Annotated in this window: 57 protein-coding genes and 1 pseudogene (2 of these 58 running past the window's edge); 34 read left to right on the forward strand and 24 right to left on the reverse strand. The window is 64.6% G+C overall.

Features of this window, described 5'->3' with window-relative positions; genetic code table 11:
• A protein-coding gene (locus tag GV819_RS22080) for a PDDEXK nuclease domain-containing protein (protein ID WP_161758169.1) crosses the window boundary here: on the forward strand, window positions 1-76 show its final stretch. Its footprint begins 941 nt before the window's first position; the window shows 76 of its 1,017 coding nt (coding positions 942-1,017); its start codon lies off the left edge, out of view; the stop codon is at window positions 74-76.
• Window positions 77-170: 94 nt separating this feature from the next.
• Here the strand turns inward: GV819_RS22080 and GV819_RS22085 are convergent, their stop codons facing one another.
• From GV819_RS22085 to GV819_RS22110, 6 genes are all read right to left on the reverse strand, one after another.
• Window positions 171-509, reverse strand: coding sequence for a YkvA family protein (locus tag GV819_RS22085; RefSeq protein WP_161758170.1), 339 nt, complete (start codon window positions 507-509; stop codon window positions 171-173).
• 217 nt (window positions 510-726) lie between these two features.
• Window positions 727-1,146 carry a DUF6691 family protein gene (locus GV819_RS22090; RefSeq protein ID WP_161758171.1) on the reverse strand — a complete coding sequence of 140 codons (420 nt, stop codon included), beginning with the start codon at window positions 1,144-1,146 and terminating at the stop codon, window positions 727-729.
• Window positions 1,143-1,583, reverse strand: a complete 441-nt coding sequence (locus tag GV819_RS22095; RefSeq protein ID WP_161758172.1) for a YeeE/YedE family protein — start codon at window positions 1,581-1,583, stop codon at window positions 1,143-1,145. Before GV819_RS22095 ends, GV819_RS22090 begins: the two co-directional genes overlap by 4 nt.
• 418 nt (window positions 1,584-2,001) lie before the next feature.
• Window positions 2,002-2,829: a sulfite exporter TauE/SafE family protein gene (locus GV819_RS22100; RefSeq protein ID WP_161758173.1), complete on the reverse strand. Its 828-nt coding sequence runs from the start codon at window positions 2,827-2,829 to the stop codon at window positions 2,002-2,004.
• Window positions 2,826-4,103, reverse strand: coding sequence for an NAD(P)/FAD-dependent oxidoreductase (locus tag GV819_RS22105; protein WP_161758174.1), 1,278 nt, complete (start codon window positions 4,101-4,103; stop codon window positions 2,826-2,828). Before GV819_RS22105 ends, GV819_RS22100 begins: the two co-directional genes overlap by 4 nt.
• Window positions 4,104-4,126: 23 nt before the next feature.
• Window positions 4,127-5,011 carry an MBL fold metallo-hydrolase gene (locus GV819_RS22110; RefSeq protein WP_161758175.1) on the reverse strand — a complete coding sequence of 295 codons (885 nt, stop codon included), beginning with the start codon at window positions 5,009-5,011 and terminating at the stop codon, window positions 4,127-4,129.
• 250 nt (window positions 5,012-5,261) lie between these two features.
• Between GV819_RS22110 and GV819_RS22115 the strand changes: the two genes are divergently transcribed.
• A complete protein-coding gene (locus GV819_RS22115; RefSeq protein ID WP_161758176.1) occupies window positions 5,262-6,575 on the forward strand; it encodes a sigma-54 interaction domain-containing protein in 1,314 nt (437 codons plus the stop codon).
• 56 nt (window positions 6,576-6,631) lie between these two features.
• On the opposite strand, the gene GV819_RS22120 is transcribed toward GV819_RS22115, so the two are convergent.
• Window positions 6,632-7,168 carry a GNAT family N-acetyltransferase gene (locus GV819_RS22120; protein WP_161758177.1) on the reverse strand — a complete coding sequence of 179 codons (537 nt, stop codon included), beginning with the start codon at window positions 7,166-7,168 and terminating at the stop codon, window positions 6,632-6,634.
• Between the two features lie 231 nt (window positions 7,169-7,399).
• Here GV819_RS22120 and GV819_RS22125 point away from each other — a divergent pair, with 231 nt between their 5' ends.
• The 3 genes from GV819_RS22125 (at window position 7,400) to GV819_RS22135 (ending at window position 9,542) form a co-directional block, all read left to right on the forward strand.
• A complete protein-coding gene (locus tag GV819_RS22125; RefSeq protein WP_161758178.1) occupies window positions 7,400-8,896 on the forward strand; it encodes a helix-turn-helix transcriptional regulator in 1,497 nt (498 codons plus the stop codon).
• Between the two features lie 135 nt (window positions 8,897-9,031).
• Entirely contained in the window at window positions 9,032-9,280 is a 249-nt protein-coding gene (locus tag GV819_RS22130) for a CsbD family protein (protein ID WP_161758179.1), read from the forward strand.
• A gap of 1 nt (window position 9,281) precedes the next feature.
• Window positions 9,282-9,542: a DUF1652 domain-containing protein gene (locus GV819_RS22135; RefSeq protein WP_161758180.1), complete on the forward strand. Its 261-nt coding sequence runs from the start codon at window positions 9,282-9,284 to the stop codon at window positions 9,540-9,542.
• An 81-nt stretch (window positions 9,543-9,623) separates the two neighbouring features.
• On the opposite strand, the gene GV819_RS22140 is transcribed toward GV819_RS22135, so the two are convergent.
• Together GV819_RS22140 and GV819_RS22145 are read right to left on the reverse strand one after the other, a co-directional pair.
• Complete coding sequence (locus GV819_RS22140) at window positions 9,624-11,021, reverse strand: sensor histidine kinase (RefSeq protein WP_161758181.1); 1,398 nt, start codon at window positions 11,019-11,021, stop codon at window positions 9,624-9,626.
• The gene (locus GV819_RS22145; protein WP_011060869.1) at window positions 10,999-11,682 is read right to left on the reverse strand and encodes a response regulator transcription factor; all 684 of its coding nucleotides are present in this window, start codon (window positions 11,680-11,682) and stop codon (window positions 10,999-11,001) included. Before GV819_RS22145 ends, GV819_RS22140 begins: the two co-directional genes overlap by 23 nt.
• A gap of 181 nt (window positions 11,683-11,863) precedes the next feature.
• Between GV819_RS22145 and GV819_RS22150 the strand changes: the two genes are divergently transcribed.
• The 6 genes from GV819_RS22150 (at window position 11,864) to hcnC (ending at window position 17,117) form a co-directional block, all read left to right on the forward strand.
• On the forward strand, window positions 11,864-12,205 hold the full coding sequence (locus GV819_RS22150; protein ID WP_161758182.1) for a hypothetical protein: 342 nt from the start codon (window positions 11,864-11,866) through the stop codon (window positions 12,203-12,205).
• 38 nt (window positions 12,206-12,243) lie between these two features.
• Complete coding sequence (locus tag GV819_RS22155; RefSeq protein ID WP_161758183.1) at window positions 12,244-12,681, forward strand: hypothetical protein; 438 nt, start codon at window positions 12,244-12,246, stop codon at window positions 12,679-12,681.
• 139 nt (window positions 12,682-12,820) lie between these two features.
• A complete protein-coding gene (locus GV819_RS22160; RefSeq protein ID WP_161758184.1) occupies window positions 12,821-13,762 on the forward strand; it encodes a hypothetical protein in 942 nt (313 codons plus the stop codon).
• Between the two features lie 379 nt (window positions 13,763-14,141).
• On the forward strand, window positions 14,142-14,459 hold the full coding sequence (hcnA, locus tag GV819_RS22165; protein ID WP_161758185.1) for a cyanide-forming glycine dehydrogenase subunit HcnA: 318 nt from the start codon (window positions 14,142-14,144) through the stop codon (window positions 14,457-14,459).
• Window positions 14,456-15,865: a cyanide-forming glycine dehydrogenase subunit HcnB gene (gene hcnB / locus GV819_RS22170; RefSeq protein WP_161758186.1), complete on the forward strand. Its 1,410-nt coding sequence runs from the start codon at window positions 14,456-14,458 to the stop codon at window positions 15,863-15,865. Before hcnA ends, hcnB begins: the two co-directional genes overlap by 4 nt.
• Window positions 15,858-17,117, forward strand: coding sequence for a cyanide-forming glycine dehydrogenase subunit HcnC (gene hcnC, locus GV819_RS22175; protein ID WP_161758187.1), 1,260 nt, complete (start codon window positions 15,858-15,860; stop codon window positions 17,115-17,117). Before hcnB ends, hcnC begins: the two co-directional genes overlap by 8 nt.
• A 127-nt stretch (window positions 17,118-17,244) precedes the next feature.
• Here hcnC and GV819_RS22180 read toward each other — a convergent pair whose 3' ends face one another.
• Complete coding sequence (locus tag GV819_RS22180; protein WP_161758188.1) at window positions 17,245-17,856, reverse strand: glutathione S-transferase; 612 nt, start codon at window positions 17,854-17,856, stop codon at window positions 17,245-17,247.
• A 199-nt stretch (window positions 17,857-18,055) separates the two neighbouring features.
• Entirely contained in the window at window positions 18,056-19,279 is a 1,224-nt protein-coding gene (locus tag GV819_RS22185) for a multidrug effflux MFS transporter (RefSeq protein WP_161758189.1), read from the reverse strand.
• A 107-nt stretch (window positions 19,280-19,386) separates the two neighbouring features.
• On the opposite strand from GV819_RS22185, the gene GV819_RS22190 reads away from it, so the two are divergent.
• The 4 genes from GV819_RS22190 (at window position 19,387) to GV819_RS22205 (ending at window position 23,073) form a co-directional block, all read left to right on the forward strand.
• Window positions 19,387-20,856 carry a PLP-dependent aminotransferase family protein gene (locus GV819_RS22190; RefSeq protein ID WP_161758190.1) on the forward strand — a complete coding sequence of 490 codons (1,470 nt, stop codon included), beginning with the start codon at window positions 19,387-19,389 and terminating at the stop codon, window positions 20,854-20,856.
• Window positions 20,857-20,932: 76 nt separating this feature from the next.
• Window positions 20,933-21,862 carry a DHH family phosphoesterase gene (locus tag GV819_RS22195; RefSeq protein WP_161758191.1) on the forward strand — a complete coding sequence of 310 codons (930 nt, stop codon included), beginning with the start codon at window positions 20,933-20,935 and terminating at the stop codon, window positions 21,860-21,862.
• A gap of 13 nt (window positions 21,863-21,875) precedes the next feature.
• The gene (locus tag GV819_RS22200; protein WP_161758192.1) at window positions 21,876-22,145 is read left to right on the forward strand and encodes a DUF7660 family protein; all 270 of its coding nucleotides are present in this window, start codon (window positions 21,876-21,878) and stop codon (window positions 22,143-22,145) included.
• 55 nt (window positions 22,146-22,200) lie between these two features.
• The gene (locus tag GV819_RS22205) at window positions 22,201-23,073 is read left to right on the forward strand and encodes a patatin-like phospholipase family protein (protein WP_161758193.1); all 873 of its coding nucleotides are present in this window, start codon (window positions 22,201-22,203) and stop codon (window positions 23,071-23,073) included.
• Here GV819_RS22205 and GV819_RS22210 read toward each other — a convergent pair.
• Window positions 23,070-23,990 carry a MurR/RpiR family transcriptional regulator gene (locus GV819_RS22210; RefSeq protein WP_161758194.1) on the reverse strand — a complete coding sequence of 307 codons (921 nt, stop codon included), beginning with the start codon at window positions 23,988-23,990 and terminating at the stop codon, window positions 23,070-23,072. The two genes, GV819_RS22205 and GV819_RS22210, sit on opposite strands and share 4 nt — an antisense overlap.
• Before the next feature lie 312 nt (window positions 23,991-24,302).
• Here GV819_RS22210 and GV819_RS22215 point away from each other — a divergent pair, with 312 nt between their 5' ends.
• From GV819_RS22215 to GV819_RS22275, 13 genes are all read left to right on the forward strand, one after another.
• On the forward strand, window positions 24,303-26,240 hold the full coding sequence (locus tag GV819_RS22215) for a bifunctional 5-dehydro-2-deoxygluconokinase/5-dehydro-2-deoxyphosphogluconate aldolase (RefSeq protein WP_161758195.1): 1,938 nt from the start codon (window positions 24,303-24,305) through the stop codon (window positions 26,238-26,240).
• 60 nt (window positions 26,241-26,300) lie between these two features.
• Window positions 26,301-27,206 carry a myo-inosose-2 dehydratase gene (iolE, locus tag GV819_RS22220; protein ID WP_161758196.1) on the forward strand — a complete coding sequence of 302 codons (906 nt, stop codon included), beginning with the start codon at window positions 26,301-26,303 and terminating at the stop codon, window positions 27,204-27,206.
• Window positions 27,203-28,012 (forward strand): 5-deoxy-glucuronate isomerase, encoded by an 810-nt coding sequence (gene iolB, locus GV819_RS22225; protein WP_161758197.1) that lies wholly within the window; start codon window positions 27,203-27,205, stop codon window positions 28,010-28,012. Before iolE ends, iolB begins: the two co-directional genes overlap by 4 nt.
• 40 nt (window positions 28,013-28,052) lie before the next feature.
• Window positions 28,053-28,940: a TIM barrel protein gene (locus GV819_RS22230; protein WP_161758198.1), complete on the forward strand. Its 888-nt coding sequence runs from the start codon at window positions 28,053-28,055 to the stop codon at window positions 28,938-28,940.
• Between the two features lie 10 nt (window positions 28,941-28,950).
• A complete protein-coding gene (gene iolD, locus GV819_RS22235; protein ID WP_161758199.1) occupies window positions 28,951-30,888 on the forward strand; it encodes a 3D-(3,5/4)-trihydroxycyclohexane-1,2-dione acylhydrolase (decyclizing) in 1,938 nt (645 codons plus the stop codon).
• A gap of 34 nt (window positions 30,889-30,922) precedes the next feature.
• A complete protein-coding gene (locus GV819_RS22240; protein ID WP_161758200.1) occupies window positions 30,923-31,933 on the forward strand; it encodes a Gfo/Idh/MocA family protein in 1,011 nt (336 codons plus the stop codon).
• A 350-nt stretch (window positions 31,934-32,283) separates the two neighbouring features.
• Window positions 32,284-32,466 (forward strand): hypothetical protein, encoded by a 183-nt coding sequence (locus GV819_RS22245; protein ID WP_178124843.1) that lies wholly within the window; start codon window positions 32,284-32,286, stop codon window positions 32,464-32,466.
• Window positions 32,467-32,521: 55 nt separating this feature from the next.
• The gene (locus GV819_RS22250; protein WP_161758202.1) at window positions 32,522-33,448 is read left to right on the forward strand and encodes a sugar ABC transporter substrate-binding protein; all 927 of its coding nucleotides are present in this window, start codon (window positions 32,522-32,524) and stop codon (window positions 33,446-33,448) included.
• A 68-nt stretch (window positions 33,449-33,516) separates the two neighbouring features.
• Window positions 33,517-35,070 (forward strand): sugar ABC transporter ATP-binding protein, encoded by a 1,554-nt coding sequence (locus GV819_RS22255; RefSeq protein WP_161758203.1) that lies wholly within the window; start codon window positions 33,517-33,519, stop codon window positions 35,068-35,070.
• A gap of 69 nt (window positions 35,071-35,139) precedes the next feature.
• Window positions 35,140-36,162, forward strand: coding sequence for an ABC transporter permease (locus GV819_RS22260; RefSeq protein WP_161758204.1), 1,023 nt, complete (start codon window positions 35,140-35,142; stop codon window positions 36,160-36,162).
• Between the two features lie 395 nt (window positions 36,163-36,557).
• Entirely contained in the window at window positions 36,558-36,962 is a 405-nt protein-coding gene (locus GV819_RS22265; RefSeq protein ID WP_161758205.1) for a TraR/DksA family transcriptional regulator, read from the forward strand.
• Window positions 36,963-37,731: 769 nt separating this feature from the next.
• Window positions 37,732-38,970, forward strand: a complete 1,239-nt coding sequence (locus tag GV819_RS22270) for a methyl-accepting chemotaxis protein (RefSeq protein WP_434738440.1) — start codon at window positions 37,732-37,734, stop codon at window positions 38,968-38,970.
• 122 nt (window positions 38,971-39,092) lie between these two features.
• Window positions 39,093-39,311 (forward strand): hypothetical protein, encoded by a 219-nt coding sequence (locus GV819_RS22275; protein ID WP_161758207.1) that lies wholly within the window; start codon window positions 39,093-39,095, stop codon window positions 39,309-39,311.
• Here GV819_RS22275 and GV819_RS22280 read toward each other — a convergent pair.
• The 3 genes from GV819_RS22280 to GV819_RS22290 all read right to left on the reverse strand — a co-directional run bounded on the left by GV819_RS22280 (window position 39,308) and on the right by GV819_RS22290 (window position 40,307).
• Window positions 39,308-39,547: a DUF2789 domain-containing protein gene (locus tag GV819_RS22280; RefSeq protein WP_161758208.1), complete on the reverse strand. Its 240-nt coding sequence runs from the start codon at window positions 39,545-39,547 to the stop codon at window positions 39,308-39,310. The genes GV819_RS22275 and GV819_RS22280 overlap by 4 nt on opposite strands.
• A gap of 85 nt (window positions 39,548-39,632) precedes the next feature.
• On the reverse strand, window positions 39,633-40,004 hold the full coding sequence (locus GV819_RS22285; protein WP_161758209.1) for a hypothetical protein: 372 nt from the start codon (window positions 40,002-40,004) through the stop codon (window positions 39,633-39,635).
• Between the two features lie 72 nt (window positions 40,005-40,076).
• A complete protein-coding gene (locus GV819_RS22290; protein ID WP_368668929.1) occupies window positions 40,077-40,307 on the reverse strand; it encodes a hypothetical protein in 231 nt (76 codons plus the stop codon).
• Window positions 40,308-40,963: 656 nt separating this feature from the next.
• Here GV819_RS22290 and GV819_RS22295 point away from each other — a divergent pair.
• The 3 genes and pseudogenes from GV819_RS22295 (at window position 40,964) to GV819_RS22305 (ending at window position 42,295) form a co-directional block, all read left to right on the forward strand.
• On the forward strand, window positions 40,964-41,434 hold the full coding sequence (locus GV819_RS22295) for a hypothetical protein (RefSeq protein ID WP_306108697.1): 471 nt from the start codon (window positions 40,964-40,966) through the stop codon (window positions 41,432-41,434).
• Window positions 41,431-41,637 (forward strand): hypothetical protein, encoded by a 207-nt coding sequence (locus GV819_RS22300; RefSeq protein WP_161758211.1) that lies wholly within the window; start codon window positions 41,431-41,433, stop codon window positions 41,635-41,637. The genes GV819_RS22295 and GV819_RS22300 overlap by 4 nt, the downstream gene beginning before the upstream one ends.
• 153 nt (window positions 41,638-41,790) lie before the next feature.
• Window positions 41,791-42,295 (forward strand): annotated as a pseudogene (locus GV819_RS22305) (hypothetical protein).
• Window positions 42,296-42,349: 54 nt separating this feature from the next.
• Here the strand turns inward: GV819_RS22305 and GV819_RS22310 are convergent.
• Together GV819_RS22310 and GV819_RS22315 are read right to left on the reverse strand one after the other, a co-directional pair.
• A complete protein-coding gene (locus tag GV819_RS22310; RefSeq protein WP_161758212.1) occupies window positions 42,350-44,485 on the reverse strand; it encodes a TonB-dependent receptor in 2,136 nt (711 codons plus the stop codon).
• A gap of 87 nt (window positions 44,486-44,572) precedes the next feature.
• On the reverse strand, window positions 44,573-44,959 hold the full coding sequence (locus tag GV819_RS22315) for a DUF2946 domain-containing protein (protein WP_178126057.1): 387 nt from the start codon (window positions 44,957-44,959) through the stop codon (window positions 44,573-44,575).
• Between the two features lie 96 nt (window positions 44,960-45,055).
• On the opposite strand from GV819_RS22315, the gene GV819_RS22320 reads away from it, so the two are divergent.
• Complete coding sequence (locus GV819_RS22320) at window positions 45,056-45,493, forward strand: DUF3995 domain-containing protein (RefSeq protein WP_161758214.1); 438 nt, start codon at window positions 45,056-45,058, stop codon at window positions 45,491-45,493.
• A 130-nt stretch (window positions 45,494-45,623) separates the two neighbouring features.
• On the opposite strand, the gene GV819_RS22325 is transcribed toward GV819_RS22320, so the two are convergent.
• The 6 genes from GV819_RS22325 to GV819_RS22350 are packed head-to-tail and all read right to left on the reverse strand — an operon-like array spanning window position 45,624 to window position 51,696.
• Window positions 45,624-45,992 carry a Na+/H+ antiporter subunit G gene (locus GV819_RS22325; protein WP_161758215.1) on the reverse strand — a complete coding sequence of 123 codons (369 nt, stop codon included), beginning with the start codon at window positions 45,990-45,992 and terminating at the stop codon, window positions 45,624-45,626.
• Window positions 45,989-46,267 carry a K+/H+ antiporter subunit F gene (locus tag GV819_RS22330; RefSeq protein WP_016962858.1) on the reverse strand — a complete coding sequence of 93 codons (279 nt, stop codon included), beginning with the start codon at window positions 46,265-46,267 and terminating at the stop codon, window positions 45,989-45,991. The genes GV819_RS22325 and GV819_RS22330 overlap by 4 nt, the downstream gene beginning before the upstream one ends.
• Window positions 46,264-46,752, reverse strand: a complete 489-nt coding sequence (locus GV819_RS22335; protein WP_161758216.1) for a Na+/H+ antiporter subunit E — start codon at window positions 46,750-46,752, stop codon at window positions 46,264-46,266. Before GV819_RS22335 ends, GV819_RS22330 begins: the two co-directional genes overlap by 4 nt.
• Window positions 46,749-48,437 carry a monovalent cation/H+ antiporter subunit D gene (locus GV819_RS22340; RefSeq protein ID WP_161758217.1) on the reverse strand — a complete coding sequence of 563 codons (1,689 nt, stop codon included), beginning with the start codon at window positions 48,435-48,437 and terminating at the stop codon, window positions 46,749-46,751. Before GV819_RS22340 ends, GV819_RS22335 begins: the two co-directional genes overlap by 4 nt.
• Window positions 48,434-48,778, reverse strand: coding sequence for a Na+/H+ antiporter subunit C (locus GV819_RS22345; RefSeq protein WP_159898144.1), 345 nt, complete (start codon window positions 48,776-48,778; stop codon window positions 48,434-48,436). The genes GV819_RS22340 and GV819_RS22345 overlap by 4 nt, the downstream gene beginning before the upstream one ends.
• The gene (locus GV819_RS22350; protein WP_161758218.1) at window positions 48,778-51,696 is read right to left on the reverse strand and encodes a monovalent cation/H+ antiporter subunit A; all 2,919 of its coding nucleotides are present in this window, start codon (window positions 51,694-51,696) and stop codon (window positions 48,778-48,780) included. Before GV819_RS22350 ends, GV819_RS22345 begins: the two co-directional genes overlap by 1 nt.
• Before the next feature lie 223 nt (window positions 51,697-51,919).
• Between GV819_RS22350 and GV819_RS22355 the strand changes: the two genes are divergently transcribed.
• Window positions 51,920-52,255: a hypothetical protein gene (locus tag GV819_RS22355; RefSeq protein WP_161758219.1), complete on the forward strand. Its 336-nt coding sequence runs from the start codon at window positions 51,920-51,922 to the stop codon at window positions 52,253-52,255.
• A 596-nt stretch (window positions 52,256-52,851) separates the two neighbouring features.
• Here the strand turns inward: GV819_RS22355 and GV819_RS22360 are convergent.
• Complete coding sequence (locus tag GV819_RS22360; RefSeq protein ID WP_161758220.1) at window positions 52,852-53,859, reverse strand: DMT family transporter; 1,008 nt, start codon at window positions 53,857-53,859, stop codon at window positions 52,852-52,854.
• Between GV819_RS22360 and GV819_RS22365 the strand changes: the two genes are divergently transcribed.
• Window positions 53,854-54,210 carry the 5' portion of a helix-turn-helix domain-containing protein gene (locus GV819_RS22365; protein WP_161758221.1) on the forward strand. The gene runs 207 nt beyond the window's last position, so only the first 357 of its 564 coding nucleotides appear in the window; its start codon is at window positions 53,854-53,856; the stop codon falls past the right edge of the window. The genes GV819_RS22360 and GV819_RS22365 overlap by 6 nt on opposite strands.

Here is a 54,210-nt window from a genome sequence, read left to right on the forward strand (position 1 = left end):
GACCCAACTGCCAGACAAGAAACTGCTGCAGGCCAAGTTGCAGGAGTTTTATGCCCTGGACACGCAAGCGCGGTGAGTCTGGCGGCCATCTTGTGCGGGCGCTCCAAAGTGCTCTCGTGAGTCGGATGAACACCAAGGACCGCACCCCAGCCGTTGCGCTTGCCCCTTGTTCAGTCTGGTTCACTGCCGAACCAGTCCGCCAGGCGCGCGCTGGCTTGCTCCTTGACCTCGGCGTTGATGTGGGCGGCCACGGCCACCACTGAACCGGCCAGCAGCCCAAAGTCATCCGCGTATCCGACACCCGGGATCAGGTCGGGGATGATGTCCACGGGCAGCACGAAGTAACCCAGGGCAGCGTAGATGGTGGTCTTGGCCCAGATCGGGGTTTGCGGTCGTTGCGCGGCGTAGTAGAGCCAGAGGGTTTTCTGGATCAAGGTCCGGCCGGTTCGCGAGGCATAGCGGCCGATCTTGCGCCAGAGGCACTGTTCAAGGGATTGGGTGGTCGACATGGCGTACTCCTGGGGGATACAGGTCCAGGCCATAGTCGCCGCCTGCGCGGTTGACCGGCAGAGGCCAATCTTTCCCTGGCCACTTGCGTCGTAGGAGCCGGCTTGCCGGCGAAGAGACCGGGCCTGGCGCCGTGAGTCCTGTGTCAGGTCAGCGGCGCCGGCGAGGGCGCGTTCGCTGGCAAGCCAGCTCCTACCGGGTGGCGAGGCGCTGTGCCATTCAAGGCTGCCGACGGGCTTCCAGGCGCTGGAACAGCAGCATGCCCACGAGCATGGCCAGGACAAACACCCAGGCTTGCCAGTGCCCGCTCGGCAACAGCACCAGGGCCGGCCCCGGACAGATCCCGGCAATGCCCCAGCCGATGCCGAACAGCAGGCTGCCGCCGATCAGGCGCCGATCCACGCCGCGCTTGGGCGGAATCTGCATCGGTGCTCCCAGCCATGCGTGCGACCGGCCCATGGCCCAATGGAAAGGCCACCAGGCCACTGCGATGGCACCGAGCATCACCAGCGCTAGGGACGGGTCCCAGGTTCCCGCCAGATCGAGAAAGCCCAGGACCTTGGCCGGGTTGGCCATGCCCGCCAGCAACAGGCCGATGCCGAACAGCAGGCCGGCGATAAAGGCGCAGAGTTTTCTCATGCCGTCAGCCCCAGCAGATGCCGAAGCACCCAGACAGTGGCGAAGCCCGTGGCCATGAAGCACAGGGTGGCGATGAGCGAACGGGGTGACAGCCGGGAAATGCCGCACACGGCGTGCCCGCTGGTACAGCCGGCGCCATAGCGAGTGCCGATGCCCACTAGCAGGCCGGCGCTGACCAGGCCGAACAGACCGCTCTGGAACTCGGCGGCCGGCAGGGCGTGAAACAGGCCCCAGAGCAGGGGCGCGAGCAGCAGGCCGAGAATGAACAGCGCCTTTTCGCCCCAGCCGTCGCTGCCGGGTTGCAACAGGCTGCCGAGCAGTCCGCTGATCCCGGCGATGCGCCCGTTGGCGACAATCAGCAGCCCGGCGGCGAGGCCGATCAATGCCCCTCCAGCCAGGGCCGACCACGGTGTGAAATGCAGGTAATCCAAAAGCATATCGAGTTCCTCGTAGGAGCCGGCTTGCCGGCGAAGGGGCCGCTCGTGGCGCCGCTATTTTTCCCTTGCAAGGCCAGCGTCGGTGAGGCCGCCTTCGCTGGCAAGCCAGCTCCTACGGGTGGTGGTGCGTAGGTTGATGTAGGAGCCGGCTTGCCGGCGAAGGGGCCGCTCGTGGCGCCGCTATTTTTCCCTTGCAACGCCAGCGTCGGTGAGGGCGCCTTCGCTGGCAAGCCAGCTCCTACGGGTGGTGGTGCGTAGGTTGATGTAGGAGCCGGCTTGCCGGCGAAGGGGCCGCTCGTGGCGCCGCTATCTTTCCCTTGCAACGCCAGCGTTGGTGAGGCCGCCTTCGCTGGCAAGCCAGCTCCTACGGGTGGTGGTGCGTACGTTGATGTAGGAGCCGGCTTGCCGGCGAAGGGGCTCAACGGGATAGCCAGCCCAAGGCACCAGCCGCCAGCAGCAGCCCGGCCAATATGCCGGTGATGGCGAACAGCTGTTGCAGGCGCGGGCCGGCCAGGTGGCTGGCCACCTGGCGCCCCAGCACTAGCCCCAGCACAGCTCCCAGGGCAAAGGGCGCGCCCACCGCCCAGTGCATCACCCCGCTGACGCTGGCGGTCACCACACTGCCCAGAGACACCAGGGCGATCACCGCCAGCGAGGTGGCGACGATGCTCTTGCTGTCCAGGTTGGTGTAGCGACTCAAGGCCGGGATGATCACGAAGCCGCCGCCCACCCCCAACAGCCCGGAGAGCAATCCGGACAGCATGCCGGTAAAGGTCAGCGCCCGGGCGCAGGGCAGGGTCCAGCGTAAGCGCCCCTGGGCCGGATTGAGCACGCAGGGCAGGAACGCCGGACGTGGCGCCGCCTGGCCTTGTTTCAACTCCAGGCTGGCCTTGCGCAAGATCCGCCCGCAGGCGTACAGCAGCACCAGTGAGAACAGCAGCGCCAAGGGCAGGTTCGGCAAACGGTGGGCCAGCCACAAGCCCAGCGGCGCCATGAGGATGCCGATGCCGGCGACGAAGCCCGCCGCGCGGTAGCGCACGATGCCTTGGCGCAGCCCCAGCACCGCGCCGACGCTGGCCGCCAGGCCCACCGCGAGCAAGCCGATAGGGGCTGCCTCGACCATGCTCAGGCCCAAGCCGAAGACCAGCAGTGGCACCGCGAGGATGCCGCCGCCGGCCCCGGTCAGGGCCAGGATTGCACCAATGATTGCCCCTAGCCCGGCGCCCAGCAGAGTGTGTTCATTCATGCTTTCGGGGTGTCCGTGGGCAGGTGCGGCTGCGCCAGCCATTCATGGCCCTTGAGCATGCCGCGCCAGTACAGCGGCGGCAGGATCCGTTCCTTCAGCCACCAGGCGCGGCGGGTCGGCTGGCGGCCGTCCAGTAGCCAGCTCGGGAAGCTTGGGGCGAGCTTGCCACCGTAGGTGAATTCGGCAAGGACGATCTTGCCCCGTTCCACGGTCAGCGGGCAGGAGCCGTAGCCATCGTATTGCGCCAGCTGGGTCAGGCGCTTGAGGGCCACCAGCACGTTGTTGGCCACCACCGGTGCCTGTTTGCGCGCTGCGGCGGCGGTCTTGGCGTTGCTGGTGTTGGTGACGTCGCCCAGGCCGTGGATGTTGACGAAGTGCTTGTGGCGCAAGCTGCCGGGGTCGACGTCGACCCAGCCGGCAGCGTCTGCCAGCGGGCTGCTACGGATGAAGTCCGGGGCGCACTGCGGCGGCACCACGTGCAGCATGTCGAAGGCGCGCTCCAGGGTTTCCTGGCTGCCGTCGGCCAGGGTGCGGACAAAGGTCGCGCGCTTGGCCGGGCCGTCCACCGCCACCAGGTTGTGGCCGAAGGCGAGGTCGACGGCGTATTTCTTGATGTACTCCATCAGCGCCGGCACGTAGTCGGCAACGCCAAACAACACGCCGCCGGCGTTCAGGAAACTCGGTTTGATCGGCCCCAGGCGGCCGTTGCGCAGCCAGTGGTCGCAGGACAGGTACAGGGCCTTCTGTGGCGCCCCGGCGCACTTGATCGGCATTGGCGGCTGGCTGAACAGCGCCTCGCCCTGTTGCAGTTGCTGCACCAGCTGCCAGGTGTAGGGCGCCAGGTCGTAGCGGTAGTTGGAGGTCACGCCATGGCTGCCCAGAGTCGCCGGCAGGCCGTCGATGGCTGCCCAGTCGAGCTTGAGCCCGGGGCAGACGATCAACTGGTCGTAGGCCAGCACCCGGCCATCGGCCAGGACCAGGGCATTGTTGTGCGGCTCGAACTGGCTGACGGCATTCTGGATCCACTTGACGCCCTTGGGCATCAGCGCGGCCATGTCGCGCACCGTGGACTCGGCGCTGAACACGCCGGCGCCTACCAAGGTCCAGCCAGGCTGGTAGTAGTGGGTCTGGGCCGGATCGATGATCGCCACGTCCAGGTGGGGATCGCGGGACAGCAGGCTGGCGGCAACGGCGATGCCGGCGGCACCGCCGCCGACGATCAGCACCTGGTGGCTGCCGTCGACGGCGCGCAGGGCTGGGTTGATGGGACGCATGGCAAGGTCTCCGTGTGGAGTAGTTATAGGGTGTTAAGGGGCAGCTTCAGGTAGCTCACGCCGTTGTCCTCGGGCTCGGGAAAGTGCCCGCTGCGCATGTTGACCTGCACCGAAGGCAGGATCAGCACCGGCATGTCCAGGGTGGCGTCGCGGGCTTCGCGCATCTTCACAAAGCTGTCTTCGTCGATGCCCTGGTGGATATGGATGTTGTTGGCTCGCTGCTCGGCGACGGTGGTCATGTACTGCAGTTCGCGGCCGTTGGGCAGGTAGTCGTGGCACATGAACAAGCGGGTCTGGGGGGGCAGGGCGAGGATCTTGCCGATCGAGCGGTACAGGGTTCGCGCATCGGCCCCGGGGAAGTCGCAGCGGGCGGTGCCGTAGTCGGGCATGAACAGGGTGTCGCCGACAAAGGCCACGCATTCGTCAGCGACGTGTACCAGGTAGGTCATGCACGCCGGAGTATGTCCCGGAGTGTGCAAGGCCCTGGCCTGGAGTTGGCCGATGGCGAATTCGGCGCCGTCGGCCAGCAGTACGTCGAACTGGCTGCCGTCGCGAGCGAACGCCGGGGCTTCGTTGAACAGCGCGCCGAAGACTTTTTGCACCTGGGTGATCTGGTTGCCGATGGCCACCTGGGCCCCCAGTTGCTCCTTGAGATAAGCCGCGGCGGACAGGTGATCGGCGTGCACGTGGGTTTCCAGGATCCAGTCGACCCGGGCGTCCAGCTCCTTCACCCGAGCGATCAGCCGGTCGGCGGATTCGGTGCGGGTGCGGCCGGATTTCGGGTCGTAGTCCAGCACGCTGTCGATCAGTGCGCAGCGGCGGCTGGCCAGGTCCATCACCAGGTAGCTGATGGTCCAGGTATGGCTGTCGAAAAAGGCGTCTACACGCAGCGTGTCGCTGATGATCATGGGGCACTCCAGGCAATGAAGGTGAGGGCAGTCTGCGCTGTCGCTCGTCCCTTGGACCGTCAATAAACGTGCCAACCCGAAACGCCTTGATTGGCCGCCTATTCATTGAAGTAGAAGGCCTGGGAGGTTGCCATCAGCATTTTTTCAGGTCGACTGACAGCGTTTGTTGGCAGTGATATGGCAGTTTGTGGCAGAAAATGGCAGAAAGTCGCGGCGTGCTTTAAGCTGCCGCCACTGCTCTGGAGTCACCATGTCCCTGATCGCCACCGACCTTGCCCAGTCGCAGATGTCTGCCCTGGTGTCCTACCTCGAACACGACCCGCAACCGACCATCGTGCTCGACACCGGCTACAACATCATCGCCGCCAACACCGCCTACCAGCGCCAGTTCGGGGTGGCCGGCAAACCCCATGTCGGTGCCAAGTGCTACCAGGTGTCCCATCAGTTTGCCGTGCCCTGCGACCAGGCCGGCGAGCACTGCCCGATGCGCAAGGCCCACGCCAGCCGGGTGCCGGAGCGCATGCTGCATATCCATCACACGCCCCGCGGGCCGGAGCATGTGGACGTCGAGCTGCGTCCGATCATCGGCGCCTCGGGGGCGGTGGTGGCTTATGTCGAGCGCCTGAGTTCGGTGGCGGTGGCTTCGGTGCAACCCCAGCGCAAGGGCCTGGTGGGGCGTTCGCCGGCGTTCAACGAGGCCTTGAGCGCCTTGCAGCGGGCCGCCCCGGCGCCGATCCCGGTACTGCTCCAGGGGGAGTCCGGCACCGGCAAGGAGTTGTTCGCCCGTGCCCTGCACGACGGCAGCCCCCGGGCCAGCGGGCCGCTGGTGGTGGTCGATTGCACCGGCCTCACTGAGACCCTGCTGGAGAGCGAACTGTTCGGCTACGAAAAGGGCGCCTTCACTGGCGCCCTGCAACGCAAGATCGGCCTGGCCGAAGCGGCCCACGGCGGCACCTTGTTTCTCGATGAAATCGGTGAGGTGCCGTTGGCCATGCAGGTCAAGCTGTTGCGCCTGATCGAGTCCGGCAGCTTCCGTCCGGTGGGTAGCCTGCGTACCGTGCACTCGGATTTCCGCCTGGTGGCGGCGACCCACAAACCGCTCAAGGAAATGGTCGCCGCCGGGACCTTCCGCCAGGACCTGTACTACCGCATCAGCGCCTTTCCGATCCGCTTGCCGGCACTGCGTGAGCGTAGCGACGACTTGCCGTTGCTGATCGACAGCCTGTTGCGCCGCCTCGATCCCGGGGTGGTGCCGCGGGTCGACCCCCAGGCCCTGGAGCAACTACGCCTGTACACCTATCCGGGCAATATCCGCGAGTTGCGCAACATTCTGGAACGGGCACGGCTGTTCAGTGACGATGGGGTGATTCGCCTGCAGGACCTGCCGCTGGAACTGCGCAGTCCGCAGCCAGCGGTTGCGCCCGCCCGGCGCCGGCCGCCCAAGGACCTGGAGCAACTGGCTCACGCCCTGCAAGTGTTCGACGGCTCGCGCAGCGAACTGGCCAAGGCCCTGGGCCTGAGTGAACGCACGCTGTATCGACGCCTCAAGGCGTTGGGCCTGTAGCCGCAACGGCATGCACCTTGGCGGCGGTCGAGTGGGCGGCGAAGTCCGGTTCCGCCTTACGCGAGGCGTTCCTGGGAAGGCAAGTCGCAGGCCATGACCCACATGCCGATCTGCTCCAGGTCGGTATCGAACGGCACTTCGCCGACTTGCTGCAAACCGGCGCTTTCATAGAAGCGCCGGGCGCCGATATTGCTCTTCAGCACATCCAGCCACAGGCAGGTTTCGCCAGCCTGGCTCGCGCGCTCCATCAGTTCATGCAGCAGGCGCCGGCCATAGCCTTTGCCGGCCTGGGACTTGAGCAGGTAGATCTTCTGCAGTTCGGCGCCGGGGAGGCCGCTGCCCGGCGTCGGCCGGTGCCAGTTGAGCTTGGCAAAACCCAACGGTTGCTGTTGCGTGTCCAGGGCCAGCAGCCAAAGGTGTTGGTCGCGGGCCTCCAGGGAGTTGCGCAGGGCCTCATCGGAGAAGTCCTGGGCGAGAAACTGGCGCAGCCCTTCGGCGCTCCAGATCGAGACGAAGTGCTCGCGGTAGGTGGCTTCGCCAATGGCCTGGAGGGCCTCGATATCATCGTTTCCGGCTTCACGCAGAGTGATCATCTTCCGCTCCTTGAAGGCCGCCCGGGGCGGCACCTGGTTGGGGGCCAGTGGCTGGCGCCAGGCCCCGGCCCGGCAGCTTAACCCGGCCCGGTGACGGGCTCCAGTGATCAGTGGTGCGAGGGCAGTCGCAGCGCAGGGCACGATGGCGACGCCTCGCGGTCGTAGTTTTAGCCCCCCTTAAATCCGCAGTGCTGGCCCCGCACCAGCCTTGCAGGCCCTGATGGAGACGCCATGAGCCAGGCCGTACTCGCTTCCGAAACCAATCGACGCCAACTGCAGCAGATCATCTCCGGGCTGTCCGACGGGGTGATCCTGCTGGAAACCGACAAGACCCTGCTCTGGGCCAACGATGCGGCGCTGGCCATGCACGGGGTCAGTGAAGTCAGCCAACTGGGCACCGATGTTCGCCAATACGCCCGGCGCTATGCCTTGCGCTACCGCAACAATCACCCGCTGGCCCTGGACAGCTACCCCATCAACCGGGTCGCTGCCGGCGAGACCTTCAGCGATGTGGTGGTGGAGGTCCGGGCCGAGATCGACGGTGAAGCTCGGCACTGGGTCCATCGGGTGCGCAGCATGATCCTGCGTGACAGCCAGGGTGCGGCGGAGTCGCTGGTGCTGATCCTCAGCGATGCCACCGACTGGGCCAGCGCCGAGCAGCGCTTCGAGAAAACCTTCAATGCCAATCCGGCGCCCGCGGTGATCTGCCGCCTCAGTGACCTGCGCTACATCAAGGTCAACCAGGGCTTCCTGGAGATGACCGGCCACGCCCGTGACCAGGTGATCGGCCGCTCGGTGTACGAACTGGATGTACTGGAGCATGCCGAGCAGCGCGACCTGGCCATCGAACGCCTGAACCAGGGGGCAACCATCCCGCAGATGCAGGCCGAACTGCGCTTGCCCGACGGTGGCAGCAAGCTGGTGGTGGTCGCCGGCCAGCCCCTGGATATCAGTGATGAAGACTGCATGCTGTTTTCCTTCATGGACCTGGAACCGCGGCGCAAGGCCGAAATGGCCCTGCGCCAGAGCGAGGAACGCTTTGCCAAGTCCTTCCGCCTGACGCCGGTGCCAACCCTGTTGTGCAGCGCCGAGCACCAGCAGATCGTCGACGTCAACGAAGCGTTCCTCAATACCTGTGGTTACGCCAGCGAGGAACTGCTGGGCAAGACCGTGCAGGCGATTGGTTTCATCGAGGAGTCCGAGGCCGGCGAGCGCTTGTTCGGCCGCCTGGAAAAACACGGCAGCCTTGAGGCCCAGGACCTCAAGGTGCGCAAGAAGGGCGCGGAGGTCATCGATTGTGTGGTGTCTGCCGATACCGTGAGCATCGAGGGCAGTCCCTGCTACCTGCTGGTGTTGATGAACATCACCGAGCGCAAGCGTTCGGAGCTGGAGTTGGTGACGGCGATCGAGGAGGTGATGCGTGACGCTTCGTGGTTCAGCCAGACCCTGATCGAAAAGCTCGCCAATGTCCGCAGCGCCAAGTCGGTGGCGACACCAGGGGCTTGTTCTGCCGACCTGACTGCCCGCGAGCGCGAAGTGCTTGGGCTGATCTGTCAGGGGCTGGCGGACAAGGAAATCGCGGCACAGTTGCAGCTGGCCCTGAGCACGGTGCGCAACCATGTGGCCACGCTGTATTCCAAGCTGGCGGTGCACAGTCGCGCCGAGGCCATTGTCTGGGCCCGCGAGCGCGGGCTGTTTGCCGGTGTGCAGCGCGTTCGCAAGCGTTGAACCAGTGCAAACGCACTAGCTGGACCAGTACAAATGGCGCTTCTGCGCCGCGTGGCGATTTCTTAGGCTGTGAGCATCCGGGGGGGCGAAGCATCCCCTCGGATTTTTTGATCCCACAGCGGAAGGAAAGCCAAGATGCGTAGCGAACAGATCAAGGGTGCCGTGGACAAGGTGGCCGGCAAGGCCCAGGACAGCCTGGGCGAGTGGCTGGACGATCCGCAAATGCAGGCCCAAGGCCTGGCCCGGGAGGCCACTGGCGAGCTACAGGAACGTTATGGCCAGACCCTCGACCAGGCGGCGCGTCTGCTGCGGGAGAAACCCTGGCTGAGTGTGGCGTTGCTGGCGGGCGCCGGCCTGTTGGCGGGTCTGCTGCGGCGGCGCTGAGGTGCCGGCAGTGATCACCCAGGCGCAATTGCGCGTCTGCATCGAACAGCGCCTGGCGCCCCTGGCCTGCAGCTTCAGCAACGCCGGCGACGGCACCCTGACCCTGCGAGTGTTCGAACCCGAGAGCGGCCGGGTCGACCTGGTGGTCACCGGCCTGAGTGCCAAGGCGCTGCAGAGCGAGGCCGACGTGTTGACGATGATCGACGAGCTGCTCTACGAACTGGACAGCAACTCCCTCAGACAGATCGAACTGGCGCCCTGAACGGCGCCGGGTGTCGCGGGATGGCGCAGCCGCCGGCCCTGCCTGTCTCTGCCCAGCCCGGGGCCGCGCTGACCGGGCCCCTCAGCTTTTTTCGACGATCAGGCTCGGCCGACAGTCCAGGCTCAGGCGCGCGCCGCCGCGTTCGCTGGTACCCACTTCAAGTTTGAAACCGTGCAGGCTGACAATCGCCGCGACGATCGACAGGCCCAGGCCAAAACCGCCCTGGGCATCGTTCTCATCCACCCGGTAGAAACGCCGGAACACTGCCGCCCGTTCTGCTGCGGGAATGCCTGGGCCGGAGTCCAGCACTTCCAGGCGTGAGCTGCCGTCGTCATCGATACCCCGCAGGATCACTTCGCCTCCCACTGGGGTGAACTTGATCGAATTGCTCAGCAGGTTGGCCAGGGCCTCGAACAGCAAGGCGCGGTCGCCGATGAGGCGGGGCAGGCTTGGCGGCACATCCAGTACCAGGCTCAGTTGGCCTTCCTCGGCCAGCGGCAGGTAGAAGTCGTGCAGTTCTTGCAACAACGGCAGCGGGTCGAGCTCGAGGAAGCCCGAGCGCCGCTGCTGGTCTTCCAGTTCGGAGATCCGCAGCAGCCCGCGAAAACGCGCCATCAGGGTGTCGGCTTCGGCCAGCAGTTGGTCCATCTGCAGGGCCTGGGGCGAGCCTTCCTCGGCCTGTTGTTGCAGGCGGTAGAGTTGCGCTCGCAGGCGGGTCAGCGGGGTGCGCAGGTCGTGGGCGATGTTGTCGCACACGCCCTTGACCTCGTGCATCAGCCGCTCGATGCGCTCGAGCATGGCGTTGACGATGGCCGCCAGCATGTCCAGTTCGTCACGCCGGTTAGACAGCGGCAGGCGCCGGGTCAGGTCGCCGGCGACGATGGCTTCGGCACTGTCCTGGATCTGCCGGATGCGCCGCAATGGCCGGCGCCGCAGCAGGTGCCAGCCGGCGGCCCCGGGAATGATGGTCAGGGAGATGCCCCAGAGCAGCGCGTGGAGGATGATCCGGGTCACCGCGAACAGCGAGCCGTTGTCGCGCACCAGCACCAGCCAGCGGCCGTCGCGGGTGTGGGTGGCCACGGCGTCGCAGCTGTACCGAGGCAGGTTCGGGTCTTCGGAGTCGATGCAGTTCTTCAGTTCGTGGATCTTGCCGTCCAGGGGCAGGTCGTCGGGGATCTGCCGGATCGGCCCGCTCAGCGGCCGGCGCTGTTCGTCGAACAGGCCGTAGGCGTCGATGGCGCGCATGTCGAAGGTCATGCTGGTGGTCAGTGCCTCCACCAGCTGGTCGCCCTCGAAGCGCGCGAACAGGTGCTGGCGCTGCATCAGCGAGTGCTTGGCCAGGCTGTCCAGGTAGGTGGAAACCTCGTAGTACAGCACCCCCATGAGGATGCAGCTCCAGGCCACGAACAGTGAACTGTAGAGGGCCAGCAGGCGGCTGCTGGAGGAGCGCCAGCCTTTAGAGGGGTTCAGCAATGACATAACCCGAGCCTCGCACGGTGCGGATCAACGGGGTCATGCCGGGCGGGTCGATCTTCTTGCGCAGGCGGCCGATGTGCACGTCGATCAGGTTGGTGCCCGGGTCGAAGTGATAACCCCAGACCTCCTCGAAGATCATCATCCGCGAGAGGATCTGCCCGGTGTTGCGCATCAGGAATTCCAGCAGTTTGTATTCGGTGGGCAGCAGGCTCAGCAGTTGATCGGCGCGGGTCGCCTCGCGGCTGATCAGGTTCAGTTCCAGGTCCGCGACCCGCAGGCTGGTGTCGAAATCCTTGACCGTGTTCTTGCGCCGCAGCAGCACCTCGACCCGGGCCGCCATCTCGTCGGAGGCAAACGGCTTGGTCAGGTAGTCGTCGCCACCGGCCCGCAGGCCGCGCACCCGCTCATCGACGTCGGAGAGGGCGCTGATCATCAGGATCGGCGTCGATACACCGATGGTGCGCAGGGTGGTGACGATGGCCAGGCCGTCCAGCTCCGGCAGCATGCGGTCCAGGGTGATCAGGTCGTAGTCGCCGCTCACGGCGCGCACCAGGCCCTCGCGGCCATTGTCCACCCAGTCCACGTCGAGGCCGTGGCTGCTCAGTTCGGCGACGATTTCCCGGGCGGTCACAGCGTCGTCTTCGATGGTCAGAATGCGGGTCATAGGCGTTACCTGTTTAGCGGTTCGTGACACAGGCGGGCATTTTGCCAAGAAACCGCCGCCGGGTTTCTAAAAAAACTTTCATCTGCGCCGCCGGGGCCCCGTCGGGACCTGGAACACGCCCATCCCAGGGGCCGCGTTGCCTGATATTATCGCGCCACTTTTGTTGCCAGGAGGCACATCCATGGGGAGCCTGTCCCGGGTCGGCTGGAAGCCATTGTCCTTTCTCTGCCTGATGGCACTGTGCAGCGATGCAGTGCTGGCGGCCAACCAACCCTGTTCCGGGCGCAAGGGCGGCATCGCCCGCTGCGACGGCGAGCTGTTCCTGTGCAACGACGGTTCCATCAGTGCCTCGAAAAAGAATTGCGCGCTGATGCTGGGCCCGCGTTCCAGCCCTCCGCGGGCCGAGCCCCTGCTGCGCGATGCCCAGGGCTGCATCTGCGGCAGCGGCAGTTTCTGCACCGGGCCCCGGGGCGGGGTGTACTGCCTGCCCCCCGGTGGCAATAAAAGCTACAAGCGGCATTGAAATCCCGATTGACCTTCTGTGTATCAAGGTGTTGTGCAATGAACTACGCATCACGTTTCAAAGGCCTGCTGTGGCTGTTGGTGGGCAGCCTGCTGCTGAGCCTCGCCGTGGATCTGGCGCTGCGCCTGCCGGGCTATCTGCAGGCCTATGCTGACGATCCCCGCTATGCGCGCTGGATGCTGGGGTATCGGGGGCTGGACATCTTGGTGATCGGCCTGATGGCGCTGATAGTGCCGGGCATCATGCGGCTCCTGGATTTTCGCCGTGCGGCCTGGCTGGCATTGCCGCTCTTTACCTTGTGGGGGCAGGGCATCGCGCAATTGACCCTGGCGGGCAACCTGCTGCTGGCGCTGTGGATCCTGGTGCTGGTGCTGCAATGGTGCTGGACCCGAGGCCGGGAGCTCTACCAGGGTCGGCGGGCCTGCGCGCCGGGCGGGCCGTGCAGAACGCCCGCCAGAAAACTCCCGGGCCGGTAAGTTGCACGATCAGGGATTATCTGTTTATCGCAACCCATTGAAATACAAGCGCTTATAAAGTTCGTGCAACTGGCACGGTGGCTGCACTTGTCCCTTCGAGACGTGTAACACCACTTTTCATGCCTGGAGCCGAACAACAATGAACAGACCCTCTGAACACCTGCTGGCCCCCGCGGATGCCTCGAGTCATCACTCGGGCGTGTCCTGGGCGGCGATCTTCGCCGGCGCGGCGGCGGCGGCCGCACTCTCGCTGATCCTCCTGCTGCTGGGCTTCGGCCTCGGCTTCTCCGCGGTTTCGCCCTGGGCCGGCAGCGGCATCAGCGCCAAGGGCCTGGGTATTTCCAGCATTGTCTGGCTGGCCGTGACGCAGATCATCGCCGCGGGCCTTGGCGGCTACATCGCCGGGCGCCTGCGGGTGAAGTGGGCCAACCTGCATGGCGATGAAGTGTATTTCCGCGACACCGCCCACGGCTTCCTCGCCTGGGCCGTGGCCACCCTGGTCACCGCGACCCTGGTGCTGGGCTCGGTCAGCAGCGTCATCAGCGGCGGCGTGCAGGCCGGCGCACAGGTGGCTTCCGGTGCCGCCAGCGCCATGACCCAGGTGGCCGGCCATGCTGCCAGCCAGGGCTCCCAGGACGACTACGGCTATTTCGTCGACAGCCTGTTCCGCGACGATCGCCCGGCGGTAGTCAGCGATGATGCGGCCCGGGGCACGGTGTCGCGGATCTTCGTGCGCACCCTGGGCAACGATGGCCAGCTTGCCCCTGAAGACCGCAGCTACCTGGCGCAACGGGTGGCCCAGCGCACCAACCTCAGCCAGGCCGACGCCGAACGCCGGGTCGACGAGGTGTTCACCAAAGCCCGCCAGACCGTGGAGGAGGCCAAGCAGGCCGCCAAGGAAGCTGCCGACACCGCGGCCAAGGTGGCTGCCTGGTCGTCACTGTGGATGTTTGTCGCGCTGCTGTGCGGGGCCTTTTTCGCCAGCCTGGCGGCGACCTTTGGCGGCCGCCGCCGGGACGCCGTGGTCTGGCTTGAAAGCGAGGTTCAGCCGCGCACCATTGCCCCCACCCCCGTTCACTGATCCAGGAGATTTCCCATGCGCTCATTACTCTTGTGGTTCCTCGGCGTGCCGATCCCGGTGATTATCCTGATCGCCCTGTTCGTGCACTAAGCGTCATCCTCAACGCGGGCTGACCGTTGTTCCTGCGCCGCTGCCGACCTCTGTCGGTCGCGGCTTCTTTGCACCCTGGGTCTCACTTTGGCACTCCGGCAGCAGCACTCGGGGGGGGCTGCACAGCGGTTTGCTTGGCCCAGATCAATGTTCGTCTGCGAAATAGCGACTAGATTGGCCCGCGCTCGGTCCCGACAGCTTTGGACCGGGGTGTTGTCGTATCCCGGCTGCAGGACCTCAAGCGGCAGGATGCCGGCAACCCCATTTACTTTTCACGGATGAACCCGCAATGCGTCAGATAGACCGCAACTTCGATATCCAGCCGCTGCAGCATGCGGACATGACCATCAGCCTCAACGGCCAATCGGTCACTGCCGCCCTGGGTGAAACAGTCCTCAGCGTGATCCAGGCCACCGGCCAGCGCCAAGTGGCACTCAATGACCACGGGCAACTGGTGGGGGCCTACTGCGGCATGGGGGTGTGCCATTGCTGTCTGGTGCAGATCGACGGCCGTCACAAGCGCCGTGCTTGCCAGACCCTGGTCAAGCCGGGCATGCAGGTGCAGACCCTGAGTAACCGCATCAGCGAGCCGGAGTCCAGCCTATGAGCCTCAATCCGGTGATTGTCGGGGGCGGGCCTGCGGGCATGGCTGCAGCCATCGAACTGGCCGCGCACGGCGTGCGCAGCACCCTGCTTGAAGAAGCCTCGCGCCTGGGCGGCGTGGTCTTTCGCGGTCCGTTGCGCGACGGCGTGCAACTGGACTACCTGGGGCCGCGCTACTGCGAGATGCTGGCCAAGCTGCACGGTGAGTTCGGCGACCACGAACAGTTGATCGAAGTGCGCCTCAACAGCCGGGTGATCGGCGCCGAGGGCAATCACGGCCTGGTGCTGCTGGACGCCGATGAACAGGTGCAGCAGGTGCCTTACTCGCAATTGCTGCTGGCGGCCGGTTGCCATGAGCGCAGCGTGCCGTTTCCCGGTTGGACCCTGCCCGGGGTCACGTTGCTCGGTGGCCTGCAGTTGCAGATCAAGAGCGGGGTGGTCAAGCCTCTAGGGCCGGTGGTGATCACCGGTACCGGTCCGTTGCTGCCGTTGGTGGCATGCCAACTGCACGCCTCGGGCGTGCGCGTCGCCGGGGTCTATGAGGCCAGCGCCCTGGGCAAGATCGCCAAGCAGAGCCTGGCCCTGCTGAACAAGCCGCAGCTGTTTCTCGACGGTCTGAGCATGCTGGCCTATCTCAAGCTCCACAGCATCACTCTGCGTTATGGCTGGGGCGTGGTCGAAGCCCAGGGCCAGGACGCCTTGAACGTGGTCACCGTGGCCCCGTATTCCAGCGACTGGCAGCCGGACATGGCCCAGGCCCAGCGTATCGCCGCGCAGACTCTGGCGGTGGGCTATGGCTTTATTCCCCGGACCCAGTTGAGCCAGCAGATGGGCCTGGATCACGGTTTCAGCGAGGACGGCTACCTGCGGGCCAACGCCAATGCCTGGCAGCAGAGCAGCGAGCCGCACGTTCACCTGGCCGGCGACATGGGCGGGATTCGCGGCGGTGAAGCGGCAATGCTCAGCGGCCGTATCGCCGCCTTGTCGATCCTCATGCAGCGCGATGTGCTGAGCAATGAGGAGGCCTTGCAACGGCGCCAGGGCTATGAGCGCAAGCTGGCTTCGATTCTGCGCTTTCGTGGTGCAGTGAACCGCTATACCGAGCGCGGCACTGGGCAGATCGACCTGCCCAAGGGCGACACGGTGATCTGCCGCTGTGAACACACCACCCGCAACGATATCGAACGTGCCCTGGCCCAGGGCGTGCAGGACATGGCCAGCCTGAAAATGCGCACCCGGGTGAGCATGGGCGACTGCCAGGGGCGGATGTGCGTGGGCTACTGCAGCGACCGCCTGCGCCAGGCCACCGGGCGCCAGGACGTGGGCTGGATACGCCCGCGCTTCCCCCTCGATCCGATTCCGTTTTCGGCTTTTCCGTCGTCCGACCAGGAGGTCTCTCAGCATGACTAAGCACTATGACGTGGTGATCGCCGGCGGCGGTGTGATCGGGGCGTCCTGCGCCTATCAGTTGTCCAAGCGCAAGGACCTCAAGGTGGCGTTGATCGACGCCAAGCGTCCAGGCAATGCCAGCCGCGCCTCGGCCGGCGGCCTGTGGGCCATCGGTGAGTCGGTGGGCCTGGGCTGCGGGGTGATCTTCTTCCGGATGATGTCGGCCAACCGCAAGCGCGAGGCCCAGGGTTCGGCAGTGCTGGTGGATTCCTCCACGCCACATATCCTGCCGCAGTCATTCTTCGACTTCGCCTTGCAGTCCAACGAGCTCTATCCGCGCCTGCACCGCGAGCTGGTGGGCATGCACGGCATGGATTTCAAGTTCGAGGAGACTGGGCTGAAGTTCGTCATTTATGACGAGGAAGACCGCCTGTATGCCGAGCATATTGTTGGCTGCATCCCGCACTTGGCGGATCAGGTGCGCTGGCTCGACCAAGCGGCCCTGCGCGCCTCTGAACCGACCATCACCCACGAAGCCAAGGGTGCCCTGGAGTTCCTCTGCGACCACCAGGTCAACCCCTTCCGCCTCACCGACGCCTACACCGAAGGCGCACGGCAGAACGGCGTGGATGTGTACTTCAACACCAACGTCACCGGGGTCCTGCACCAGGGCAACCGGGTCAGTGGGGTGACGACCGACGTCGCCGGGCTGTTCCACTGCTCGACCCTGATCAATGCCGCCGGGGCCTGGGCCGCCGAACTGAGCCTGCAGGCCACGGGCATCGAGATTCCGGTGAAGCCGGTGAAGGGCCAGATCCTCCTGACCGAGCGCATGCCCAAGCTGCTCAACGGCTGCCTGACCACCAGCGACTGCTACATGGCGCAGAAGGACAATGGCGAGATCCTGATCGGCAGCACCACCGAGGACAAAGGGTTTGACGTCAGCACCACCTACCCGGAGATCAACGGTCTGGTACAGGGCGCGGTGCGCTGCATTCCCGAACTGGCCAACGTCAACCTCAAGCGTTGCTGGGCCGGGTTGCGCCCGGGCTCGCCGGACGAGTTGCCGATCCTTGGGCCGATGGACGGGGTCGAGGGTTACCTCAATGCCTGCGGGCACTTCCGCACCGGCATCCTGACCTCGGCGATCACCGGGGTGCTGCTGGACAAGCTGGTGAACGACGAAGCCCTGCCGCTGGATATCACCCCGTTCCTGGCTCGGCGCTTTGCCGCGGTCCCGGAGAAGAAGGCCAAGCAGGCACTTCCCGCCTGATTGCCCTGCGCAGGTGCTGGCTTGCGGGCGAAGACCACCATGAGGGCGATGTAAAGCCTGTGGGCCTCTTCGCCGGCAAGCCGGCTCCTGCGTTTCGGGGTAGCGGCTGACCCCTCGCTACAACGGCTCAGGTGGCCGGGGTGTCGAGGAACACCGGCAACTGCTCGGCGTATTCGGCAAAGTCCCGCACTGCCGGGAATTGCCCGGGGCTGAACTGATCCGCAACCATCATCTGGCTGAAGCTCCAGGCCACCGCCAGGCTGATTGCGGCCTGGCCCAGGGAGCCATCCCGGGGCAATGGGCGTTTGCGCAACTCCTCCTCCAACTCGGCATAAGCCGCCTGCAACTGGCCGCCGACCCGCTCCAGCCAGGGGCCGTGCTGCTTTTCGGCAGGGCGCAGGTTTCTTTCGTAGACGATCTGTACCGCTTTCTCGCAGGCTGCCAGGGCCAGGCCGATCAGCCGCAACTCATGCAGGCGTTCCGGCACGGTTTTCGGCATCAGGCTCTTGGCCGGTCCGGCCAGGGTTTCCAGGTAATCGAGGATCAGGCTCGAATCCATCAGCACTTCACCGTCTGCGCAGACCAGGCTCGGCGCCTTGACCACCGGGTTGATCGCCTTGAACTGCTCGAAGGTGCTGAACACCGAGAGCGAGTGGTGCTCGAACGGCAGGTCCAGGCATTTGAGGCTGATGGCGACGCGGCGCACGTAGGGTGAGTCGAGCATTCCAATAAGCTTCATCAAGTGTTTCCTTGTCTTGAGCGGCGAAAGGGCGGGGGCGGCTAATGTAGCGGCATTGGATTTCTCTTGAACAGTGCCCAGTCGCGCTGTCGCCAGGTTTTGTGTGGCCGCAGTGGCAGGCCGGGTAACGGACCGCAGGGCCTTCGCGGTTCTCGACTGCGGCGTCCGCCTTGAGGGCGATGGCCGCCGCTGCCAACGGCTATCGGGATCGAGGCCCCAGGCACCACCAGGCCAGGCCCAGGGCCACACTGAACAGGCCGGTCAAGGCGCCCAGGGAACCGGCAAAGCTGTCCGCCCACAGACTCGCCAGCAGCCCACAAGCGGCGCTCATGGCCATCTGGATGAAGAAAAACAAGCCGGAGGCGCTGCCCGCTACTGCCGCATAGGGTTGCAGGATCGCCAGTTGGCAGGCGGGAATCGCCAGGCCCACCGAAATCATGATCGGCATCATCGGCAACACGATCGCCAGCAGGCTCTGAGGCCACAGGTTGCTGCTGATCAACAGCAGGCCCGAGCCTGCCAGGTTCAGCAGCGTGGCGCGGGCGATCAGGCGGTCGGCGCTGTGGCGGACCGCCAGGCGCTGGAACAACCGCGAGCCCAGTAGGTAACCCGCCACGGTGGCGGCGAACACCAGGGCGTAGGCCGTCGAGGACAGCCCCAGGCTGCGCTGCAGCAGGGCCGGCGATTGCAGGATAAAGGGGAAATAGGTGCAGTACAGGCAGCCAATGGCCAGCGAATAACGCATGAAGTAGGGCGTTTGCAGCAACCGCAGATACAACCGCGGCAGGCTTTCGGCATTGGGCTCGGCGCGGCGCGGTGGGCGGGTTTCTGCAAGCTTAAGCAGCATCAGCAACCACACCCCGGTGGCGATCAGGCTGAGGCTCAGGAACATTCCACGCCAACCCAGCAGGTTGTCGATCAGGCTGCCCAGCAGCGGCGCCAGCATCGGCGACAGGGCGATGCCCATGGACAACAGGCCCAGCACCCGCGCCTGTTCCTGGGGCTCGCAGCGGTCGCGGACCATGACCCGGCCGATCAGGGTGCCGCAGCAGCCACCCAGGGCCTGCAGCAGCCGTGCGGCCATCAGCACTTCGACGCTGCTGGCGAGCATGCACGCCAGGCTGGCAATCAGGTACAGCGCCATGCCCGCCAATAGCACCGGGCGCCGTCCATAGCGGTCGCAGAGAGGGCCGCCGAGCAGCATCGACAGGGCATAACCAAGCATGTAGAGGCTCAGGGTCAGTTGCAGTTGGCTATCGCTGGCCCCCAGCTCATCGGCCATGGCCGGTAGCGCTGGCAGGTACAGGTCGATGCTGATGCGTGGCAGGCAGACCAGCACCAGCAGCAGGAACGTCCAGAGCCAGGGCGCCAGGGCTTGTGGTGGCGCGGTGGCGGTGGGCGCGGTGTTGGCAATCGAATTCATGACGGGCTCTTGGCGATAAGGGGCGGAGAAAAACCGCATGGACGTGAAATTAAAGGCTCTATGGTTTAATGCCGAGCACCATTTAGGCCGCTATTGACTGGACCACTATGAGCCGTGGAAAACACCCCGTGCCGCTGGATCTGCCGCTCCCGCAAACCACCGCTGAGGGCCTGAGCAAGCAGGACAGCGCCTACAGCGCCCTGCGCCAGGCGATCCTCGAGAAACGCTTGCCGGCCGGTTGCCGCCTGCCGTCGACGCGGACCCTGGCCCAGCGCTGGTCGATGTCCCGGGGGACCCTGGAAGTGGTCTTCGATCGCTTGCGCAGCGAAGGTTACGTCAGCCGGCTTTGCGGCTCCGGGACCCAGGTTTGCGCGGTGGTGCCGGACCTCTATCTGAGTCCCCCGGCACGGGCGTTGGTGCGGCCCGAGCGTGTCGACAGTCTTCAGTCCCAGCCGTTTGCCGTGCGCGCCGGCCAGCCATTTGTTGCTCGGCTCGCCGACCCGGCACTGTTTCCCCTGCAGCGCTGGGCCCGCGCGCTGACCCGGGCCCTGGCGAATGCCCCGGCGCAATTGCTTTGCGACCCGGACCCCGGTGGCCTGCCAGCCCTGCGCCAGCAGATCGCCGAGTACCTGGGGCAGCACCGCGGCATTGCCTGTGATCCGCGCCAGGTAATGGTCACCACGGGCATTCGCCACGGTCTCGACCTGCTGGCCCGCAGCCTGCTGCAACCTGGCGACAAGGTGTGCATCGAAGACCCCGGCTATCAATCGGCCAAGGGGCTGTTTGCCTTGGCCGGGGCGCGTCTGGTGCCGATCCCGGTGCAGGAGGAGGGCATCGATGTGCAGTGCCTGCAGCGTCACCGCGATGCGCGCATGGTCTACGTGACCCCGGCCCATCAGGCCCCCCTGGGCATGACCATGCCGGTGTCCCGGCGCCTGGCCCTGTTGGACTGGGCGCGACGTAGCGAGGCCTGGGTGGTGGAGGACGACTACGACAGTGAATTCAACTACCAGGGCGCGCCGCTGGCGGCCCTCAAGTCCCTGGACCGGGAGGACCGGGTGATCTACTGCGGCAGCTTCAACAAGACCCTGTTCGCCGGTTTGCGGGTGGGCTTCATGCTGGTGCCCGAGGCCCTGCGCCCACGGCTGCTGGCCACCTTGCAGAGCACCGGGCGTTCGGTGGGGGTGATCGAGCAGGTGGCCCTGGCCGACTACATTGCCAGCGGTGCCTTCCTGCGTTACCTGCGTGCGGCCCGCCAGGCCTATCAGGAGCGCCGTGACCAGTTGCTGGCGATTTTGCAGCGCGAAGCGCCGGGCTGTTACACCGTCAGCGGCCAGCAGGCCGGATTGCATCTGCTCCTGGAGTTGCCGCCGGGCAGCGATGAGGCGCGGTTTTGCCAAGCCGCCGCGCAAGCCGGATTGTTCCTGCAGGGGGTGGCCGAGAGTTGTCAGCAGGTGCGCCGGCCCCCGGCGGTGATCATTGGTTATGCGGCCCTGAGCCTGGCGCAGATCCGCTTCAGCGGTTCGCGACTGGCGGCCTTGCTGGTGGCCGAGGCGCAAGGCCGGGATGAGGGTTGATTGTCATGTCACGGTCATGTCTTTGCGGCATGCTCGATGCCCCGGCCTTTAGGCCTTTGTGTACTACAGGGACGTCATGATCATTGTTACCTCCGGCGCGGCCTATCTGGATATTGACGCCTACGCCGGTTGCATCGCCTACGCCGAGTGGCTCAGCCTCAGCCTCAGCGGCCGTCCGGCCCGGGCCCTGAGCAGCGCTGCGCTCAACGAGAGCATTCCCGAAAGTTTCAGGCGCGACCTCAAGGGCCTGGATTGCCACGTCCCTGACGGCAGCGAGCAGTTCGTCCTGGTGGATGTTTCCAATCACCTGCACCTGGATCCCCTGGTGGACCTGTCGCGGGTGGTGGAAGTCATCGATCATCACCCGGGCTTCGAAGCGTTCTGGGATGAGCGCCTGGGCAGTCACGCGGATATCCGGCCGATTGGCGCCGCCTGCACCCAGGTCTACGAGCGCTGGCGCGATTCCGGGCTGCTGCCACGGATCAGCCGCGACAGCGCGCAACTGCTGGCGGCCGGGATTCTCGACAACACCCTGAATTTCACCGGCGACAGTTGCACCCCGGCGGACCTGCAAGCCTATGCCGCGCTGGCCCAGCGTGCGGGCCTGGACTGGCAGTGGCCCGAACATTACTTCCGCGAATGCCAGCAGCAGATCGAAGGGGGCTTGGAGCAGGCGTTGCTCAAGGACCTGAAGGTGCTTGAAGCCTCGAGCAATCTGCCCCGGTACTTTGCCCAACTGACCCTGTGGAATGGCGCCGGGTTGTTGCAGCACCAGCGGCCCTTGATCGAAAGAGTGCTGGGGCAGCGCGGTGACGACTGGTTGCTGAACCTGATCTGCCTCAGCGAGGGCCGCAGCTACTTGCTCACCGGCAGCAACCCCGACAGTGCACGCAAGCTCGACCGACTGCTAGAGTGCCCGGGCCTGGACGGCTTGCGTTGCCTGACACGGCCGATCCTGCGCAAGGAGCTGCTGCGCAAAGGCCTGGCATTGCAGCCGTCGACTTGAACCTGGAGTGCCCGTGGACCTTGATCAGCGATTGCAGCAGGTGGTGGATGAACGCAGCTTCCTGGAGTTTGTCCAGGCGCTGATCGCCGACCGCCGTCAGGAACAGCGCAAGACCCTGGCCGGGCAATCCGGCAGTTGGCACAACGATTCCATCGAGGACTATCTCGACAGCGCCCACGCCTGGGCCGAGGCGACGGCTGTCGGCGCCACCCAGGGGCTGGCCGAGGCCTCGCCCTGGCAGCGTTTTGCGGTGTTTTTGTACTGCGGCAAGATCTACGAATAAGCCTACCCGCTATGCTCAGCTTCTACGGCGCCAGCCTTGGCGCGGGAGCTCGATCATGAGTCAGGACCAAACCGCGTTGGTGCTTTCCGGGGGCGGCAGTCTCGGAGCCGTCCAGGTCGGCATGCTGCAAGCCCTGGTGGAACTGGGGATCGAATTCGATCTGGTGGTGGGCGCCTCGGTGGGGGCGATCAACGGTGCTTACTTCGCCGCTCGGCCCAATGCCCGGGGCGTCGCCGAGCTGGCGGACTTCTGGCGCGGCTTGCGCAAGGCCGATGTGTTTCCCTTTTCCCTGCTCGACAGCCTGGTGGCGTTCTTGCGTCACCGTGGTTGCCTGCTGCCGTCCACGGCCCTGGCCCGGCTGGTGCGGCGGGCCTTGCCGGTGGCGCGCATCGAAGACTGCGAACTGCCACTGCACATCGTCACCACCAACCTGCTCACCGGCGCCCAGGAAGTGCTGTCCAGCGGCAGCACCGAGCAGGCGCTGCTGGCCAGTGCGGCGATTCCCCTGGTGTTTCCCTGGGTGCGCATCGGCGACAAGTTGCTGGTGGACGGCGGGGTCGCGAGCAACACGCCGATCGCCGCGGCAGTAGGGCTGGGGGCGACGCGGGTGATTGTCCTGCCTACCGGTTTCGGCTGCGCTTGCCTGGCGCCGCCGGCCGGGATGCTGGCCCTGGCGCTGCACACCTTGAACCTGTTGAGCATGCGCCAACTGGTGCGCGACATCGAACTCTACGCACCGCGGGTGGCGATCCATGTGGTCGACCCGCTGTGCCCGCTGGGCGTTTCGGTGTTCGATTTCAATCAAACCGACCAGTTGCTGCAGCGGGCTTACCGGCAGACCCTGGACTGGGTCGAGCAGGGCGGCCTGCAGCGCAGTGGTGTACCGGGCGCACTGCAGGCCCACAGTCATGGGGCGGCGTCGGGCTAGTCGTCGAAGCCGGCCTGTTCGTGAATCTCGTCCACCTTCAATTCCAGGCGATAGGCCACGGCGATGAACAGCGCCTGGCACAGGCACAGGGTGGCGCTCAGTGAACGGAAAGCGAAGGAGCTGCCTTCGTTGACCAGCAGCACGCTGTTGGCGCGCTTGGCCAGGGGCGAGAGGGTGCTGTCAGTGATGATCAGGGTCTTGGCCTGGTTATGCTGGGCAATGCGCAGGCAGTGCTGGGTCTCTTTGGCGTAGGGGGTGAAGCTGATGGCGATCACCAGATCGTTGGGACGGATGCTGCGCATCTGCTCTCGATAGCTGCCCCCCAGCCCCGACACCAGGTGGATGCGCTTGTTGGTGTGCTGCAGGTTGTACACCAGGTAGTCGGCCACGGCGAAGGAGCGACGTACCCCCACCACATAGATGTTGTCGGCGTTGACCACCAGGTCCACGGCCTGGTCGAAGGCCGTGTCGTCCAGTTCCAGCCCCAGGCGCTCGATGCCCGAGAGGGTCGCGTTGATGCATTCCCGGGCCAGGTCGCCGCCGCTGGCTTTCTGCGATTTGTTGGCGATCATGCTGCGCACGCGCTGTTGGTAGTTCTGCACCGGCGTGGCCTTGTGGGTGTAGGCCTGGCGAAACAGCGCCTGCATTTCACTGAAGCCGCTGAAGCCGAAACGCTGGGAGAAACGCACGATGGCCGAGGGATGCACCTCGCATTCCTGGGCGATGTCGCTGATCCGGTCGACCATGATCCGCTCACTCTGCTGGCTCATGTAGCTGGCAATGCGCTTGAGTTGGCGGGGCAGGCTTTCGTACTCCTCGGTGATCAGCTGCAGCAGGCGCTCGGCATTGGCTGGGGGGCTGACGAGGTCGCTCTCTGGCGTACTCTCGGACAGGGCCGGCTGATCGGTGCGGGACATAGGGAATCCTTCTGGCGGATGCTGTGGGGGCGGTTGCGGGCAGCGCCCCGGACAATAGGTTGGCTGCGGCCAGTCTACAGGGTCGGCGTCGGGGAAATCTTCAGCGGTCCAGGCCTGGTGGCACTGCTGAAACGATGCACGCCACGGGGCTGGGCCTTGAAAATAAGTTTAATGGAAAAAATATTCCAAGTAAAAATATATAGAATAAATATTGATTGGTTTCGACAGTCGTTCTAGTCTGCATCCACCAAGAGTGCCTGCCAGCGCAACAACGGCGGCGGGCAGCGGCTGATAAAAATAACAGGAGCCAGCATGGGCCAGACTCGTTTTGCCAGTGGGCGTCAATTGGATCTGATCTGCCTTGGCCGCTTGGCCGTCGACCTCTATGCCCAGCAGGTGGGCGCTCGCCTGGAAGACGTCAGCAGCTTCGCCAAGTACCTCGGCGGCTCGTCCGCCAACATCGCTTTCGGCACCGCGCGGCTGGGGTTGAAGTCGGCAATGCTGAGCCGGGTCGGTGACGATCACATGGGGCGCTTCCTGCTGGAGTCGCTGCAGCGCGAAGGCTGCGATGTCAGTGCGGTCAAGGTCGACCCCGAGCGTCTCACTGCCCTGGTGCTGCTGGGTCTCAAGGACCGCGAGACCTTTCCCCTGTTGTTCTACCGCGAGAACTGCGCCGACATGGCGCTGTGTGCCGAGGACATCAGCGAGGCCTTTATTGCGTCGAGCAAGGCGCTGTTGATCACCGGTACGCATTTCTCCAGCGCCGGGGTCTATCGGGCCAGCGTCCAAGCCTTGGAGTACGCCGAGCGCCATGGTGTGCAGCGGGTGCTGGATATCGACTACCGGCCGGTGCTCTGGGGCCTGGCGGCCAAGGCCGATGGCCAGACCCGCTTCGTCGCCGACCAGCAGGTCAGCCAGCATGTGCAGAGCATCCTGCCGCGCTTCGACTTGATCGTCGGCACGGAAGAGGAATTCCTGATTGCCGGTGGTTGCCAGGCGCTGCTGCCGGCCTTGCGCCGGGTACGCGAACTGACGGCCGCGACCCTGGTGGTCAAGCTCGGTCCCCAGGGTTGCACGGTGATTCATGGGGCAATTCCGTCGCGCCTGGAGGACGCGGCGCTGTACCCCGGGGTGCGGGTCGAAGTGCTCAATGTACTGGGGGCCGGCGATGCTTTCCTGTCGGGGTTTCTCAGTGGCTGGCTGGAGGGCGCGGACGATCAGCGCTGCTGCGAACTGGCCAATGCCTGTGGCGGCCTGGTGGTGTCGCGTCATGCCTGCGCCCCGGCGATGCCGACCCGGGCCGAACTGGATTATCTGCTCAGCAGCCCGCTGCCGATTACCCGGCCGGACCAGGATGCGACGTTGCAGCGCCTGCACCAGGTCAGCGTGCCGCGCAAGGTCTGGCGGCCGCTGTTCATCTTCGCTTTCGACCACCGTGGGCAACTGCTGGAGCTGGCCCAGCAGGGCGGTCGCGAGCTCAAGGCCATTGGTCAACTCAAGTTGCTGTTCATCGAAGCGCTGCAGCAGGTCGAAGCCGACCTTCGCGAGCAGGGCATCGAGGCCGATGTCGGGTTGCTGGCCGACCAGCGTTTCGGCCAGGACGCGTTGAATGCCGCCACCGGTCGCGGCTGGTGGGTGGCGCGCCCGGTGGAAGTCCAGGGCTCGCGGCCCCTGGCGTTCGAGCATGGGCGCTCGATTGGCAGCAACCTGATCGCCTGGCCCCAGGAGCAGATCATCAAGTGCCTGGTGCAGTACCACCCCGATGACGAACCGTTGCTGCGCCTGGAGCAGGAAGCGCAGCTCAAGGGGTTGTACCAGGCGTCCCAGGTCAGCGGTCATGAACTGCTGCTGGAAATCATCCCGCCCAAGGATCTGCCCGGCGCCCATCCGCAGGTGCTGTACCGGGCCATCAAGCGCCTTTACAACCTGGGAATCTACCCGGCCTGGTGGAAGATCGAAGGCCAGGACGCGGAGCAATGGCAGTGTCTGGATGAGCTGATCGAGGCACGTGATCCCTATTGCCGTGGGGTGCTCCTGCTGGGCCTCAATGCACCGCCGGCGGACCTTGCCGAAAGCTTCCGCCAGGCCGCTCGCAGCCGCAGTTGCCGGGGCTTTGCGGTGGGCCGCACGATCTTCCAGGAACCCAGCCGCGCCTGGCTGGCGGGAGACATCGATGACCAGGCGCTGATTGCCCGGGTGCAGGGCACCCTGGTCCAACTGATTGACGCCTGGCGCAGTGCCCGGGGGTGATGGCGAGGGTTGAGAGCAGCCGTCGCCAGATTGATCTGAACAACAATAAAAGGTGCAGCCATGCCCGCCATCCGAATTGGCATCAATCCGATTTCCTGGAGCAACGACGACCTGCCGGCCCTGGGCGGTGAAACCCCCTTGAGCACGGCGCTGGCCGAAGGCAAGGCGATCGGCTACGAAGGTTTTGAACTCAACGGCAAGTTTCCCAAGGATGCCAAGGGCGTCGGCGATGTGCTGCGGCCCTATGACCTGGCGCTGGTTTCGGGCTGGTACTCCGGCCGCCTGGCCCACCGCTCGGCGGCCGAGGAGATCGACGCCATCGGCGCCCATGTGCAACTGCTGGGGCAAAACGGCGCTCAGGTGCTGGTCTATGGCGAAGTCGCCGACTCGATCCAGGGACAGGCCATTGCCTTGGTGGAGCGCCCGCGTTTTCACTCCGAACAGGCGTGGCAGGACTATGCCGACAAGCTCAGCGAACTGGCCCGTTTCACCCTGTCCCAAGGCGTGCGCCTGGCTTATCACCATCACATGGGCGCCTACGTTGAATCCGCCGCCGATATCGACCAACTGATGCGGCGCAGCGGACCTGAAGTCGGCCTGCTGTTCGACTCGGGCCACTGCTACATGGGCGGCGGCGAGCCCTTGACGGTGCTGCGTCGGCACATCGGACGGGTCTGCCATGTGCACTTCAAGGACGTGCGCAAGGCTGTGGTGCAACTGGCGCGCAATCACCTGTGGAGCTTTCCCGATTGCATCATCAACGGCACCTTCACCGTGCCTGGTGACGGCGCTATCGATTTCGCCGGGTTGCTGGAGGAACTGCTGGATGCCGGGTATCAGGGCTGGTTGGTGGTGGAGGCCGAGCAGGACCCGGCGGTGGCGCCCAGCTACGTCTACGCGAAGAAGGGCTACGACACGCTGCGCACTCTGCTTGATGCTGCGCAGCAACGGAGGATGGGGGCATGAGCCTGCTGGTCAAGAGCAACGCCATGGGCCGGACCATGGTCCAGCTCGATGAGGGCGTGTTGCAATACGTGGGGTTTGCCGCCTACCGCCTGAGCCGTGGTGAAAGCCTGTCGCTCAGTGCCGGTGACCGCGAGCTGTGCCTGGTACTGCTCGGCGGGCGAGTGGATATCCACGGCGAGGCGCCGAGGCAGGGACGTTTCAACTGGGACAACATCGGCGACCGCCACTCGGTGTTCGAGGACAAGTCGCCCTTTGCGGTCTATCTGCCGCCGGGCAGCCAGGTCCAGGTCAGCGCCCTGAGCGAGGTGCAGATAGCCGTTTGCGCCGCTCCCGGCTGCCGTGAAGCGGGCCTGGGGCCGCGGCTGATCCGCCCCGAGCAGTGCTCGCGCAGTGTGCGCGGCAAGGGCGCCAACACCCGCTATGTCTGCGACATTCTGCCGGACAGCGAGCCGGCCCATTCGCTGCTGGTGGTGGAGGTGCGCACGCCGTCGGGGCATTCCTCCAGCTACCCGCCGCACAAGCACGACAGTGATGACCTGCCGCACCAGAGCCTGCTCGAAGAAACCTACTACCACCAGATCAGCCCGTCCCAGGGCTTTGTGTTCCAGCGGGTCTACACCGATGACCGGAGCATCGATCAGGCCATGGCGGTGGAGCACAGTGACCTGGTGGTGGTGCCCAAGGGCTATCACCCGGTCAGCGTGCCTTACGGCTACGAGTCCTATTACCTGAACGTGATGGCCGGGCCGAAGCGGGTCTGGCAGTTCCATAACGATCCGCAGCACAGTTGGCTGCTGGACCTCTGAGCCGCTTGCTTTCTCAGTTGCCCGCGGGAGCACCAGGACCATGCCTCAGCCCTTGCGTTTTGCCTTGAACCGGATGGTTGCACCGCAGCTGTCCCTAAGCGACTTCATTGACCTGGCGCTGGCCGTGAAGGTCGACGCCATCGAGCTCCGTAACGACCTCAAGGGGGTGGAGATCGAAGATGGCACGTCTGCCGAGCGGGTCCGCGAGCTGTGCGCGGTTCGCGGCGTCAAGGTGCTGTCGATCAATGCGCTGTATCCCTTTGATGTGTGGAACGAGCAACGCCGCCGGCAATTGCTCGACCTGGCGGGCTATGCCCGTGCCTGTGGAGCCGCAGGCCTGGTGCTGTGCCCATGCAACGAGCGTGACGACCCGCGTACCGAGGCCCAGCGAGTGGCGGGGCTGGAGCGCGCATTGAGCGAGATTGCGCCGATTCTGCGCGAGCATGGCTTGCAGGGTCTGGTCGAGCCGCTGGGGTTTGAGCAAAGCGCGCTGCGCTACAAGCGCGTGGCGCTGGAGGCGATCAGGGCCTGTGCCGGGCTGGACGTGCTGCGCCTGGTGCACGACACCTTCCACCACCACTTGGCGGGCGAGCAGGTGCTGTTCCCCGAGCTCACCGGGTTGCTGCACATCTCCGGTGTCGAAGCGCTGCAGACGCCGCTGTCCGCTCTGCGCGACGGCCACCGAGTGCTGGTGGGCGACGCGGATCTTCTCGGCACCACGGCGCAGATCGCCGGCCTGCTCGATGGCGGTTATGGCGGCTACCTGTCGTTCGAGCCGTTTGCCGCCAGCGTCCACGGGCGGTCGGATATTCGCCAGGCCCTGGAGGCCAGCATCCGCCACCTACGCCAGGCCCTGAGCTCACGACCCGCGGTGGGCGCCGACAAAGAACACAGTGCTGCGGGTTCAGTAGCACCCATGTACCTCTGAAGGAACTGACATGAGCACGACACGGTTGACCATGGCCCAGGCCCTGGTGAAGTTTCTCGACAACCAGTACGTCGAGGTGGATGGGCGGCAGAGCAAGTTTGTCGCCGGGGTCTTTTGCATTTTCGGTCACGGCAACGTGCTGGGGCTGGGCCAGGCGTTGCAGCAGGCGCCGGGCGAGCTGTTGGTGCACCAGGGGCGCAACGAGCAGGGCATGGCCCACGCCGCCATCGGCTTTGCCAAGCAGCACCTGCGACGCAAGATCTACGCCTGCAGCGCCTCGGTGGGCCCCGGCGCGGCCAATATGCTTACCGCGGCGGCCACTGCCACCGCCAACCGCATTCCCTTGCTGCTGTTGCCCGGGGATGTGTTCGCCAGTCGCCAGCCAGACCCGGTGCTGCAACAGATCGAGCAGTTCCATGACCTGAGCATCAGCACCAACGATGCCTTCAAGGCAGTGAGCAAATACTGGGACCGGATCAATCGCCCGGAACAGCTGATGAGCGCGGCGCTGCAGGCCATGCGGGTGTTGACCGATCCTGCGGAAACCGGCGCGGTGACCCTGGCGCTGCCTCAGGATGTGCAGGCGCAAGCCTACGATTACCCGGATTATTTCTTCGCCCGGCGGGTGCACCGCATCGACCGGCGCCCGGCCACCGAGGCCATGCTGGCGGACGCACTGGCGCTGCTGCAGGGCAAGCGTCAGCCGCTGATTATCTGCGGCGGCGGGGTCAAGTACGCCGGGGCCAACCAGGTGCTGCAGGACTTTGCCGAACGCTTCCAGATCCCGATCGCCGAAACCCAGGCGGGCAAGAGTGCGCTGCTGTCCAGCCATCCGTTGAATGTCGGCGGGATCGGTGAGACGGGCTGCCTGGCCGCCAATCTACTGGCCCGGGATGCCGACCTGATCATTGGCGTCGGTACCCGCTACAGCGATTTCACCACCTCGTCGAAGTGGTTGTTCCAGCACCCGCAGGTGCAGTTTCTCAACCTTAATATCCATCCTGGCGATGCCTTGAAACTTGATGGCGTGCAACTGCTGGCGGACGCCAAGGCCGGTTTGCAGGCGCTGGGCACACTCCTGGCGAGCCATGCCTACCGCGCCGACTGGGGCACGCAGGTGGCGGCGGCCAAGGCGCAACTGGAGGCGGAAGTGGACCGGGTTCATGGGCTGCACTACCAGAGCGATGGTTTTGTTGCCGAGATCAGCGACCGCCTGGACCCGGCAGTGCTGAGGGAATTCATCGAACTGAGCGGTTCCTGCCTGACCCAGAGCCAGGTGCTTGGAGTGCTCAACCAGACCCTGGCCGATGACGCGGTGATCGTCGCCGCTGCCGGCAGCCTGCCCGGTGACCTGCAGCGCAGCTGGCGCAGCAAGGGGGTCAATACCTACCACGTGGAATACGGCTATTCATGCATGGGCTACGAGGTCAGCGCGGCCCTTGGGGTCAAGCTCGCCGAGCCCGAGCGCGAGGTTTATGCCCTGGTGGGGGACGGTTCCTACCTGATGCTGCATTCGGAGCTGGTCACCTCGATCCAGGAGCGGCGCAAGATCAACGTGGTGTTGCTGGACAACATGGCCTTCGGTTGCATCAACAACCTGCAACTGGGCCAGGGCCTGGACAGTTTCGCCACCGAGTTTCGCTACCGCGATCCGCACACCGGCCAGCTCGATGGCGGCCTGATCCCGGTGGACTACGCAATGAGCGCCGCCGCCTATGGCTGCAAGACCTACACGGTGTGCACCCTTGAACAGCTGCACGCGGCCCTTGCGGATGCGCGCCGGCAGACCGTCTCGACCCTGATCGACATCAAGGTGCTGCCCAAGACCATGCTTCACGGCTACCTGTCGTGGTGGCATGTGGGGGTGGCCGAGGTCTCCACCAGCGCCCGGGTTGCCGCTGCCGCCGAGGGCATCCGCGAGCAACTGGCCAAGGCCCGGCAGTATTGAAACTCGCGAACCGAACAATCACAGGAGTACTTGCATGACTCTGCAATTAGGCGTTATCGGCACCGGTGCCATTGGTCAGGATCACATTCGGCGTTGCAGCCAGACCCTGTTGGGCAGTCGAGTGGTGGCTGTTACCGACATCAATCTGGAGCAGGCGGCCCGGGTGGTCAGCGAGCTGGGGCTCGACGCCGAGGTCTACGCGGACGGCCATGCGTTGATCAAGGCCGCGCACGTGCAGGCGCTGCTGGTCACTTCCTGGGGGCCGAGCCACGAGGCGTTCGTGCTGGCGGCGATTGCCGCCGGCAAGCCGGTGTTCTGCGAAAAGCCCCTGGCGGTCACCGCTGAAGGGTGCCGGCGCATCGTCGAGGCCGAGATCGCCCATGGCCGGCGACTGGTGCAGGTGGGCTTCATGCGGCCCTACGATGCCGGCTACCAGGCCCTCAAGGCGGTGATCGACAGCGGCCGGATCGGCGAGCCGCTGATGCTCCACTGCGCCCACCGCAATCCCAGGGTGGGGGAGAACTACCAGACCGACATGGCGATCACCGACACCTTGATTCATGAACTGGACGTGCTGCGCTGGTTGCTGGCGGACGACTATGTGTCGGTGCAGGTGCTGTTTCCGCGTACCACCCGCAATGCCCATGCCCGGTTACGCGATCCGCAGATTGTGCTGCTGGAAACCGCCCGTGGTACGCGCATCGACGTCGAAGTGTTCGTCAACTGCCAGTACGGCTACGACATCCAGTGTGAAGTGGTGGGGGAGAGCGGCATTGCCCGTTTGCCGGAGCCGTCCCAGGTGCAGCTGCGCAGCGAGGCCACGTTGTCCACGGCGATTCTGATGGACTGGAAAGACCGTTTCATCGCCGCCTATGACGTTGAGTTGCAGGCGTTTATCGACGGTGTGCGGGCCGGCCAGGTCGGTGGCCCCTCGGCCTGGGATGGCTTTGCTGCAGCGGTAGCGGCTGATGCCTGCATCCAGGCCCAGCAGAGCGGGGCGATTGTGCCGGTGAGCCTGCCTGAGCGGCCAGGGTTCTACGCCTGACTGTTGCCCAGAGGCTGGCGTGTTGCAGGGGCGGCAGGGCGGCGTTGCGTTGGCCGGTGCAGGCAGGCTCAAGACCGCGACAAAACTTGCCGGCCTCTGCGCCGGTAAGCCGCCACATGCGCAGGGATTAATGGCGGGTGGCGGGTGTTCGGAGGCGTCGGTGGGGGCTGCCAGTAACCGCATCTTGCCGGGATGGAAGAGCAATAGAATTAAATTCTAAAAGTTGTTGATATAGAAATTATTTTCCAATAAAGTCATTTTCAGGTTGCCGACTATCAAGGCTCCCACAGCCCTCAAGCCCCGCTTGAGAGCATGGCGAGCCAACCAACAAGAACAAACAGGTGCCGTTGATGAAAACCTTTCGCTCTGTTTTGCAACTGCCGTTCCGCGCACTTGCCACTTCACCCCGCGACCTGCTTCGCGTCCCGTGGTCTTCTCGATTGTTATCCCTGCTCAGCGGCCTGTGTGTTGAACACCAGGGCTCGTTGCTGTGCTGCATGCCCGGCGCGCCAGTGCTGTATGCGCCGGCTTGAGCGGCGACTGCGTTTTATCCATGAAAACCGATAAGAATGTGGAGAACGACTTTTGATGAACATTCAGATCCGAATGCTTTCCCTCAGCCTGGCGCTGATGGTGTTCAGCGGCGCGGCGCTGGCCCAGGTGCGAATCGGCGTGAGCATGTCGCAGTTCGATGACACCTACCTGACCTACCTGCGCGAGTCCATGGACCAGAAGGCCAAGTCCATGCCCGAGGGGGTGCAGTTACAGTTCGAGGACGCCCGCAGTGACGTGGTCAAGCAACTGAGCCAGGTGGAAAGCTTCATCAGCCAGAAGGTCGACGCGATTGTGGTCAACCCGGTGGACACCGCCGCCGTGCGCAAGATCACTGAAGCGGCGGTCAAGGCCGGGATTCCCCTGGTCTACGTCAACCGCCGCCCCGATGACCTGAACCTGCCCAGGGGCGTGGTCACGGTGGCGTCCAATGACCTGGAGGCGGGCAAGATGCAGATGCAGTACCTGGCCGAGAAAATGGGCGGCAAGGGCAGCATCGTGATGCTGCTGGGGGACTTGGCGAACAACTCCACGACCAACCGCACCAAGGGCGTCAAGGAGGTGCTGGCGCAGTACCCGGGCATCAAGGTCGACCAGGAACAGTCCGGCGTCTGGTTGCGGGACAAGGGCATGACCCTGGTCAATGACTGGCTGACCCAGGGCCGCCAGTTCAATGCGGTGGTGGCCAACAACGATGAGATGGCCATTGGCGCGGCCATGGCCCTGAAACAGGCCGGCGTGGCCAAGGGCAGTGTGCTGATCGCCGGGGTCGACGGCACGCCGGACGGCTTGCGCGCGGTTGAGCGTGGCGAGCTGGCGGTATCGGTGTTCCAGGACGCCAAGGGCCAGGCCGATGGCTCGGTGGAGACCGCAGTGAAGATGATCAACCAGCAACCGGTGGAGGCCGCAGTGTGGATTCCCTATCGGCTGATCACCCCGGAAAACGTCGCCCAGTTCAAGTAGCCAGCCGGTCCTTCAATCATCAAGCCGGCCGGGCGGCCATGCGCGCCGGGCGGCTGGAGTAGCTGATCATGCACGCTTGCGCGTCTGTTTCGAGCCTGGAACCCCTGAGCACGGTAGCCGTCGTGCCGCCCCAGGAGCCTTATCTGCTGGAGGTGATCAATGTCAGCAAGAGCTTCCCGGGAGTGGTGGCCTTGTCCGAGGTGCAGTTGCGAGTGCGTCCCGGCACGGTACTGGCGCTGATGGGGGAAAACGGCGCCGGCAAGTCGACCCTGATGAAGATCATCGCCGGCATCTATCAGCCCGACTCCGGCGAGCTGCGGCTCAAGGGCCGGCCGGTGAGCTTCGCCTCGCCGCTGGCGGCGCTGCAAGCGGGGATCGCGATGATCCACCAGGAGCTCAACCTGATGCCGCACATGAGTATCGCCGAGAACATCTGGATCGGCCGCGAGCAGCTCAACGCCCTGCGCATGATCGATCACCGGGAAATGCACCGCTGCACCGCGGCCTTGCTGGCGCGCTTGCGCATCGACCTGGACCCCGAGGAGCAGGTGGGCAACCTGAGTATTGCCGAGCGGCAGATGGTGGAGATTGCCAAGGCGGTGTCCTACGACTCCGGCGTGCTGATCATGGACGAACCGACCTCGGCCATCACCGACAAGGAGGTGGCGCACCTGTTCTCGATCATTGCCGACCTCAAGGCTCAGGGTAAGGGCATCATCTACATCACCCACAAGATGAACGAAGTGTTCGCCATCGCCGATGAAGTGGCGGTGCTGCGCGACGGTGCCTATATCGGCCTGCAACGGGCCGACAGCCTGGACGGCGACAGCCTGATTTCGATGATGGTGGGGCGCGAGCTGAGCCAGCTGTTCCCCCAGCGCGAGAAACCTGTCGGCGACCTGCTGCTCAAGGTCCGCGACTTGCGCCTGGACGGGGTGTTCGACGGGGTGTCGTTCGATCTGCATGCCGGGGAGATCCTGGGCATCGCCGGGCTGATGGGCTCGGGGCGCACCAATGTGGCGCAAACCCTGTTCGGCATCACCCCCAGCGACGGCGGCGAGGTGTTCCTCGACGGTCGGCCGCTGCACATCAGCGAGCCGTACATGGCCATCAGCCAAGGGTTTGCCCTGCTCACCGAGGACCGCAAGCTCAGCGGCCTGTTTCCCTGTCTGTCGGTCCTGGAAAACATGGAGGTGGCGGTGTTGCCGCATTACACCGGTGGCGGTTTCGTCCGGCAGAAGGCCCTGCGTGCGCTGTGCGAGGACATGTGCCAGCGGCTGCGGGTCAAGACCCCGTCGCTGGAGCAGTGCATCGATACCCTGTCCGGCGGCAACCAGCAGAAAGCCTTGCTCGCGCGCTGGCTGATGACCCAGCCGCGGATTCTGATTCTCGACGAGCCGACCCGGGGCATCGATGTCGGGGCCAAGGCCGAGATCTACCGGCTGATTGCCTTCCTCGCCAGCGAAGGCATGGCGGTGATCATGATTTCTTCGGAGCTGCCTGAGGTGCTGGGCATGAGCGACCGGCTCATGGTCATGCACGAAGGCCAGCTGATGGGCACCCTGGACCGCGCTGAGGCGACTCAGGAACGGGTCATGCAACTGGCCTCGGGCCTGAACTAGATATTCAACCCAGGGGCGCTGGCCCGGCGTGTCCGGCGCTGGCGTCGCTGTTGATCAAGGTGAGCGGTTATGAACGCAATACTGGAAAAAAAACCGGCAGCGGCAGTGGTCAACCGTCGCCGGCGACTGCCGAGCGAGTTGAGCATCTTCCTGGTACTGATCGGCATCGGCCTGGTGTTCGAGCTGTTTGGCTGGATCGTCCGCGACCAGAGCTTCCTGCTCAACTCCCAGCGCCTGGTGCTGATGATCCTCCAGGTGTCGGTCATCGGCTTGCTGGCCATCGGCGTGACCCAGGTGATCATCACCACCGGCATTGACCTGTCCTCCGGCTCGGTGCTGGCGTTGTCGGCAATGATTGCCGCGAGCCTGGCGCAGACTTCGGACTTCAGCCGCGCGGTGTTTCCCTCGCTGACCGACCTGCCGGTGTGGATTCCGGTACTGGTCGGGCTCGGGGTCGGCCTGCTGGCGGGGGCAATCAACGGTAGCGTGATTGCCCTGACCGGCATTCCGCCCTTTATTGCCACGCTGGGGATGATGGTCTCGGCCCGTGGCCTGGCGCGCTACTACACCCAGGGCCAGCCGGTGAGCATGCTCTCGGACGCCTACACCGCGATTGGCCAGGGCGCGATGCCGGTGGTGATCTTCCTGGTGGTGGCGGTGATCTTCCACATCGCCCTGCGCTACACCAAGTACGGCAAGTACACCTACGCCATCGGCGGCAACATGCAGGCGGCGCGCACTTCAGGGATCAACGTCAAGCGTCACCTGGTGATCGTCTACAGCATCGCCGGGTTGCTGGCGGGGCTGGCCGGGGTGGTGGCCTCGGCGCGGGCCGCGACCGGCCAGGCGGGGATGGGCATGTCCTATGAACTGGACGCAATTGCCGCCGCGGTGATCGGCGGCACCAGCCTGGCGGGAGGGGTCGGGCGCATCACCGGCACGGTGATTGGGGCGCTGATCCTCGGGGTCATGGCCAGCGGCTTCACCTTCGTTGGCGTCGATGCCTACATCCAGGACATTATCAAGGGCTTGATCATTGTGGTGGCGGTGGTCATCGACCAGTACCGCAACAAACGCAAGCTCAAGCGTTGAGTGCTGGAGTGGGGGCGGGCGGCCGAGGTTGATCAAGGTTGTTTTCGCAGCCACTTTTTGCCTGCAAAGAGGTTGGAAAACTGCAAGAAAACCGTGAATCTGCTGTCTGGTACTGCCGTTTGTCTTCTAACAGGCCCGCGGTTATGGAATTTTTTGTTATAAACGCACTCCGATAATCGCCACCAAAGCCCGCAATTGCGGGCTTTGCTCGGTTTGTCGGACAGATTCGCTGTCATTTCAGTTGCTGCGCCCTCAAACCGGCCTTAGACTGCCGCCCCTCGTAAATTGAGTGCCGGGTGGCGCTTAGAAGGTATGGCGCCTTTCTGATGACCTGACGGGTCAACCGGAAACAGTTTGAATTCGCCTTAATGCACGTATTTTTTATAGAGAAATCAATGACCAAGGAAAAGTTGCTGGCCATGCCGGCGGATGACTACATGAATGCCGAGCAGCACGCTTTTTTCAGCGATCTGTTGCAAGCCATGAAGGTGGAAACCCACGAGCGCATCGAACAGAACCGGATCGCCATTGAAAGCCTGGACACCCCGGCTGACCCGGCTGATGCCGCCTCCGTTGAAGAAGAGCGCACTTGGTTGGTCAACGCCATTGATCGTGACCAGCGCATGCTGCCGCAACTGGAGCAGGCCCTGGGCCGGATCAGTGACGACAGCTTCGGCTGGTGCGATGACAGCGGCGAGGCGATTGGCCTCAAGCGCCTGCTGATCAGCCCGACCACCAAGTACTGCATCGAAGCCCAAGAACGCCACGAGCAGATCGACAAGCATCAGCGACAGGCTTGATAGCCGCTGCAAGTTGCAAGCTTCAAGCGGCAAGAGAGGCGCCGGGCCCATGACCATGTGCTCCGGGGATCGACCTGCTCAATCCTGGCATTGTCCATTCGCTTGAAGCTCCGCCAGTGCGGGCGCAAGGAACGCGCCCACAGCGAACCTCCCAGGTTCCACCCCAGCCCTCATCGCCGAGTGCAAAAAGCCCTGCGCCTGCCGCTGCTTTATTGATCTCCTGCAACCCCCGCCCCCACAGACCCTGAATAATGGCCGACGCATGCCTCTGGCCGTTTATGGTTTGGAGCCTGCCGCTGCGCTGTCCTACTAAGGGACCATGGATAATGGCTTTCTAGTGGCGTCTAATGCCGGAAAACAAATAGAACGATGTGGGGTGAGCAACATGTCAAGAGAAGGATCTCTAGCGGTGCCTGTCGCGCAACCGCTGGCAACACCCGGGACTGCCAGCTGGTGGGCGCCGAGCTTGCAGAGCGCGGCCTTGATGGGGTTGCTGGGTGGCCAGGCCCTGGGCGAGTGGCCGCTATACCTGTGCCTGCCGCTGGCGGTGCTGGTGGTCTGGCTACCCAGGCTGCGGACGCGCAAGGCGCCCGAGGCGTCGACGGCAACCGCTGAAAATGAACTGTCCACGCTGACCCGCGACCTGTCCTACAGCACCACCCATAACGCGCTGTCCGCCGCCGGAGTGGCCTACTCGGTGACTCAACTGGCGGGCAAGCTGCAATCCCAGCTGGACGCTGCGGCACGCATCGTCGGCAGCGCCGAAGTGATGATCAAGACCGAACAGGCCACCTCGCAACTCAGTCGCCAGGCCCTGAGCGCCGCCAGTGAGGCCCACGCCCGCAGCGCGGAAGGGCGCACGGTGCTGGGCGAGTCCATCAGCCGCATGCACTCCTTGAGCCAGCGCGCCAATGGCAGCCGCGAGCTGATCGAGGCCCTGAGTCAACGCAGTGAGGAGATCCAGCGGGTGACCCTGGTGATCCAGTCGATCGCCAGCCAGACCAATCTGCTGGCCTTGAACGCCGCCATCGAGGCGGCCCGGGCCGGGGAGCATGGCCGCGGTTTTGCCGTGGTTGCCGACGAGGTGCGCGGGCTGGCCGGGCGTACCGCCACCGCCACCGATGAAGTCGGGGTGATGGTGGCCGATATCCAGCAACGCACCAGTGATGTGGTGGAGCAGATCCGCCAGCTGTCCGACGACCTGAACCTGGGGGTCGAGCAGGTGGAGCACACCGGCCAGCACCTGGACACCATCGCTCACTTGGCGGCAGGCGTGGAAGGGCAGGTCGGCGAGATCGCCCGGGGCGCCGAGACCAATCGCGAGCAGTTGGACAGTCTGTTCCATGCGGTGGAACAGATGCGCAGCGATCTGGCGGTCAGTGACCAGCAGACCCGCAGCCTGGCCCAGGCCGCGGTACAGATGGAGGGGCAGGCGGAAACCATCAGTGAGCGCCTGGCCGCAGTTGGCCTGGATGACTACCACCAGCGCATCTATGACCTGGCGCGTGAAGGTGCGAAACGCATCACCGAGCAGTTCGAGACCGACCTGGCAGAGAACCGGATCAGCCAGGATGACCTGTTCGACCGTCACTACCAGCTGATCGCCAACACCGATCCAGCCAAGTACCAGACCCGTTTCGACCGCTATACCGATCAGGTGCTGCCGCCGATCCAGGAATCCCTGCTGCCGCGCCACAATGGCCTGGTGTTCGCCATCGCCTGTACCCAGGAAGGTTATGTGCCGACCCACAACCAGGTGTTCTCCCAGCCACTGACCGGTGACCCGCAGGTGGACAACCTGCATAACCGCAGCAAGCGCAAGTTTGCCGATCGCACCGGCATCCGTTGTGGCAGCCACCAGCAACCGCTGTTGCTGCAGACCTACACCCGCGATACCGGCGAGCTGATGCATGACTTATCGGTGCCAATCATGGTTCAGGGGCGGCATTGGGGCGGCCTGCGCCTGGGCTACAAACCCGAGCAGGCAGCGCCGCAGCGCAAGGGCTGAGAACGGCGATTGTTACGCGTGATGTAACGCAGCTGTGCAGAATCAGGCTGTTGCGAGGACCAGGAAGTTATTAGTATGCCCAACATCGTTAGGCAGCTAACTAATTTCCTGGAGGGTTCTCCATGCACGGTAAAGTCGATGTGGCGGTGATGATAGGCAGTGGCGTACCGAGCTCACTGCGAGCCTTGGGGCGCAAGGCCTGCTGGGTGGTGCTGGTCAATGGCGAACAGCGCGGCACGGCCTTTGCCAGTCGCGCCGAGGCCGAAGAGTGCCGCCAGGCCTGGCAGCAGCAACTGGCGGTCTGCCAGCCTGGCCAGCGACACCTCAAGCACTCGGCTTAGCCCGCTTGATGCAGGCGCAGGTTGAGTTCGTCTACTACCGGGGTCCAGTCGGCGTCTTCGCGCAGTTGCTGCTTGAGGAAGGCCGCTTGTGGTGCGGTCCTGAATTCGGCGTCCACCAGTTTGCAGTCTTCGGCCAGGGGCGAATATTGGCTGATGAAGGCGTCGATGGCCGCGGGGCTGGAGTCCAGGCCCAATTGATCGAACAGGCCTTCGAGGGTGTGGGTTGGCGCTTCCATGATGATCCCCTTGCTTGGCGTGGCAGCACCGGCGCTGCCTCTGAGTCTCTGAGGCAGTGCGGGCTCGCAAGTTCGATCGGCGTCGTCAGGTCAGGGTGCCGCTCTGGGCTTGGAACAGCGCGGACTGGGCCATCGACAGGGCGGTGCTGTAGGCCATGACCTGGGCCTGCGCGGATGACCGGGCCATGGCGTGACCGGTCTCGGAGCTGGAGGTGGCCCCCTTGACTGTCTCCAGGCGTACCTTGGCCCGTAGCAGTTTGTGTTGCAGTAGCTCGATCTGTTTTTTCAACTGGCGGATGCGTTTCTTCTTGGCCAGCAGTAATGCCTCGGCCTCGCTGTTGGCACTGGAGCGACTGAGGACCAGGGTCTCGCCGTCGTCCGAGGGCTCCAGTGTGGCGGTGCCGGGAGGCGGGGTGAACAGTTCGGCAAGGCGAGTCGGTGGATTTAAGTTAATCATCGTGATGCTCTTAAAACGGATCTCGCCTTTGTGTCGGTCGCGCCGCCGGATCCTTGATCGGCGCGGCACACATCAGGCGTTCAGGGCGCCCTGGTCGACGGCCAGCTTGAGGGCCTTGGCGGACTCCCTGGCTGCCGCTGCCGCCTCTTCCGAGGTCTTGAACCAACGGTCGCGTTCCACTTGGTGGAAGGTGATCTGGGTGAGTGGAGGTTTGGCGCGCATGGCAATCACGGCCTGGAATTCGCCCTCGACTTCTCTGCACTCGCCACGAATGAAAAACTCGCCAATATCTAGTTCGATCACTTCTAGCCTTCCCTTGGAGATGAGTGAGTGCTTGAACGTCCGCATGCTGCGGTCATTCAACCAACAGCGGAGTATGGCAGTTGTTGCGCTGTGGTGGGCTGAGTTATGTCACCTGGGCTCTAGGTGGCGAGGAGTCTGATGGCCTAAACTGAAACTTCTTCTGTTTAACTCCGGCAATGTGCAGCAGCGTTTCAGAGTGTCAGTGGTTAGAATAGAGACGCCGTTGAGCACTGGTTCAGGGCAACATTACCCGCCGAAGAGCAAAAGAGCGGTTTGTTTGAGTACGCAGGTGCGAAGTGACAAGTCGCTTTAAATAGTCGAAATGCACAAAGTTGCTCTAGAATTGCCTCTGCAACCCGCAGTGGCTGCCGAACCGGGATTCATGATCTGGGTGTGTCCGGCCAGTTGGCCTGTTTCAGCCCTGTCCCGGATTATGCGCTGCCACATCGGGCTGTCAGAGCCTACTCCTTGAGCCTTCGACATGTGCCTGATGCATCGGCGAATTACGCTTTGCCCAGCGCCGTGGCCGCAGGAGTGCCAGGTTCACTAGAGCAATTGATGGATGATTGATTGGAGTCACTACGCCGCCATGGCGGTTTTTTCGTGCTGTCCGTTTTTCCTCGGGCGGCATCATTTTGAGTATCGGGGAGTGTTCCTTGGCAGTAAGTAATCTTGAAATGCATGCGTTGTTCGTTTTGGGCGATTTGCGCGCAAAACTGGTCAAGCAATTCCAATCTCGTTTTGTCTATGTCACCGAACAATCCGCCGAAGGTACCTACATCGCCGAGATCGACACCGAGACGGCTCTGGTGGTGGACGATAAGCAGCGCCTGGAACTCAAGGTCGGCGATCACTTTCGCGCCGCTGTGCTGCCCAGCCGAGAAGGCGGCAAGCTGGAGATCCGCTTTCGCGAGATCAAGCTGACGGTCTATGGTCTGGGCGACTACGCCTTTGTCAGCAGCCCTCTGGGGCAGGGGATCGTCTTCAAGGAAGGGCATTCGGTGGTGACGGTCTTCGCCGCCCACGAGCAATTGCAGGAAGGCCTGACCAAGACCCTCAAGGCCGTCACCGCCAAGGCCGCCAAGTTTCGCAAGGGTGAGTTGGTGAGCTTCAAGGCCAGCGAGTGACGCGCCAGAGCCGTGCCGAGTTTCATCAGCAGCACCTGGCCGCCGCCTGTAGCGAGGCCCAGCGCCTGTTCGCACAGAAGGCGGTGTTGCAGGGGGCCTGGCTGAGTTGGGTGGCTGCACAGATCTACGGCCTGCGCCCGGCGGCCTACGCCAGCATGGTGCGCCGTGAATTGCAGCGCCTGCAGGAGCCGGCGGAGCGATGACCGCCCGATCCGGCGTCACTCCGGGTGGAAAATGCGCAACCTCTACTACAGTCAGTTGACTTAATGCTTCAGGGGCCTGGCGTGCATACGCAGGAAGACCCTTTGGCCCTGATCCCGAGCCAAGAGGAGCACCCCACGCAAGGATTCCGAGCGCTGCTTGCCGGCAACCTGTTGACCCTGGCCGCGCTGAGTGCGCCGCCGGTGGCCGCGGCGCCCCAGCCGATTCACATCGCCGACCGGAACTGGGAAAGCGGCAGCCTGATCACCGACCTCCTGCGGATTATTGTCGAGAGCGGTTATGGCCTGCCCACCGACACCTTGCCAGGTACCACCATCACCCTGGAGACGGCCCTGGCCAACCACCACTCCAGATGCCGAAGCCTGGAAGACCCTGACCGACGCCGACAATCCCTACCCGCGCCCGACTCGTTCCCTGGCCTCGAAATTATCGATTGGTGTGTCCGCGTCTTTTCATAAGCAGTACCCGCAGTTGGTGGTTTCTTCAGCAAGGCCGACCTGCCCATCGAGCCCTTGAACCAGGCCCTGGCGCAGATGAGTGAGAACCACAGCGGCCCGGGCATTCCTCAAGCAACACCCCGACATCTGGCGCGCCTGGGTGCCCGAAGACGTCGCCGATAAACTCAGCGCCGCCCTGTAGGCGCCGAACCTAAGGCCCCGGCAGACCTGCTAGTCGACCGGGGCGCGGTCTGGCTTAGAAGCGTGTCTGCACGGCGACCTCGAAGGTGCGCGGGGTGCCCAGGTAGTAGGCCGGCGAGACATGGGCAAACTGGCCGTAGACCTCGTTGGTCAGGTTGCGTACGCGGCCGGTGACGCTGGTATGGCTGTCGACCTTGTAGCGCAGGAAGCTGCCGTACAAGGTGTAGGCGGGCATGGTCAGGGTGTTGGCGTTGTCGGTGTAGACCGAGGCCACGTAGCGCGCATCGACCCCGGTCTGCCAGCTCGGCGTCAGGTCATAGGTCAGCCACAGGTTGGCCACCTGGTCCGGGACGTTGGTCGGGGTGTTGCCCTTGCGCGAGACCACCGCGCCGCTGGCGATCTTCTCGTTGAATGCACCGTACTCGGCATCCACCCAGGCGAAGTTGGCTTCCGCCAGCAGCTTGGGGGTGATGCGCAGGGAGCTGGCCAGTTCGATGCCCCTGGAGGTCTGCTGGCCCACCGGGATGCTGTTGGCCGGGTCCAGGGGATCGGTGACGGCAAAGTCCTTGCGCTCGATGCGATAGGCGGCAACGGTCGCCGAGCCGCGTCCGTCCAGGTAGTCGAACTTGCTGCCCACTTCCCATTGCTTGCCGGTCGACACCTCGAAGTTCTGGGTCCCGCTGGGCTGTTCGGCGGCGGTGCTGTATTGCACATAGACATTGGCACTGGGCAGGAACTGGTAAGTCAGCCCCAGGCGGCCGGTGATCGGCTCCCAGCTGCGTTTCAGGTGCCTTGGGTTGCTGGCGCTGATCACCCGGTGGTTGGTCACGTCGAGGTCGATGGCGTCATAGCGCAGGCCGCTGAGCAGGGACAGTTCATCGGTCAGCGCCAGGCGGTTCTCGACGAACAGCGCGTGGGTGGTGACCTGATTGGTCTTGTCCTTGACGAAGCCCTGGCGGGTGCCTTTCAGGTCATAGAAATACCCCGGCTGGAAATTGCCGGGATCGACACTGTTGGTGGCCGGCACATTCCACGGCGAACTGGTGGTGCTGTTGACCTTGTACTCCAAGCCCCCGGACCAGGTGGTGTCGAGCCCTAGCAGTTGGTCATCGTGGCGCAGTTCGAACTGGTTGCCGTATTGCTCGCCCTGGTGCCGTACCAGGTAGGCGGTGGAGCGGTTCACTTGGCTGTTGTCGGGGCTGTAGCGGTAGGTTTCCAGGTTGCGGTAGTCGCGCTGGCTGTCCAGGTGATAGAGGGTGTTGCGCAGGGTGGTGCTGGGGTTGATCCGATAGTCGATGATCGAGCGCAGCCACACCGTGCGCTGTTCATAGAGGCCGTCGGCGACGTTGTAGTTGTTGAAGCGGTTGTGCTTGTCGATCTTCAGTTCGCCGGCCTTGGGGTTGAGCACCGGGGTGCCCCAGTAGGGGCTGTCTTCGTGCTCGTCCTGGTACTCCAGGGCCAGGGTGTGGGACAGGTCAGGGGTCAGGTCGCTGAGCAGGGAAAACGCCAGGCTCCAGGCATCCCGCTGCTGGCGGTCGATGTAGCCGTTGCTGGTGTTGTGGCTGACGTCGAAGCGCGCGTAGTGCTGTACCTCGGCGCCGGCCGGGCTGAGGCCATGATTGACCCCAAAGGCGGTTTGCGTAGTGTCGTAGCTGCCATAGCTGAGCAGCCCTTCGGCCGCCTGTTCGCGACGCTCCGCGAGCTTGGTCACGTAGTTTAGCGAGCCACCCACGGAGCCTGCGCCATTGACCAGCGACGAGGGCCCGCCCAGCAGTTCCACCCGGTCATAGATCCAGGCGTCCACCGGCCGCGCCAGGCCGGTGGCGACGTTGATGCCGTTGAACATCTGGGTGATCTGGCTGCTGGTAAAACCTCGGTAGGAGATGAAACCGCCAAAGCCTGGCGGTGCACTGGCATTGACCCCGGGCAGGGCATTGGCGGCGTCCTGGAAGGTCCGGGCGCCACGCCGTTCGAGGTCCTGGCGGCTGGCCACGGCCACCGAGGCCGGCGTCTCCCGCAGGCTCAGGCCCAGGCGCGAGGCCATGCCGCTGGACTGGTCCAGGCTCAGGCCCGGTTCGGCATCGGCCTCATCGGCGCCCACGGTGGTAGGGGCCAGTTCGAGGCTCGGCTGGCCCCAGGCGTTAACGCACAGGCAGCCCAGCAGGCTCGCCAGTAAAGGAAGGTGTTTCATCGGTGCATCCTGAATTCTTGACTAGGAAAAGGCCCACGAGACAGCGCCGCGCAAAGGCGCAGTGGGCTGATTGAGCACGAGCAAGAGTCAGGCGAGAGGCGGTGCCCGGGGATCGGCGTCGGGCCAGGTGTAGCGGGCGGGGAGATGAGGCAGGGCCGGGAGTGCCAGCGGCGGTGCCTGGGGTTGCGGCAGCACGACCAGGCTCAGGCTGGAGTTCAGCGCCGGGCCCATGCCGCCGGTGGAGCACAGCGGGCAACCGAAGGCCTTGGACAGGGTCGGCAGCGAGTCCTGTTCGGCCGGGTTCTGCGCCGGTGCCTGGGTGTTGGGATCGATGCTGCAGAACTGCCCGCCAATGCCGTTGAGCTGCATGCCGAGCATCTGCCCGTGACCGATGCTGCAGGCGAACACATTGAACAGGACGCAGCAATAGAGCATCCAGGCAACGAGTGAGCGATCGGATCGGGCAAATTTCATGGGGCGGCACTTTATCATCGAAGGTGACAGACGTACTTACAAAAGTGGCGATTCGGGTCCATTCTCTTTACGACTTTTTTACAAGGATGTCGGAACATGAATCTTCTGCTTGCGCAGGGAGTGGCTGGCAGCTTCCTGTTGATCAGCATGGCCCATCTGTACTGGGCCACCGGTGGCAAGCGTGGCAGTGATGCGGTGATTCCCCAAGTACCGGGGCCGTTGCCGGGAATGACCCAGCCGGCGTTTCACCCGCCGGCCTTGGCCACGATGCTGGTGTCGGTGGGGCTGCTGCTGGTGGCGATGCTGGTTTGCCTGCGGGTCGGGCTCTACCTGCCGACGGTGAGCCATCCCTCACTGCAGTGGGTGATCAGCGCCATTGCCTTGCTGATGTTCGCCCGGGCCATTGGCGACTCCGAACTGGTGGGTTTTTTCAAGCAAGTACGGGATTCGAAATTCGCCCGCCTCGATACCCTGTTCTACTCGCCGCTGTGCGTGCTACTGGGCACCGGGCTGCTGGTCCTGGCCTGGGCCTGAAGGGCCGCCAGCTCGCTGCAGGCGCTGACGGGTGTAGGAGCTGGCTTGCCAGCGAAGGCGTTTTCAGAGTCGCTGCAAGGTTCACGGAGCTCTTCGCCGGCAAGCCGGCTCCTACGCTTGGCGGGCGTGGCTAATTGCCGGTCTCGTTGCGTTTGCTGCTGATTTCCGCCGGCACATCGTCGCCGGCCATGCGCTTGCGGAACAGCGCTGCCCGGGCCAGCAGCAGGGTGGTCACCGGCACGGTGATCGACAGCAGGATGGGGATCAGCCAGGCGTGCAGTACCAGCTCCGACTTGAGTGTCGAGAAGTACAGGATCGAGGCCAGGGCCACGCTCCAGGAACCCATGGTCGAGGCCAGAGCCGGTGGGTGCATGCGCTGGAAGTAACTCTTCATGCGCAGGATGCCCAGGGCGCCGATCAGCGCGAAGACGCTGCTGATCACCAGCAGCAGGGCCACCAGGATCTCCACCCACAACGGCAGTTGTTCCAGGCTGTTCATTCGATCACCTCGCCACGCAGGAGGAATTTGGCCAGGGCAAACGAGCCGACAAAGCCGAACAGGGCGATCAGCAGCGCCGCCTCGAAATAGGTGTCACTGGCATAACGGATGCCCAGTACCAGCATCATCAGCATCGCCAGGATGTACAGGTAATCCAGGGCCAGGACCCGGTCCTGGGCCGAGGGCCCCTTGAACAGGCGCACCAGGGTCAGGACCATGGCCAGGGAAAACAGGAACAGGCTCAGCAGGATCGCGTTGGTCAACAGGACGCTCATTCGAAAATCTCCATCAGCGGCCGCTCGTACGTGGCCTTGAAATGCTGGATGAATTGCGCCTCGTCCTGCAGGTCGAAGACGTGCAGCAACAGCAGGCTGCGGTCCAGGGACAGCTCGGACCAGACCGTGCCCGGCACCACCGTGGTGATGGTGGACAGCGCCGCCAGGCCGTTGGCGTCCCGCAGGTCGAGGGGGATCTTGACGAAGGCCGAGTGCACCGGGCGCCGGCTGTCATTGAGCACGCCCCAGGCCACCAGCAGGTTCGACACCAGCACATCGCGGCCCACCAGCAGGAACAGGCGCAGGATGGTGCCGGGGCGGCGGATGCGGATCGGCAGCGGCCGCAGCGGGCGCATCAACAGCGGCGCGAGAAAGCCCAGCAGAGCGCCCAGCAGCAGGTTGCCCGGGCTCACGGAGAGGTTCAGCACCAGCCACAGCAGCCACAGCGCCAGGGACAGGAAGGGGGCGGGAAACAGGCGCTTCATGGTTGCACCTCCAGCACGGCGGCGGCCTTGGCTTCAGGGCTGAGTACGGTACGGGTGCCGAGCACCGCCATCACGTAATGCTCCGGGTGGTTGAGGCTGTCGGCGGTGGCCTGGGTGAAGCGCAGCAGCGGCTCGGCCTTGATGCTGAGCAGCACGCAGAGCCCCAGCAGCGCCACGATCGGCACGCACTCCAGACGCCGCAGCACTGGCGACGGGCGTTCCTCCGGAGTCCAGAAACGCTGGATACCCAAGCGTGCAAAGGCGATCAGCGAAGCCAGGCCGGAGAGGATCAACAGCGCCAGGAAGCACCAGGCCGCCACCGAGATCGGTGTGCCATCGCTGACGCCCAGGCCCAGCGGGTTGAGCAGGGCGGCAATCAGGTTGAGCTTGCCGATGAACCCCGACAGCGGCGGCATGCCGATGATCAGCAAGGCGCAGGCAATGAAGCTCAAGCCGAGGAAGGCCATGGTCCAGGGAATCACCTGGCCCACTACGACCTTCTGTTCGTCATCCAGGTTGCTGCCCCGCGGTGGATGCAGCGACTCCAGCGGCCGCGGCAGGACCTCGCCTTCGTCTTCCAGGGGAATCTCGTTGGCCGAGCGCGAGCGCTCGATCAGTTCCGCCAGCAGGAACAGTGCACACAGCGCCAGGGTCGAGCTGAACAGGTAGAACAACGCCGCGCCGGTAAGGGCTGGCTGGGCGAAGCCGATCACCGAGATCAGGATCCCCGCCGAGACCAGGATGCTCAGGCTGGCCATGCGTTCCAAGCGCTGGGCGGGGAGAATCGCCAGGGCCGCGCAGAACATCGTTGCCATGCCGCCGTACACCAGCCACTGGCTACCGAAGTAGGCCGAGGCTCCGGCCTGCCCGGAGAACAGCAGGGTCCACAGGCGCAGCACGGTATACACCCCGACCTTGGTCATGACGGCGAACAGGGCCGCCACCGGGGCACTGGCCGAGGAATAGGCCGGCACCAGCCAGAAGTTCAGCGGCCACATCCCGGCCTTGGCCAGGAAGGCGATGGCCAGGATCGCGGTACCGGCGTGCAGCAGGCCGCGGTCGGCTTCCGGCACCAGGGGGATCTTCATCGCCAGGTCGGCCATGTTCAGGGTCCCGGTCACGCCATAGATCATCGCCGTGCCGATCAGGAACAGCGAAGAAGCCACAAGGTTGATGGTGACGTAGTGCAGCCCGGAGGATACCCGCGCTCGCCCCGAACCGTGCAGCATCAGGCCGTAGGAGGCCGCCAGCAGCACCTCGAAGAACACGAACAGGTTGAACAGGTCGGCGGTCAGGAAGGCCCCGTAGAGGCCCATCAGCTGGATCTGGAACAACGCATGGAAGCTGGCCCCGGCGCCGTCCCAGCGGGCCATGGCGAACAGCAGCGCGCTGACCCCGATGATCCCGGTGAGCACCATCATCAGCGCCGACAGGCGATCCACCACCAGGACAATGCCGAAGGGCACTTGCCAGTTGCTCGGCAGGTACACGCCAAAGGAGCCGGTGGCGCCCTGGACCTGGGTCCAGTACAGCAGGTAGCAGGCCAGCCCCAGCCCCAAAAGACTGGAGAACAGGTTGATCCGGGCCTTGAGCGGGCGGTGTTTCTCGCCCAGCAGCAACATGATCGCCGCGGTCAACAGCGGCAGGAGGATGGGGGCAACTATCAGATGGGACAACGCACTCATTCCTTGGGCTCCCGGCCGTCGACGTGGTCAGTGCCGGTCAGGCCCCGGGAGGCCAGCAGCACCACCAGGAACAATGCGGTCATGGCGAAGCTGATGACGATGGCGGTGAGTACCAGTGCCTGGGGCAGGGGGTCGGTGTAGTGCAGCAGGTCCTGGGGTACGCCGTCCTTGATGATCGGCTCCTTGCCGATGAACAGGCTGCCCATGCTGAAAATGAACAGGTTGACCGCGTAGGACAGCAGGCACAGGCCCATCACCACCTGGAAGGTCCGCGGCCGCAGCACCAGCCAGACGCCGGATGCGGCCAGCACACCAATGGCGATTGCAATGACTTCTTCCATCAGGCGGCTCCGCTCTTGATCAGGGATTTGGACTGGCTGGCAGGCTTGTGGGCCCGCACCGACTGGTGCGCCAGTGCCGTGAGAATCAGCAGGGTCGCGCCCAGCACCACGGCAAACACGCCGATGTCGAAGAACAGTGCACTGGCCAGGTGAATGTCACCGAACAGCGGCAGGTCCAGGTGCAGGGTGTGGGTGGTGAGGAACGGATAGCCCCAGGCCAGGGCGCCGAGCCCGGTGGCCAGGGCAAACAGCAACCCGGTGCCCATCCAGCGCAGCGGCCGCAGGCTCATTTGCGCCTCGACCCACTGGGTGCCGGCCACCATGTACTGGAGAATGAACGCCACCGACATCACCAGCCCGGCGACGAAACCGCCGCCCGGCAGGTTATGCCCACGCATGAACAGGTAGAAGGACACCACCAGGGCAATCGGCAGCAGCAGGCGCACCAGCACCGCGGGCACCATCATGAAGCCCAGGGCGGTGTCGCTGGCCTGGCGTGGGTTGACCAGGTCGGTGACCACGTCAGGTGCCAGCAGGCGCTGCTGGGCCGGCAACTGCATGCTTTCCTTGGGCGGGCGGAAGCGTCGCAGCAGGGCGAACACGGTCAGGGCCACCGCTGCCAGCACGGTGATCTCGCCCAGGGTGTCGAAGCTGCGGAAGTCCACCAGGGTCACGTTGACCACATTGGTGCCGCCGCCTTCAGGCAGCGCACGGCTCAGGTAGAACGAGGAAATATCGTTGGGGGTCGGGCGGGTCAGCATGGCGTAGGACAGCACGGCCATGCCCAGGCCGACGGCAATCGACAGGCACAAGTCGCGCAGGCGCCGGATACGTGCCTTGGGCACGCTGCTGGGCAACGGCGAGACGTCTTCGATCCGGCGCGGCAGCCAGCGCAGGCCGAGCAGGATCAGCACCGTGGTCACCACTTCCACCACCAACTGGGTCAGGGCCAGGTCCGGCGCGGAGAACCAGACGAAGGTCACGCAGGTCATCAGCCCGCAGACGCTGACCATGGTCAGGGCGGCGAGACGGTGGTACTTGGCCTGCCAGGCGGCGCCCAGGGCGCAGGCAATGGCCAGCAGCCAGAAGGTCACAAAGACGATGGAACCGGGGATCTTCGGCCGGTCGCCCCAGGTCAGCTGGCTGTAGAGCATGGGGATCAGTCCGGCGATCACCGCCGCCAGCACCAGCAGGAACAACTGGGTCTGCAGGCGCTTGGTGCTCAGTCGGCGTTCCAGGCGCCGCGCCAGGCGCATCATGCCCACCAGGCTGCGTTCGAACAGGCGCTTGCCGTTGAGGCGGCCGACTCCCGGCGGGAAGGCGAAGCGGCCCCGCACCAGCGGCTTGCGCAGCAACAGGTAGAGGAGGATGCCGCAGGCCATGGCAATCAGGCTCATGATCATGGGCGCATTCAGGCCGTGCCAGATCGCCAGGCTGTATTCCGGCAGGGTGCCACCCACCACCGGCAGGGCCGCGGCGGCCAGTGACGGGCCGATGATCTGCGCCGGGAAAATCCCCACCAGCAGGCAGGTGAACACCAGCAGTTCCACCGGCGCGCGCATCCAGCGTGGCGGCTCGTGCGGGGTGTGCGGCAGGTCAGTGGCCGGCTCGCCGAAGAATACGTCGACGGTAAAGCGCAGGGCATAGGCGACGCTGAAGGTCCCGGCGATGGTGGCGATCACCGGCAGGGCGGTTTCCACCCAGGCGGTGGAGTTGATGAACACCGTTTCGGCGAAGAACATCTCCTTGGACAAGAAGCCGTTGAGCAGCGGTACACCGGCCATGGAGGCACTGGCGACCATGGCCAGGGTCGCGGTAAAGGGCATCAACTTGATCAGGCCGTTGAGCTTGCGGATATCGCGGCTGCCGCTTTCGTGGTCGATGATCCCCGCAGCCATGAACAGCGAGGCCTTGAAGGTGGCGTGGTTGAGAATGTGGAACACGGCCGCCACCGCCGCCAGGGGGCTGTTGAGGCCCAGCAGCAGGGTAATCAGGCCCAGGTGACTGATGGTGGAGTAGGCCAGCAAGCCCTTGAGGTCGTTCTGGAACATCGCGCAATAAGCGCCCAGCACCAGGGTGCAGGCGCCGGCGCCGCTGACCATCCAGAACCATTCATCACTGCCCGACAGCGATGGCCACAGGCGGGCCAGGAGAAATACCCCGGCCTTGACCATGGTCGCGGAGTGCAGGTAGGCCGAAACCGGTGTCGGTGCGGCCATGGCGTGGGGGAGCCAGAAGTGGAAGGGAAATTGTGCGCTTTTGCTCAAGGCGCCGAGCAGTATCAGAGGAAGCAGGACAGGGTAGAGGGCATGGGCCCTGATCTTGTCGCCGGCAGCTAATACCTGATCCAGGTCGTAGCTGCCGACCACATGGCCGAGCAGCATGACCCCCGCCAGCAGGCAGAGTCCTCCTGCGCCGGTCACCATCAGCGCCATGTAGGCGCCGCGGCGGGCGTCGGAGCGGTGGTGCCAATAGCCGATCAGCAGGAAGGAGAAGAGGCTGGTCAACTCCCAGAAGAACACCATCTGGATCAGGTTGCCGGAGATCACCAGGCCAAGCATGGCCCCCATGAACGCCAGGAAGAAGGCGAAGAAGCGCGGCACCGGATCTTCCGGCGACATGTAGTAGCGCGCGTACAGCGACACCAGGGTGCCGATCCCCAGTACCAGCAGCGAGAACAGCCAGGCGAAACCGTCCAGGCGCAGCACAAAGTTCACCCCCAGGCTCGGCAGCCAGGTGAACTCCTCGCGGATGACCCCTCCATCGGCGATCTGCGGGTACAGCAACGCCACCTGAATGGTGCCAATCAATGCCACCAGGCCGGCCAGCAGCGATTCGGTGTTACGTGCGTTGTGCGGCAACAGGGCCGCCAGACAGCTGCCTACGAACGGCAGAAGCAGTAGAACTATCAGGGACATAGGCTTCTAATCTGCGGAAAAGTATGAGGCATAATACGTGCCAGGCTCTGGATCACCAACCGCCAAGCGCAGCCAGGCCTTCATAAGAAATGTTACATGCGCTTTCAAAGGTAGGAGACAAATGCCCAATGCGCCCACTTACCGGGAGCTGTGGGGCAAATGTCCTGCCCAAGACAACCCGCTACAAGGATCGCTGACGGTGCACCTCATTCAAGGATCGACCATGGCTCGGATTATTCGACGTGTATGTTTCGCGTTGCTGTTCACCTGTTTCGGCGCGGCGCTGGGGCTCGGACTGGATCATTTTCTCAACCGTCCCGAGATGCTCAAGACCCGCCAGGCCCTGGTCATCGAAGGCCCGTTGGGGGATGACCGCAGCTACGTGCTGCCGCCGGGCACGGTGCTCTACTTCGACCACGCCTTTGCCGAGGGGCACATGCTCTACCACGCCTATTTCTATTATCACGGCGAGCCCGAAAACGACCGGGTGCTACTGGAACCCAAGCACAAGGGCTCGCTGACCGTCCCCACCTGGCTTTACGGCCCCGAGTCCCTGTAGGCGCTGGCATCCAGCCCGCCTTCGCCGGCAAGCCGGCTCCTACAGTCCCCACAACTATCCCTGCCAGCCGTAGGAGCTGGATTGCCAGCGAAAGGGCCCTCAAGACCGCCTTCGCCGGCAAGCCGGCTCCTACGGTCCCCACAACTATCCCTGCCAGCCGTAGGCGCTGGCTTGCCAGCGAAAGGGCCCTCAAGACCACCTTCGCCGGCAAGCCGGCTCCTACAGTCCCCACAACTATCCCTGCCAGCCGTAGGCGCTGGCTTGCCAGCGAAAGGGCCCTCAAGACCGCCTTCGCCGGCAAGCCGGCTCCTACAGTCCCCACAACTATCCCTGCCAGCCGTAGGCGCTGGCTTGCCAGCGAAAGGGCCCTCAAGACCGCCTTCGCCGGCAAGCCGGCTCCTACAGTCCCCACAACTATCCCTACCAGCCGTAGGCCCTGGCTTGCCAGCGAAAGGGCCCTCAAGACCGCCTTCGCCGGCAAGCCGGCTCCTACAGTCCCCACAACTATCCCTGCCAGCCGTAGGCGCTGGCTTGCCAGCGAAAGGGCCCTCAAGACCACCCTCATCAGCAAGCGGGCCCCTACCGCGGGCCGGTGCTCAGGACTCCAGCGCCTCGCCGCTCGGTTGCCCGGCTTCTGCCTTGGGTTTCCATTCGCTGATGATCACCGCCAGCACGATCAAGGCGCCGCCCAGCAATGCCAGCCCCGGCAGGCGTTCGCCGACGATCCGCCCGATCACCCCGGCCCACACCGGTTCACCGGCGTAGATCAGGGTAGCGCGGGTCGGCGAGACGCTTTTCTGCGCCCAGTTCATCGCCACCTGGATCGCCGCGCTGGCGGCGCCCAGGCCCAGGGCGCTGGCCAGCAGCAGCCAGGAAAACCCCGGCAGCGCCTCGCCGGTCGGTCCCACCATGGCAAAGGCCAGGAGCGAGGTGACGGCCAGTTGCACCACGGTGACCCGGCGCACATCCACGCGCCCGGCGAAACTGCTGATCATGATGATCTCGGCGGCTATCGCCACGGTGCTGATCAGGGTGGCGATCTCCCCCGGGCTGAAGTCCAGGGAGGCGCCGTTGGGCCCGGACAGCAGCATCAACCCAGTGAATGCCAGCATGATGCCGATGCTCGGCAGCAGGCCAGGGCGCTTGCCCATGAACAGCCATTGCAGCAACGGCACGAAGGGCACATACAACGCGGTGATGAACGCCGACTGGCTGCTGGGAATGCTTTGCAGGCCTACCGTCTGCAGGCCATAGCCGAGCATGATGGCGGTACCGATAAAACTGCCGGCGCGCAGCTCGAACAGGGTCAGGCCGCGCAGGTGGCGCAGGGAAAACAGGGTGACGATGCAGGCCGCCGCGGCGAAGCGCAGGCCGACGAAGAACATCGGCCCGCTGACGGTCATGGCCTGTTGCACCAGGTAGAAGGTGCCGCCCCAGATCATGGTGATCAGCACCAGCACGGCTTCGGCCTTGCTGAGTTTGAACTGCAATCCGCGGAAGGGTCTGGACGTCATGGCCTTGCGTGCTACCTGAGGGGGACGCACAATGCGCCGGAAGTTGGGCAGTATACTGCGCAGGCCTGGAGAGTGAGCAATATAGTGCACAAAGAAAACAGCCAACGGGCTTCGGTCCTGCAACACGTCAGCCTCAATGTGCGGCGCCTGCGCCATGCCGCGGGCCTGAGCCAGAGCGCCCTGGCGGAAAAGTCCGATGTCAGCCGGCGAATGCTGGTGGCCATCGAAGCGGGGGAAAAGAATGTCAGCCTCGGCACCCTGGACCGGGTGGCCGAAGCCCTGGATGTGGCCTTCAGCGACCTGATCCAGGCCCCCGGTTCCCCGGACCCGAGCCGTATCAACGAACTGGCCTGGGCCGGTGTCATTCCCGGTAGCAAGGCGGTACTGCTGGCCAAGGCCGAGGCCCGGCGCGAAGTGGAACTCTGGGAGTGGCAACTGGAG

The organism is Pseudomonas sp. Fl5BN2 (genome assembly GCF_009908205.1).
Classification (GTDB): domain Bacteria; phylum Pseudomonadota; class Gammaproteobacteria; order Pseudomonadales; family Pseudomonadaceae; genus Aquipseudomonas.

Excerpts from the sequence above, each read along its gene's own strand:
- GV819_RS22090 (WP_161758171.1), bottom strand. The coding sequence starts at position 1,146 with ATGAGAAAACTCTGCGCCTTTATCGCCGGCCTGCTGTTCGGCATCGGC.
- GV819_RS22115 (WP_161758176.1), top strand. The coding sequence starts at position 5,262 with ATGTCCCTGATCGCCACCGACCTTGCCCAGTCGCAGATGTCTGCCCTG.
- GV819_RS22215 (WP_161758195.1), top strand. The coding sequence starts at position 24,303 with ATGGGCCAGACTCGTTTTGCCAGTGGGCGTCAATTGGATCTGATCTGC.
- GV819_RS22355 (WP_161758219.1), top strand. The coding sequence starts at position 51,920 with ATGGCTCGGATTATTCGACGTGTATGTTTCGCGTTGCTGTTCACCTGT.
- GV819_RS22270 (WP_434738440.1), top strand. The coding sequence starts at position 37,732 with ATGATCAAGACCGAACAGGCCACCTCGCAACTCAGTCGCCAGGCCCTG.
- GV819_RS22150 (WP_161758182.1), top strand. The coding sequence starts at position 11,864 with ATGGGGAGCCTGTCCCGGGTCGGCTGGAAGCCATTGTCCTTTCTCTGC.
- GV819_RS22190 (WP_161758190.1), top strand. The coding sequence starts at position 19,387 with ATGAGCCGTGGAAAACACCCCGTGCCGCTGGATCTGCCGCTCCCGCAA.
- GV819_RS22140 (WP_161758181.1), bottom strand. The coding sequence starts at position 11,021 with ATGTCATTGCTGAACCCCTCTAAAGGCTGGCGCTCCTCCAGCAGCCGC.
- GV819_RS22240 (WP_161758200.1), top strand. The coding sequence starts at position 30,923 with ATGACTCTGCAATTAGGCGTTATCGGCACCGGTGCCATTGGTCAGGAT.
- GV819_RS22160 (WP_161758184.1), top strand. The coding sequence starts at position 12,821 with ATGAACAGACCCTCTGAACACCTGCTGGCCCCCGCGGATGCCTCGAGT.
- GV819_RS22345 (WP_159898144.1), bottom strand. The coding sequence starts at position 48,778 with ATGGAAGAAGTCATTGCAATCGCCATTGGTGTGCTGGCCGCATCCGGC.
- GV819_RS22320 (WP_161758214.1), top strand. The coding sequence starts at position 45,056 with ATGAATCTTCTGCTTGCGCAGGGAGTGGCTGGCAGCTTCCTGTTGATC.
- GV819_RS22255 (WP_161758203.1), top strand. The coding sequence starts at position 33,517 with ATGCACGCTTGCGCGTCTGTTTCGAGCCTGGAACCCCTGAGCACGGTA.
- GV819_RS22100 (WP_161758173.1), bottom strand. The coding sequence starts at position 2,829 with ATGAATGAACACACTCTGCTGGGCGCCGGGCTAGGGGCAATCATTGGT.
- GV819_RS22180 (WP_161758188.1), bottom strand. The coding sequence starts at position 17,856 with ATGAAGCTTATTGGAATGCTCGACTCACCCTACGTGCGCCGCGTCGCC.
- iolE (WP_161758196.1), top strand. The coding sequence starts at position 26,301 with ATGCCCGCCATCCGAATTGGCATCAATCCGATTTCCTGGAGCAACGAC.
- GV819_RS22185 (WP_161758189.1), bottom strand. The coding sequence starts at position 19,279 with ATGAATTCGATTGCCAACACCGCGCCCACCGCCACCGCGCCACCACAA.
- GV819_RS22260 (WP_161758204.1), top strand. The coding sequence starts at position 35,140 with ATGAACGCAATACTGGAAAAAAAACCGGCAGCGGCAGTGGTCAACCGT.
- GV819_RS22125 (WP_161758178.1), top strand. The coding sequence starts at position 7,400 with ATGAGCCAGGCCGTACTCGCTTCCGAAACCAATCGACGCCAACTGCAG.
- GV819_RS22275 (WP_161758207.1), top strand. The coding sequence starts at position 39,093 with ATGCACGGTAAAGTCGATGTGGCGGTGATGATAGGCAGTGGCGTACCG.
- GV819_RS22145 (WP_011060869.1), bottom strand. The coding sequence starts at position 11,682 with ATGACCCGCATTCTGACCATCGAAGACGACGCTGTGACCGCCCGGGAA.
- GV819_RS22310 (WP_161758212.1), bottom strand. The coding sequence starts at position 44,485 with ATGAAACACCTTCCTTTACTGGCGAGCCTGCTGGGCTGCCTGTGCGTT.
- GV819_RS22095 (WP_161758172.1), bottom strand. The coding sequence starts at position 1,583 with ATGCTTTTGGATTACCTGCATTTCACACCGTGGTCGGCCCTGGCTGGA.
- GV819_RS22105 (WP_161758174.1), bottom strand. The coding sequence starts at position 4,103 with ATGCGTCCCATCAACCCAGCCCTGCGCGCCGTCGACGGCAGCCACCAG.
- hcnB (WP_161758186.1), top strand. The coding sequence starts at position 14,456 with ATGAGCCTCAATCCGGTGATTGTCGGGGGCGGGCCTGCGGGCATGGCT.
- GV819_RS22250 (WP_161758202.1), top strand. The coding sequence starts at position 32,522 with ATGAACATTCAGATCCGAATGCTTTCCCTCAGCCTGGCGCTGATGGTG.
- GV819_RS22245 (WP_178124843.1), top strand. The coding sequence starts at position 32,284 with ATGAAAACCTTTCGCTCTGTTTTGCAACTGCCGTTCCGCGCACTTGCC.
- GV819_RS22340 (WP_161758217.1), bottom strand. The coding sequence starts at position 48,437 with ATGAGTGCGTTGTCCCATCTGATAGTTGCCCCCATCCTCCTGCCGCTG.
- GV819_RS22280 (WP_161758208.1), bottom strand. The coding sequence starts at position 39,547 with ATGGAAGCGCCAACCCACACCCTCGAAGGCCTGTTCGATCAATTGGGC.
- GV819_RS22325 (WP_161758215.1), bottom strand. The coding sequence starts at position 45,992 with ATGAACAGCCTGGAACAACTGCCGTTGTGGGTGGAGATCCTGGTGGCC.
- GV819_RS22335 (WP_161758216.1), bottom strand. The coding sequence starts at position 46,752 with ATGAAGCGCCTGTTTCCCGCCCCCTTCCTGTCCCTGGCGCTGTGGCTG.
- GV819_RS22120 (WP_161758177.1), bottom strand. The coding sequence starts at position 7,168 with ATGATCACTCTGCGTGAAGCCGGAAACGATGATATCGAGGCCCTCCAG.
- GV819_RS22350 (WP_161758218.1), bottom strand. The coding sequence starts at position 51,696 with ATGTCCCTGATAGTTCTACTGCTTCTGCCGTTCGTAGGCAGCTGTCTG.
- GV819_RS22330 (WP_016962858.1), bottom strand. The coding sequence starts at position 46,267 with ATGAGCGTCCTGTTGACCAACGCGATCCTGCTGAGCCTGTTCCTGTTT.
- GV819_RS22155 (WP_161758183.1), top strand. The coding sequence starts at position 12,244 with ATGAACTACGCATCACGTTTCAAAGGCCTGCTGTGGCTGTTGGTGGGC.
- GV819_RS22230 (WP_161758198.1), top strand. The coding sequence starts at position 28,053 with ATGCCTCAGCCCTTGCGTTTTGCCTTGAACCGGATGGTTGCACCGCAG.
- iolD (WP_161758199.1), top strand. The coding sequence starts at position 28,951 with ATGAGCACGACACGGTTGACCATGGCCCAGGCCCTGGTGAAGTTTCTC.
- GV819_RS22210 (WP_161758194.1), bottom strand. The coding sequence starts at position 23,990 with ATGTCCCGCACCGATCAGCCGGCCCTGTCCGAGAGTACGCCAGAGAGC.
- GV819_RS22265 (WP_161758205.1), top strand. The coding sequence starts at position 36,558 with ATGACCAAGGAAAAGTTGCTGGCCATGCCGGCGGATGACTACATGAAT.
- GV819_RS22110 (WP_161758175.1), bottom strand. The coding sequence starts at position 5,011 with ATGATCATCAGCGACACGCTGCGTGTAGACGCCTTTTTCGACAGCCAT.
- iolB (WP_161758197.1), top strand. The coding sequence starts at position 27,203 with ATGAGCCTGCTGGTCAAGAGCAACGCCATGGGCCGGACCATGGTCCAG.
- GV819_RS22285 (WP_161758209.1), bottom strand. The coding sequence starts at position 40,004 with ATGATTAACTTAAATCCACCGACTCGCCTTGCCGAACTGTTCACCCCG.
- GV819_RS22315 (WP_178126057.1), bottom strand. The coding sequence starts at position 44,959 with ATGAAATTTGCCCGATCCGATCGCTCACTCGTTGCCTGGATGCTCTAT.
- hcnC (WP_161758187.1), top strand. The coding sequence starts at position 15,858 with ATGACTAAGCACTATGACGTGGTGATCGCCGGCGGCGGTGTGATCGGG.
- GV819_RS22085 (WP_161758170.1), bottom strand. The coding sequence starts at position 509 with ATGTCGACCACCCAATCCCTTGAACAGTGCCTCTGGCGCAAGATCGGC.
- hcnA (WP_161758185.1), top strand. The coding sequence starts at position 14,142 with ATGCGTCAGATAGACCGCAACTTCGATATCCAGCCGCTGCAGCATGCG.
- GV819_RS22205 (WP_161758193.1), top strand. The coding sequence starts at position 22,201 with ATGAGTCAGGACCAAACCGCGTTGGTGCTTTCCGGGGGCGGCAGTCTC.
- GV819_RS22130 (WP_161758179.1), top strand. The coding sequence starts at position 9,032 with ATGCGTAGCGAACAGATCAAGGGTGCCGTGGACAAGGTGGCCGGCAAG.
- GV819_RS22195 (WP_161758191.1), top strand. The coding sequence starts at position 20,933 with ATGATCATTGTTACCTCCGGCGCGGCCTATCTGGATATTGACGCCTAC.